The sequence below is a fragment of the Shewanella sp. SR44-4 genome (genome assembly GCF_014163715.1).
GTDB lineage: Bacteria > Pseudomonadota > Gammaproteobacteria > Enterobacterales > Shewanellaceae > Shewanella.
Window position 1 is genome coordinate 1 of sequence record NZ_JACJDU010000024.1, and the last position, 57,671, is coordinate 57,671.

The 57,671-nt window shown below is 41.5% G+C and carries 50 protein-coding genes (1 of these 50 running past the window's edge); 20 read left to right on the top strand and 30 right to left on the bottom strand.

Features of this window, described 5'->3' with window-relative positions:
* Positions 1–966: 966 nt before the first annotated feature.
* The gene (locus H5125_RS12360; protein ID WP_162023006.1) at positions 967–1,338 is read left to right on the top strand and encodes a DUF4440 domain-containing protein; all 372 of its coding nucleotides are present in this window, start codon (positions 967–969) and stop codon (positions 1,336–1,338) included.
* 220 nt (positions 1,339–1,558) lie between these two features.
* Here the strand turns inward: H5125_RS12360 and H5125_RS12365 are convergent, their stop codons facing one another.
* From H5125_RS12365 to H5125_RS12380, 4 genes are all read right to left on the bottom strand, one after another.
* Positions 1,559–2,149, bottom strand: a complete 591-nt coding sequence (locus tag H5125_RS12365) for a hypothetical protein (protein ID WP_182744366.1) — start codon at positions 2,147–2,149, stop codon at positions 1,559–1,561.
* An 889-nt stretch (positions 2,150–3,038) separates the two neighbouring features.
* Entirely contained in the window at positions 3,039–3,578 is a 540-nt protein-coding gene (locus H5125_RS12370; protein ID WP_182744367.1) for a response regulator transcription factor, read from the bottom strand.
* Between the two features lie 117 nt (positions 3,579–3,695).
* The gene (locus H5125_RS12375) at positions 3,696–5,036 is read right to left on the bottom strand and encodes a HAMP domain-containing sensor histidine kinase (protein ID WP_182744368.1); all 1,341 of its coding nucleotides are present in this window, start codon (positions 5,034–5,036) and stop codon (positions 3,696–3,698) included.
* A gap of 93 nt (positions 5,037–5,129) precedes the next feature.
* On the bottom strand, positions 5,130–5,582 hold the full coding sequence (locus H5125_RS12380; RefSeq protein WP_101088433.1) for an Lrp/AsnC family transcriptional regulator: 453 nt from the start codon (positions 5,580–5,582) through the stop codon (positions 5,130–5,132).
* A 189-nt stretch (positions 5,583–5,771) separates the two neighbouring features.
* Between H5125_RS12380 and H5125_RS12385 the strand changes: the two genes are divergently transcribed.
* From H5125_RS12385 to H5125_RS12400, 4 genes are all read left to right on the top strand, one after another.
* A complete protein-coding gene (locus H5125_RS12385) occupies positions 5,772–6,848 on the top strand; it encodes an ornithine cyclodeaminase (RefSeq protein ID WP_162023003.1) in 1,077 nt (358 codons plus the stop codon).
* Positions 6,848–7,771, top strand: a complete 924-nt coding sequence (gene ctlX / locus H5125_RS12390; RefSeq protein ID WP_162023002.1) for a citrulline utilization hydrolase CtlX — start codon at positions 6,848–6,850, stop codon at positions 7,769–7,771. The genes H5125_RS12385 and ctlX overlap by 1 nt, the downstream gene beginning before the upstream one ends.
* An 84-nt stretch (positions 7,772–7,855) precedes the next feature.
* Positions 7,856–9,262 carry a sodium:alanine symporter family protein gene (locus tag H5125_RS12395; protein WP_182744369.1) on the top strand — a complete coding sequence of 469 codons (1,407 nt, stop codon included), beginning with the start codon at positions 7,856–7,858 and terminating at the stop codon, positions 9,260–9,262.
* Between the two features lie 442 nt (positions 9,263–9,704).
* The gene (locus H5125_RS12400; RefSeq protein ID WP_182744370.1) at positions 9,705–10,292 is read left to right on the top strand and encodes a TetR/AcrR family transcriptional regulator; all 588 of its coding nucleotides are present in this window, start codon (positions 9,705–9,707) and stop codon (positions 10,290–10,292) included.
* 184 nt (positions 10,293–10,476) lie between these two features.
* Here H5125_RS12400 and H5125_RS12405 read toward each other — a convergent pair whose 3' ends face one another.
* The 6 genes from H5125_RS12405 to H5125_RS12430 form a co-directional block, all read right to left on the bottom strand.
* A complete protein-coding gene (locus H5125_RS12405; protein WP_101088438.1) occupies positions 10,477–10,947 on the bottom strand; it encodes a Dps family protein in 471 nt (156 codons plus the stop codon).
* Positions 10,948–11,393: 446 nt separating this feature from the next.
* Complete coding sequence (locus tag H5125_RS12410) at positions 11,394–11,852, bottom strand: DUF2127 domain-containing protein (protein ID WP_101088439.1); 459 nt, start codon at positions 11,850–11,852, stop codon at positions 11,394–11,396.
* Between the two features lie 126 nt (positions 11,853–11,978).
* Positions 11,979–13,034 carry an acyl-CoA desaturase gene (locus H5125_RS12415; protein ID WP_182744371.1) on the bottom strand — a complete coding sequence of 352 codons (1,056 nt, stop codon included), beginning with the start codon at positions 13,032–13,034 and terminating at the stop codon, positions 11,979–11,981.
* A gap of 4 nt (positions 13,035–13,038) precedes the next feature.
* The gene (locus H5125_RS12420) at positions 13,039–14,160 is read right to left on the bottom strand and encodes a flavin reductase family protein (protein ID WP_182744372.1); all 1,122 of its coding nucleotides are present in this window, start codon (positions 14,158–14,160) and stop codon (positions 13,039–13,041) included.
* Positions 14,161–14,778: 618 nt separating this feature from the next.
* Positions 14,779–15,213, bottom strand: coding sequence for a hypothetical protein (locus H5125_RS12425; protein WP_409085819.1), 435 nt, complete (start codon positions 15,211–15,213; stop codon positions 14,779–14,781).
* A 145-nt stretch (positions 15,214–15,358) separates the two neighbouring features.
* Positions 15,359–15,784: a PACE efflux transporter gene (locus H5125_RS12430; protein ID WP_162022997.1), complete on the bottom strand. Its 426-nt coding sequence runs from the start codon at positions 15,782–15,784 to the stop codon at positions 15,359–15,361.
* Between the two features lie 86 nt (positions 15,785–15,870).
* Here H5125_RS12430 and H5125_RS12435 point away from each other — a divergent pair, with 86 nt between their 5' ends.
* The 3 genes from H5125_RS12435 (at position 15,871) to H5125_RS12445 (ending at position 19,193) form a co-directional block, all read left to right on the top strand.
* Positions 15,871–16,761 (top strand): LysR family transcriptional regulator, encoded by an 891-nt coding sequence (locus H5125_RS12435; RefSeq protein ID WP_162022996.1) that lies wholly within the window; start codon positions 15,871–15,873, stop codon positions 16,759–16,761.
* 74 nt (positions 16,762–16,835) lie between these two features.
* Positions 16,836–17,621, top strand: a complete 786-nt coding sequence (locus tag H5125_RS12440; RefSeq protein WP_182744373.1) for a class III extradiol ring-cleavage dioxygenase — start codon at positions 16,836–16,838, stop codon at positions 17,619–17,621.
* A 354-nt stretch (positions 17,622–17,975) separates the two neighbouring features.
* On the top strand, positions 17,976–19,193 hold the full coding sequence (locus H5125_RS12445) for an HD-GYP domain-containing protein (RefSeq protein WP_101088445.1): 1,218 nt from the start codon (positions 17,976–17,978) through the stop codon (positions 19,191–19,193).
* A gap of 161 nt (positions 19,194–19,354) precedes the next feature.
* On the opposite strand, the gene H5125_RS12450 is transcribed toward H5125_RS12445, so the two are convergent.
* Together H5125_RS12450 and H5125_RS12455 are read right to left on the bottom strand one after the other, a co-directional pair.
* Positions 19,355–20,485: an acyltransferase gene (locus H5125_RS12450; RefSeq protein WP_182744374.1), complete on the bottom strand. Its 1,131-nt coding sequence runs from the start codon at positions 20,483–20,485 to the stop codon at positions 19,355–19,357.
* A 174-nt stretch (positions 20,486–20,659) separates the two neighbouring features.
* Entirely contained in the window at positions 20,660–21,568 is a 909-nt protein-coding gene (locus H5125_RS12455; RefSeq protein ID WP_182744375.1) for a LysR family transcriptional regulator, read from the bottom strand.
* Between the two features lie 159 nt (positions 21,569–21,727).
* Between H5125_RS12455 and H5125_RS12460 the strand changes: the two genes are divergently transcribed.
* Entirely contained in the window at positions 21,728–22,378 is a 651-nt protein-coding gene (locus H5125_RS12460) for a peroxiredoxin-like family protein (RefSeq protein ID WP_182744376.1), read from the top strand.
* A gap of 95 nt (positions 22,379–22,473) precedes the next feature.
* A complete protein-coding gene (locus H5125_RS12465; RefSeq protein ID WP_182744377.1) occupies positions 22,474–23,643 on the top strand; it encodes an MFS transporter in 1,170 nt (389 codons plus the stop codon).
* Between the two features lie 62 nt (positions 23,644–23,705).
* Here the strand turns inward: H5125_RS12465 and H5125_RS12470 are convergent, their stop codons facing one another.
* Complete coding sequence (locus H5125_RS12470) at positions 23,706–24,662, bottom strand: Gfo/Idh/MocA family protein (protein ID WP_182744378.1); 957 nt, start codon at positions 24,660–24,662, stop codon at positions 23,706–23,708.
* A 179-nt stretch (positions 24,663–24,841) separates the two neighbouring features.
* On the opposite strand from H5125_RS12470, the gene H5125_RS12475 reads away from it, so the two are divergent.
* A complete protein-coding gene (locus tag H5125_RS12475; protein ID WP_182744379.1) occupies positions 24,842–25,957 on the top strand; it encodes an NAD(P)H-hydrate dehydratase in 1,116 nt (371 codons plus the stop codon).
* A gap of 243 nt (positions 25,958–26,200) precedes the next feature.
* Here the strand turns inward: H5125_RS12475 and proX (H5125_RS12480) are convergent, their stop codons facing one another.
* From proX (H5125_RS12480) to proV, 4 genes are all read right to left on the bottom strand, one after another.
* On the bottom strand, positions 26,201–27,235 hold the full coding sequence (gene proX / locus H5125_RS12480; RefSeq protein WP_182744380.1) for a glycine betaine/L-proline ABC transporter substrate-binding protein ProX: 1,035 nt from the start codon (positions 27,233–27,235) through the stop codon (positions 26,201–26,203).
* A gap of 346 nt (positions 27,236–27,581) precedes the next feature.
* Positions 27,582–28,616 carry a glycine betaine/L-proline ABC transporter substrate-binding protein ProX gene (gene proX, locus H5125_RS12485; protein WP_182744381.1) on the bottom strand — a complete coding sequence of 345 codons (1,035 nt, stop codon included), beginning with the start codon at positions 28,614–28,616 and terminating at the stop codon, positions 27,582–27,584.
* The gene (locus H5125_RS12490; protein WP_101088453.1) at positions 28,613–29,464 is read right to left on the bottom strand and encodes a proline/glycine betaine ABC transporter permease; all 852 of its coding nucleotides are present in this window, start codon (positions 29,462–29,464) and stop codon (positions 28,613–28,615) included. The genes proX (H5125_RS12485) and H5125_RS12490 overlap by 4 nt, the downstream gene beginning before the upstream one ends.
* A 26-nt stretch (positions 29,465–29,490) precedes the next feature.
* Positions 29,491–30,717 carry a glycine betaine/L-proline ABC transporter ATP-binding protein ProV gene (gene proV / locus H5125_RS12495; protein ID WP_174839637.1) on the bottom strand — a complete coding sequence of 409 codons (1,227 nt, stop codon included), beginning with the start codon at positions 30,715–30,717 and terminating at the stop codon, positions 29,491–29,493.
* A gap of 752 nt (positions 30,718–31,469) precedes the next feature.
* Here proV and H5125_RS12500 point away from each other — a divergent pair.
* Complete coding sequence (locus H5125_RS12500; protein WP_182744382.1) at positions 31,470–31,727, top strand: hypothetical protein; 258 nt, start codon at positions 31,470–31,472, stop codon at positions 31,725–31,727.
* Between the two features lie 425 nt (positions 31,728–32,152).
* Here the strand turns inward: H5125_RS12500 and H5125_RS12505 are convergent, their stop codons facing one another.
* The gene (locus H5125_RS12505; RefSeq protein ID WP_101088456.1) at positions 32,153–32,470 is read right to left on the bottom strand and encodes a chaperone modulator CbpM; all 318 of its coding nucleotides are present in this window, start codon (positions 32,468–32,470) and stop codon (positions 32,153–32,155) included.
* Between the two features lie 2 nt (positions 32,471–32,472).
* A complete protein-coding gene (locus tag H5125_RS12510; RefSeq protein ID WP_101088457.1) occupies positions 32,473–33,444 on the bottom strand; it encodes a DnaJ C-terminal domain-containing protein in 972 nt (323 codons plus the stop codon).
* A gap of 1,018 nt (positions 33,445–34,462) precedes the next feature.
* On the opposite strand from H5125_RS12510, the gene H5125_RS12515 reads away from it, so the two are divergent.
* Positions 34,463–36,340 carry a DUF294 nucleotidyltransferase-like domain-containing protein gene (locus tag H5125_RS12515; RefSeq protein WP_101088458.1) on the top strand — a complete coding sequence of 626 codons (1,878 nt, stop codon included), beginning with the start codon at positions 34,463–34,465 and terminating at the stop codon, positions 36,338–36,340.
* 10 nt (positions 36,341–36,350) lie between these two features.
* Positions 36,351–37,067 carry a 3'-5' exonuclease gene (locus H5125_RS12520; protein WP_101088459.1) on the top strand — a complete coding sequence of 239 codons (717 nt, stop codon included), beginning with the start codon at positions 36,351–36,353 and terminating at the stop codon, positions 37,065–37,067.
* 79 nt (positions 37,068–37,146) lie between these two features.
* Here the strand turns inward: H5125_RS12520 and H5125_RS12525 are convergent, their stop codons facing one another.
* The 5 genes from H5125_RS12525 to H5125_RS12545 form a co-directional block, all read right to left on the bottom strand.
* Positions 37,147–38,727 (bottom strand): BCCT family transporter, encoded by a 1,581-nt coding sequence (locus H5125_RS12525; RefSeq protein ID WP_182744383.1) that lies wholly within the window; start codon positions 38,725–38,727, stop codon positions 37,147–37,149.
* A 550-nt stretch (positions 38,728–39,277) separates the two neighbouring features.
* The gene (locus tag H5125_RS12530) at positions 39,278–40,825 is read right to left on the bottom strand and encodes a methyl-accepting chemotaxis protein (protein WP_182744384.1); all 1,548 of its coding nucleotides are present in this window, start codon (positions 40,823–40,825) and stop codon (positions 39,278–39,280) included.
* Positions 40,826–41,533: 708 nt separating this feature from the next.
* Positions 41,534–43,216 carry an AarF/ABC1/UbiB kinase family protein gene (locus tag H5125_RS12535; RefSeq protein ID WP_182744385.1) on the bottom strand — a complete coding sequence of 561 codons (1,683 nt, stop codon included), beginning with the start codon at positions 43,214–43,216 and terminating at the stop codon, positions 41,534–41,536.
* 10 nt (positions 43,217–43,226) lie between these two features.
* Positions 43,227–43,913, bottom strand: a complete 687-nt coding sequence (locus H5125_RS12540; RefSeq protein WP_182744386.1) for a DUF6781 family protein — start codon at positions 43,911–43,913, stop codon at positions 43,227–43,229.
* Positions 43,914–44,459: 546 nt separating this feature from the next.
* Positions 44,460–45,341 carry a LysR family transcriptional regulator gene (locus tag H5125_RS12545; RefSeq protein ID WP_101088464.1) on the bottom strand — a complete coding sequence of 294 codons (882 nt, stop codon included), beginning with the start codon at positions 45,339–45,341 and terminating at the stop codon, positions 44,460–44,462.
* Between the two features lie 157 nt (positions 45,342–45,498).
* On the opposite strand from H5125_RS12545, the gene H5125_RS12550 reads away from it, so the two are divergent.
* The gene (locus tag H5125_RS12550) at positions 45,499–46,119 is read left to right on the top strand and encodes a glutathione S-transferase family protein (RefSeq protein ID WP_182744387.1); all 621 of its coding nucleotides are present in this window, start codon (positions 45,499–45,501) and stop codon (positions 46,117–46,119) included.
* A gap of 131 nt (positions 46,120–46,250) precedes the next feature.
* Positions 46,251–48,404 (top strand): pyridoxamine 5'-phosphate oxidase family protein, encoded by a 2,154-nt coding sequence (locus H5125_RS12555; RefSeq protein WP_182744388.1) that lies wholly within the window; start codon positions 46,251–46,253, stop codon positions 48,402–48,404.
* Positions 48,405–48,681: 277 nt separating this feature from the next.
* Here the strand turns inward: H5125_RS12555 and H5125_RS12560 are convergent, their stop codons facing one another.
* On the bottom strand, positions 48,682–49,218 hold the full coding sequence (locus H5125_RS12560; protein ID WP_101088467.1) for a peroxiredoxin-like family protein: 537 nt from the start codon (positions 49,216–49,218) through the stop codon (positions 48,682–48,684).
* A gap of 216 nt (positions 49,219–49,434) precedes the next feature.
* Between H5125_RS12560 and H5125_RS12565 the strand changes: the two genes are divergently transcribed.
* Positions 49,435–50,043: a TetR/AcrR family transcriptional regulator gene (locus H5125_RS12565; RefSeq protein WP_101088468.1), complete on the top strand. Its 609-nt coding sequence runs from the start codon at positions 49,435–49,437 to the stop codon at positions 50,041–50,043.
* 510 nt (positions 50,044–50,553) lie between these two features.
* On the opposite strand, the gene H5125_RS12570 is transcribed toward H5125_RS12565, so the two are convergent.
* Positions 50,554–51,339 (bottom strand): PRC-barrel domain-containing protein, encoded by a 786-nt coding sequence (locus tag H5125_RS12570; RefSeq protein WP_182744389.1) that lies wholly within the window; start codon positions 51,337–51,339, stop codon positions 50,554–50,556.
* 173 nt (positions 51,340–51,512) lie between these two features.
* Between H5125_RS12570 and H5125_RS12575 the strand changes: the two genes are divergently transcribed.
* Complete coding sequence (locus H5125_RS12575; RefSeq protein ID WP_162022975.1) at positions 51,513–51,698, top strand: hypothetical protein; 186 nt, start codon at positions 51,513–51,515, stop codon at positions 51,696–51,698.
* Positions 51,699–52,294: 596 nt separating this feature from the next.
* On the top strand, positions 52,295–52,993 hold the full coding sequence (locus H5125_RS12580) for a Crp/Fnr family transcriptional regulator (RefSeq protein ID WP_182744390.1): 699 nt from the start codon (positions 52,295–52,297) through the stop codon (positions 52,991–52,993).
* Between the two features lie 455 nt (positions 52,994–53,448).
* Here H5125_RS12580 and H5125_RS12585 read toward each other — a convergent pair whose 3' ends face one another.
* Both H5125_RS12585 and H5125_RS12590 read right to left on the bottom strand, forming a co-directional pair.
* On the bottom strand, positions 53,449–54,831 hold the full coding sequence (locus H5125_RS12585) for an NAD-dependent succinate-semialdehyde dehydrogenase (protein ID WP_182744391.1): 1,383 nt from the start codon (positions 54,829–54,831) through the stop codon (positions 53,449–53,451).
* Between the two features lie 81 nt (positions 54,832–54,912).
* A complete protein-coding gene (locus tag H5125_RS12590; RefSeq protein ID WP_182744392.1) occupies positions 54,913–56,001 on the bottom strand; it encodes an alkene reductase in 1,089 nt (362 codons plus the stop codon).
* 608 nt (positions 56,002–56,609) lie between these two features.
* Here H5125_RS12590 and H5125_RS22210 point away from each other — a divergent pair.
* Positions 56,610–56,921: a hypothetical protein gene (locus H5125_RS22210; RefSeq protein WP_259395453.1), complete on the top strand. Its 312-nt coding sequence runs from the start codon at positions 56,610–56,612 to the stop codon at positions 56,919–56,921.
* 222 nt (positions 56,922–57,143) lie between these two features.
* Here the strand turns inward: H5125_RS22210 and H5125_RS12600 are convergent, their stop codons facing one another.
* Together H5125_RS12600 and H5125_RS12605 are read right to left on the bottom strand one after the other, a co-directional pair.
* Positions 57,144–57,419: a coiled coil domain-containing protein gene (locus H5125_RS12600; protein WP_182744394.1), complete on the bottom strand. Its 276-nt coding sequence runs from the start codon at positions 57,417–57,419 to the stop codon at positions 57,144–57,146.
* Positions 57,420–57,617: 198 nt separating this feature from the next.
* Positions 57,618–57,671, bottom strand: partial view of an FMN-binding glutamate synthase family protein gene (locus H5125_RS12605; protein ID WP_259395454.1) — the final stretch only. 1,440 nt of this gene lie beyond the right edge of the window; the window shows 54 of its 1,494 coding nt (coding positions 1,441–1,494); the start codon falls outside the window, past its right edge — the gene reads right to left on this strand; its stop codon occupies positions 57,618–57,620.

Consider the following 57,671-nt stretch of genomic DNA (forward strand, 5'->3'; position numbering starts at 1 on the left):
AAATCATCATTTGCGTTTCTCCTTGAATAAAGTTCTTCAAATTATCTTGCAACGGGAGACCAGTCGGAAGTGGGCTCACTTTCGTGACCAGACACAAGTCTGTATCTGCATCGTTACAATGCAGCCTTTGCTTTTTCCAACCTCCTATACCTGCACCGCTATCGGCCATATCGGCTTTCCCAAAGGGAGCAATACAGGCTTACCGTGTTCCGTATGTCGCGCAATGTCAGGGTAGATGCCCGCTATAGTGCGAAGAGTTATATTGACCACGAAAGAGCATGGGGCAATCTCTTTCCAACTCTCATTGCCTTTTGGCCACAGCGTATAAACCACTTCCGCTGTTTCATCGTATAACGCACCTTACGCGGATTTACATATGTTCATCATACTGACTACCTAGCACTCACCCAATTTGTGGTTATCAGGAGGATCGTTCTCTCACGATTCAGATCCCGATTGGTCTATAACCAATCTTCATTACATTGTCAGAGCCGCTACTTTATTCAGGCTCCTAGGTTCATCTGGTGATACAGATGGTTCACTCAAAAGCGGTGAACAGCGCTTCATACGACCTCACGTCGCACGCCCCATTCCTTGTTAGAAAAATCCAATTTAAACTTTGCTCGAACATCGTTATTGATAGTTTATGAAAGCACCATTTTGAGGGTAATCTATCCACGCTTAACATCATAAAACTTTTACGAAGGGGTACTGGATAATTATATCTAATTGAATTAGATGGTTTTTGTTAAAATATCAACGCTACATAACGAGTTTGTATTATTATGGATTATCTAAATTCTCGCTTTTTCCTAGACTAATAGATGATTGATTAGTGAAAAACAAGCTGATAAGTTACTAAAATTATTAATAATTAAAATGTTCATGCGAATGAGATATTGAAAAGCATCTCAGGATGTTTATCGGAATTCTCTCTAAACGCCGTTAGGGTTACTTGGAGATTTGGTGGAAAATTTAAAGGCGAAGCTCATCGAATTAGAAGAGCATTTATTTAAGGCTGAGACCAGAGCTTCATACGGCGAATTGGATGAACTAATTGCGGATGAGTTCACTGAAATTGGTGGTTCTGGAATTCGATTTGGAAAAAAAGAAGCTCTGGAGCGTCTGCCAGCAGAATTGCCTCCTAAGATCAGTGCAACTGAATATGAATTGAGACATTTAGCGCCAAATTGTGCCCAGTTACTTTATAAAGCTGTAATGGTAAAAGGTGGTGAGACAACCGCTATTTACTCATTACGATGTTCAATATGGTCACTGATAAATGGGAGGTGGCAAATGATCTTCCATCAGGGCACCTTATATAAAGCATTTGAGTAGTTACCCTAACAAGTACATTAATTACACTCCCTACCGTCGAGCGGCTTATTGCGGCGTTACCCATAGAAAATTTAACCCGAAAGTCACGAATTAGAATGAATAATCTAACTCGGAATTGTCCATAAATAAGCTAGATAACTTCTAAAGTAATGTCCAACTTTCGTTAGCCAATACAGTTTCTTCTTGGTCTGGTATGGACTAAGCGCCACAACGGTCATGGCTATGTGCAAGACCTAATAGGTTTAATATAACCCGATTTGTCTTCACCGATCTCTAACACGTTAACGTCTTCCATAAAGGTAAAAAACTCATCATTCTCATTAAGTTTTATAAACACGTTTAATTCATTATTTTTAACAGAAAACTGACTATTTTTACATACAGACTCGACACTAAGATTAAAGCTTCCTCCGCCATCGCTATTGTTCATTCTGTATTTCTTTACAAGCTCCTGCCCTCGAAGCATTTTTAACGTATCATCTTGACTCAATTGCAAAATATAAAACTTACTGTCCCGATTTATTTCTTGTGTTAACTCATTAGGTAATACGTATTGAGTATTCAATTTTACAAAATACTCGTCCTCAAAATTATAGTTTGGGTCATTCGTTGTAAATTCAAACTTAATCACTATATCGTTATTACTAACCACGATTCCATTAGGGGCTTGAACCGCGACAACTATCTCACTTGGTTCAAGTTCTAGCGGATTGACACTCATCATTTTATACATTGTTGTTAGTGGAATACTGCTGCATCCAGAAACAGCACAAATCATCATTAAAAATATAAAAACAAATCTACGTTTCATAATCCGTTAATACCTTACTAAAAATTAATAGTACTGAAATCCATTTTATTAGTTTGATAATCACAACTAAACCTCTAATAGTTATACTCATTTATTTATGTTGTGTCACGTTCAACAGCAATGTATATCACACCACAGTTATTGTTTTAATTCATAAATGCATTATTCAACTCTGAACTTGAGGCCGTTGAAGAAAATAGCGTGAGCTGGCCATGGACGGCCAGCTCGCTTTCGAGGGGAAGGGACGCCCCATCGGAAGCGTTAGCATTTTCGAATAAAGCCGAAGCCATCTACAAATGCCGGTCAAAGTTAAATCTGACACCATGGCGACCTTTTCGCATCTATTGTCATTTCATTCATTGGAAAATGTTGCGGTGTGGCTGGGCCCATTCTTGAATTTAGTGGGGTCAGGGTAAACTTTTATAAAAACAGTTCAAAACTTGTCCCTTAAGCTAATTTCTGTCCAAAAACGAGCTAGTCACTGCTTTAAAATATCTAAATTCAGCTTTGAACTTGAGGCCGTTGAAGAAAATAGCGTGAGCTGGCCATGGATGGCCCGCTAGCTTTCGCGGTACAGGATGTACCATCGGAAGTGTTAGCATTTTCACTCTTTATTACAAGATGGGCCGAAGATGGTTACATTCGCTGTCAGAAGCTCGATAATTTCCGTCGCAATTTTTCGCTGCTGTTGTTTGGTTAAAAAGCGAAAATGTTGCCGGAACGGCAGGGGTGATCCAAGAGGGGATTGCTGTTGATCCCCTTTTGGCCCGTGCAGGGTGGGCCCGTGCAGGGTGGAACCTTGCGATGTTAGTCTGGTGTGAGTGAAGCGCCACGACGTTAGTGGCCGCAGGCCATAAAGCCATATATAAAAACACCCAACGTCCCTATTCTACCGATTATCTGCCGTTGGTTTTTTCAGCAATTTGCGCTGCAAGGTTCTGCGGTGCATGCCCAGTTGGCGGGCAGTTTCTGATACGTTACCATTGTTGGTGGCGAGGACTTGTTGAATGTGTTCCCATTCGACCCGTTTGGGGTTAAGTGGTAGTTCTTCAATATCACCATAAGTCATTGTAGTGTCTGGTGTGACTAATAATGCATTTAATAAGGTTTGGGTGTCGACGGGTTTGGCGAGGTAATTGTCTGCGCCGAGACGGATGGCTTCTACCGCAGTCGCGATACTGGCAAAGCCTGTGAGCAATACCATGTGGACGTTGGGTAATAATTGTCTTAACGGTTTAATTAACGACAAACCATTATGTTCAGCCAGTTTCATGTCTAACACGATATGCGTTGGCACAAATTGCCTTGCCATTAATAAACTGTCGCTGGCGTGATGGCAGGTTTTACACTCAAAGCCATGTTTGCCAAGGCGGCGAGCTAAAATGGTCGCTAGGGCTAAATCGTCTTCTATAATCAATAGCTTGTTCATGATGTTCTCAATTCAGCTTGTATTTATTTCAACGTCTATTATTTCAACATCAGTTTATTTCAACGTCTGTTTACTTCGACTCGCGTCTATTCGTTTAAAATAGCGTCAACTCGTTTTTTATACGCTTAACGGCAACGTCACGATGGCTTCTGTGCCACATTCTGGGTGAGGTTTAAGGTATAACTTACCGCCTAAACGCTCGAAGCTGGTGTGACTTAATAATACCGCAATGCCCATCCCTTTGGGACTTTTCACCATGTTACTGCCTAAAGTTTGCAATACATGAGTCGCAATGCCGACACCGTAATCACGAATAGTCATACTCAGCTGATTAGGTTGTGACAAGCCAATATTGATATCTACGCAAGTCTGGTGTTGATTATCTTCACTGGCCTGAATGCCATTTTGAATTAACGCCATTAATGCAGGCAACAAGCTCATGTCGGTCATGACTATACGTGACTCAACTTGTGGTGCTATGGCGATATTCAGTTGTGCTTCTGGCATCAATAAACTTATCTGCTCGGTTAAGATTGCCACTAACTTATCGACCCGCTGTTGTGCTAGTTTTTGCTCCCGTATCGATTCTGTTGCTAACCGTAAGTCAACTAAGGTGACTTCGCAACGATTCAGTGCTTGCTGCATTTCGCTGATCAATTCCAGTTGTTCAGCATCATGATGGGTATCGACTAACTCATCGGTGAGTAAACGCAATGTGGCTAACGGCGTTGCCAATTGATGGGCCATTTGCGCTGATGCGGTGCCTAAGGCCAATATCTTTTCTTGGCGTAACTGGCCTTCTCGTAAATAGCGCAGCTCGGCATTTTTTTGTCTTATTCGTTTGGCAATAAAGCCCACCGTGACGGTTAACACTAATGCCGAAATAACAAAATTAAACCACATGCCTAAATAGTGCGAGCCCATGTCCATACTGTGACTTGCGGGCATAGCTTGATTTGCGGCCATTGCCTGGTTTGCTTGCATAACGTGGTCAATTGGTATTTGGCTCATATCATGATCCATTACCGAGCCGCTATTTTGTTCGGTGATATCAACAATCATCAAAGTATAAAATATCGTCGATACTATGGTTAAGCACCAAGGTGCCCATAGGGGTAAGGTAATAGCTGAAATCGCAATCGGTAATAACAGCAATGAAACAAAGGCATTGGTTGCTCCACCGGTAAAATATAACCAGGTAGCCCAGAACAAGGTGTCTAACAATAAGGTTAAAAACAACAAACCATTGTTGTTCATGCTGAGTCGATGAAATCGATAGCTAAAGCCAACATAACAGGCTTCAAAAATTAGCACGTAAGACAAGGTTACTGGAGGTGTTGTTAAGCCAAATAAGTCGGTAGCAAACAGAATAAGGCCGATTTTAAGGCCCCAATTGACTAATCGCAGTAAGGCTAATTGTTGCTGACTTGCATTAAAAGGCAGACTAACGTTCGACATGTAACCGTTTCCTCGTTCGGTAAAGCATCATAGGCCACTAAGCATTGTCCGATTAGCGTGGCCAGATATTAGACGTCAGCTCGATGGTGATGATTACACTGTACTCAATAAAATGCTGGTTTCACTATTGAGTACCCCTTCAATGGTGCGAACTTCCCTCAACACTTTATCAAATTCTTCTAAACTGGTGGCCCTAATATCGGCGACTAAATCCCAAGCGCCGTTAGTAGTATGCAATTTTTCGAGTTGCGGTATGCCCCTGAGTTTATTGATCACTTGGGTTGTTGAGCGCCCTACTACTTCAATCATCATAATGGCCCGCACCACATTAGATTCAATTTGTTCGTGTGCGCGAATGGTAAACCCTAAAATAGCGCCACTACTAACCAATCTGTCTAAACGGTTTTGCACCGTCCCGCGTGAAACTTGTAATACTTGCGCCAGCTTAGAAATTGATGCTCTGGCATCTTTACGCAGGATAGAAATAAGCTGTTTGTCGAGCGTATCATACAAATAAGGGTGGGCAGATTGATGTGGTGGTTGCATGGTGTTAAGACCTTATTTGGAGAATAATTGTCATTTTGTAATATACAGCCTAGCATTATGACAAATAATAGTTAAATTATTACAACATAATAGCATTTTGTTTAGCAAAGACACTCGATAAGCTTAATCACAGTCTTATTTAGCGTTTGGTCAACATGACCAAACGTGTCAACTAAAGTGATTAATATAATGAATATAGCCATCAATAAAAAGTCTTCAAATGTTGCCTTTGTCAGTGTCACAGCCATGTTAGCCTTACTCAAACATGTTGGCACTGAGGCGTTTCTATTAGGGTTAACAGACTATATTGAACAAGATTATCGTCGTTGGGAGTTATTTGATAAATCACCACGTTTTGCCAGCCACTCAACTGACGGCGTGATAGAGCTAATGCCAACCAGTGATCAACAACAATTTAGCTTTAAATACGTCAATGGCCACCCTAAAAATACCCATATCGGTTTGCAAACTGTCACCGCTTTTGGTGTGTTGTCTGATGTGGCCAGCGGTTATCCTGTTATGTTGTCTGAAATGACCATACTCACCGCACTTCGTACCGCTGCAACCTCCGCCATGATGGCTAAATACTTGGCCCCACGCGGCGCCACTACCTTAGCGATGATAGGTTGTGGAGCTCAATCTGAGTTCCAAATTTTGGCCTGTAAAGTGGTGTTAGGGATTACCAATGTCAGAATTTACGATATTGATCCAAGCGCAATGGCTAAATGCCAGCATAACCTGGCAGACCAGGGCATCACACTTACGTTATGTGATTCAGCTGAAAGTGTTATCGAAGGCGCTGATATGATCACTACTTGCACTGCCGATAAACGTAATGCGACTATTTTAACCAGCAAAATGGTGCGTGATGGAGTACACATCAATGCCATTGGCGGCGATTGCCCTGGTAAAACAGAACTTGAAGCAGACTTACTATTACGTGCCGATGTGTTTGTGGAATATGAACCACAAACCCGTATTGAAGGTGATATCCAGCAACTAGATGAAACGTTTGCCGTTACAGAGATGTATCACGTTATTCGCGGTGAGCAACAAGGTCGCACCCACGATTCACAACTGACTATTTTTGATGGTGTCGGCTTTGCAATTGAAGATTTTTCTGCATTACGATATGTACATGATTTAATTATGCAGCAACAAAGTCATCAGCAACTCGAGTTACTCACCAACCAAGAAAATCCACGGGATTTATTTGGTTTATTAACCCCAGCATCTCAAGCTAGTCGCTTGGCTGTAGGTGCATAATGGCCATTAACCCTCAAGCGCCATCTGCGGTGGTGATGATCCGTCCACATCATTTCAGTCCTAACCCTGAAACGTTGCCAGATAACAGCTATCAAAGCCATGAATTGGCCGAAGATGCTCTGCAGCTATCGCAACAAGCTTATGATCAAGTGACCCAAGCTCAGCAACTATTACAAACAGCAGGCATCACGGTGCACGTTTTTGAAGATACCACCACAGAAACACCAGACTCGGTATTTCCTAACAATTGGTTTTCAACCCATCTAGGTGGTCATGTTGCTATCTATCCTATGTATGCTAAAAATCGTCGTAAAGAACGCCGGACTGACATCATCGATATGCTCAAACAGCAATATCGAGTACAGGATGTTATTGATTATTCGGGCTTAGAATACGACAACATATATCTAGAAGGTACTGGTGCCATGGTTCTCGACCATGTTGAACGAGTGGCTTATGCGGTTCGATCCAAGCGTACCGATTCATTAGTGCTTGAGCGTTTTTGTACTCAATTTAATTACGAGCCAATGGTGTTTGATGCGCAAGATGAAGCTGGAGTACCGGTTTATCACACCAATGTATTGATGTGTATTGGCAGTGATTATGTCATGGCTGGGTTCGATATGATTAAAGACACTCAACGTCGTCAGCAAATTATTCAACGATTTGAAGACAGTGGCAGAGTGATTATTAACTTAACCGAAGATCAAATTCGTCATTTTTGTGGCAATGCACTTGAGTTACAATCAAAACAAGGCCGTTTTTTAGCATTATCACAACGTGCTTTTGATGCGTTAACACATGAGCAAATTGCGTTATTAACTCAAAGCGTGACTCTGCTACCATTAGATGTATCGGCTATAGAGATGGCTGGCGGTTCTGTTCGTTGTATGTTGGCAGGGATCCATTTATCGAAAAGATAAGCTTCGGCATCAACAAACTTTAAAAAGACTCTTAACAATAAACTCTAATAATAAAGAGAAGACTCAATAAAAGGAAGTTGCTAAATGATTAATGACATTATATCGCTCACCAACAATGTGTTGTGGGGCGAATACCAAGTGCTCATTTATATATTGGTATTTGCCGGTGTGTGGTTTTCATTGAAGTTAAGATTTATTCAACTTCGCCATTTTGGTTATATGTTTAAAGTAATGAAAGGCAGTACTCAAGGTGACAAATCGGGCATTAGCTCGTATCAAGCCTTGTGTACTGGTCTTTCTGCCCGTGTCGGTACTGGTAATTTAGCCGGTGTCGCCATGGCAATATCACTCGGTGGTAGCGGTGCGGTATTTTGGATGTGGGTTATCGCGCTACTGGGTATGGCGACCGGATTTGCCGAAAGCATTTTAGGTCAGCTATATAAAGTGCGAGACGATCATAAAGAATACCGCGGAGGACCCGCCTATTATATCCGCGCAGGACTGAATAAACCTTGGTTAGCGGTACTATTCGCATTATGTTTATTCCTGGGTTACGGCATTAGTTTCAGTGCCATGCAAGCCAACACCATCACCGACGCACTCAACCACACCTTCGAAATTTCACCCGTTTATTCTGGAGCGGTCATTACTTTAATTGCTGGCATTATTGTTATGGGAGGCCTTCGCAGCATTGCTCGTTTTGCCGAGTTCGTGGTGCCTTTTATGGGCTTAGCATTTATTTTGGCAGCGGTAACCGTCACCATTATTAATATCCAACAAGTCCCTGGGGTATTGATGGATATTATTAACTCTGCTTTTGGGTTAAATGAAGCAGCAGCTGGTGCGCTCGGTGCTGCGATTAAAAATGGTATTCAACGCGGGTTATATTCTAACGAAGCTGGCGCAGGCAGTGTGCCCCATGCAGCAGCGGGTGCCACACCGGTTCCCAATCACCCTGTTGCGCAAGGTTACGTGCAAATGCTTGGGGTGTTTATTGACACTATGGTGTTGTGTAGTTGTACCGCCATTGTGATTCTTCTGGCTCAAGGCAGTATTGGCAGTGACATGGAAGGTATTCGTATCACTCAAAACGCCATGACCTACCATATGGGCATAAGCGGCGATATGTTTGTTGCCATCATTATTACCCTATTCTCTTTTACGTCTGTAGTAGCAAACTACGCCTACGCCGAAAGTAACTTGCATCTGTTTAAACTCGATAACATCTATGGCCGCACCATTTACACACTATTGTATTTAGGCATGGTGTATTGGGGAGCCAACGCCTCATTAAAAGAAGTGTGGAACATGGCCGACATGGCGTTAGGTTTAATGACGGTAGTGAACATCAGTGCCATTATGCTGTTAACCCCGACCATCGTAAATTTAACCCGTGATTATCAAGTTAAACTTAAAACCACTAACAAGCCTGAGTTCAAACTGGCCGATGTAGAAATACAAGGTAAAACCGAAAAAGGGGTTTGGTCTTAGCCTTTAATCAGCGCATTTTTATAATGGATTTAACTTCAGTGTAAATTGAGCGCTTAGTTTTGAAAGCGGAATTGAATACATTAGTTCAATTCCGCTTTATCGTTAATAACGGCTCATTATAGCCGTACTAATATAACGCCAATATCAAAATGCCACCATTACATCATTACTAGTACAACGCTAATGTCACAACACCAATATCACAACACCACTCATGCTTATCCACTGCATTTATCCGTCAATTTTGTAATTCAAATAACCTCTCGTGAATGCAGTTTTGTTGTTTAAACGACATTATTTGCTCAATTAGGAATCGTTCATATCAAATCCATAATTAAGCATAATCAGCAACAATGGCCATTATGGTTAAAAAATTGCCAAAAGATACTGGCCTTATCTCATAGGGTTAACGTAAAATAGCCAACTAACCAAAGAGGATGTAATGGCTAATATCTCTAAATTTGATCGCGATGACGTACTTGAAAGAGCAAAAAATCTGTTTTGGCAGAAAGGTTTTTTGGCCACATCAACGCGAGAAATTCAAACAACTATGGACATGCGACCAGGCAGTATTTATGCCGCATTTGGTAGTAAAGCTGATTTATATCAAGCGACACTTATTCGTTATGCTCAAACGGGCGAACGTAATTTAAATAATATGTTACAACAACATGATCGTGCATGGGTTGGATTAACACATTATCTACGTGGGCTGATTAAACCATGCTGTGAAGGTTCACCCAGTGAATTGTGCATGTTAGTAAGGACGTTATCTGAATTAGATGAATCTCATCTAGATACATTAAACGTTGCCCGTGAGCAGCTCAACAAATTTGAACAACGATTTGCCAGTATTATTGACCAAGCCAAACTTGAAGGCGACTTACCTGCCCATTTAGACAGTCAACTCACGGCGAAGAAAATTCAAATCAACATTATTGGTTTGCGATCTTATTTAAAAGCAACCAATGACGTTGACACAGTGAGACAACAGCAAGAAGAGTTTTTTAAACAACTTGCTACTGCTTAAACACAAAAAAGCGCCTTATTGAGGCGCTTTTTTAATTCACGTTTTAACTCACATTTTAGTTAATGCCAGAATATCATGCTAACTATCGACTTCATGAGTAGATCGTCGCATCTCAAATTCAAATTCAAATAATAACAGCACTAACCATCGCAAATTGTATCAACACGGTTCAGTATCGTACAGATTACTTACGTGTCGCTCTTAACATCCACGCCGTTTTCTCGTGTATCCGCATACGGTCAGACACTAAGGCTACCGTTGACTCATCATCAGCAGCTTGTGCTAACTTAAGCACTTGTCGCGATGTTTTAACGACTTGCTCATGGCCTAGGGTAAGTAAGTCAACCATATCAGTAGAACTCGGCACACCTTCTACTTCTTTAATAGAACTCAGGCGCGCAAACTCTTTATACGTTCCCGGTGCGGCCACATCCAAGGTACGAATACGTTCGGCAATATCATCGACCGCTGTCGCAAGTTCAGTGTAATGTTCTTCAAACATTAAGTGTAATTCGCGAAAATGTACCCCGGTAACATTCCAATGGAAATTATGGGTTTGCAAATAAAGCGTGTAAGAGTCAGCCAATAAACTTTTTAAGCCTTCGGCAACTTTTAGTCGGTCATCTTTTTTTATACCAATATCGATGTCAGTCATTTTATTCCTCGTAAAGTAGAATTAATTAGTCATAACATTACAGCATTTGTATAAATGGTGATTACAAGCCAGCAAGATTAATAATAAACACCTCTACTATTAACATGTTGCTTACATTGTATCTCAGCGAGTATTTATCGTCGTTTTATTAAACCAATAAAAACACTCGCCGTTAAAACAAATATTACACCACTAATAAAACGGGTCTCAATTCAAATAAAGTGCATTTAGTAAAGCAAATGACTTAATTGAATGTCTACATAAATTAACGTCATAAACTCGCGTAAAATAAATCATTTCGAGTCAATCAATCGTGTTTTCGCTAACTCATCGTTAATGCTAGTGAGTATTTATACTAACATTACCACTTAATGGATCAACCGCTGGCCATTAAACTCTGTTAATAATTTTAGATTAATCTGCGTAACGAAACATTGAAGCGGAGCTCATATGGCTGCTCTACGCGGAAACAATACAAAATACATATATATGACCACCACAAGATTAATTAGCAACACAATCACACTGAGCAGGCTAAAGTGGCTCATCATTTCGTAAAGCTCAAAAGGTAAATAGATTGCGCCACTAAAAAGTGCAAACCATTGAGTCCAACGCATGTTATGCCATAAACCATAGGCTTCAATAAAGCGCACCAAAGTATATGCCGCTGCTCCTAATGCTAATAACGTCAGACTTGATTGCGATACCGATCCTATCGCTGCAATAAAAATACTCGGGTAATGACTTGCAGGGTTTAGGTGTAAATGCGTCACCCATTGTGTTGCCAACACCGACAAATTTGTACCAGCATACACATGTAAGCCTATTGCAACCAATAAAGCCAATACTCCTTTACTTGCTTCTAGCATCGCTATAGCTCGTACCCCTTTATCTGAAGGTATCATCTCTCGCGTTTCCAGTTTAAACAGATTGACCTATCTTAACGGCTGTTAATAACCACGCCTATGAATATTTTATCGATAAAAAAAAGCACTTCGGTTGAAGTGCTTAGTCAGCGGATTTCATCCAGTTTATGGTAGAGAATAACGTAAAATACGTTTAACCACTTGGCTATATTGACGTAAAAAAGGCCCTGTATGATAAGCAATCCCATGGCGGGCAAATATTGCCACCACTTGTGGCGCCACTTGCTGGTAGCGTGACGATGGTAAGTCTGGGAACAAATGATGTTCTATTTGAAAACTCAAGTGACCTGTAAATATATGAAACAATTTGCCACCGAGAATGTTTGACGACCCTAACGCCTGACGATAATACCATTGACCTTGAGATTCATTTTCACACTCTGCTTGGCTAAAGGTATGTACATCGGTGGTAAAATGGCCACAAAAGATAATGGTAGACGTCCATAGATTGCGAATTAGATTAGCCATTAAGTTACCACATATCACCCACAAAAATAGTGGACCTGCCAGCAGAGGAAATAGCAGGTAATCTTTGATTAGTTGCTTACCACCTTTACTAAAAAAGCGACGTTTGAGCTCACTAGCATCAACTTTTGATGATCGGTCTTGTTTCTTTTTACCCATAAAAACACGTTCTGCAGCGAGTTCATGGTAAGACACACCCCATTGAAATAGCATACTTAAATTAACGTAAGTAATAAATTGCCATAGGTTTTTAACCCGCCACGAAAAATCATTCGACAAACGCAGCAAACCATAACCAAAATCACGGTCCTTACCTATTACATTGGTGTAAGTGTGGTGTTCGTAATTATGGATCCGTTGCCAACTTTTACCATCACAGGCGATGTCCCAATCAAACTGACGCGAGTTAATATGAGGATCGTTCATCCAATCATATTGCCCATGCAGCACATTATGACCAATTTCCATATTGTCGAGAATTTTGGCGCTCGCTAAGCTCAACACCCCCACAACCCAGCATAGTGGATGGATAAACCCGAGCATCAATAACACACGACCGCCCCACTCTAAAGCGCGTTGCCACACAATCACTTTACGAATATAAGCAGCATCAGTGGCACCAACCTCGCTTAAAGTTTGGCGCTTTAAGTCATCTAACTCGTTAGCTAACAACTCAAAATTAATATTTTTATTCATCGATTTATAATTCCAACTCAAGTGGCGTCACTGCCTGAGAAATGCATAATTGGATCAATTGTTCACCTTGTTGCGATAGCTCACCGGTGCGTAAATTTCTAACCACGCCCGTTTTTTTCACACACTGGCATTGGTGACACACACCAATACGGCAGCCAAAATTGGCAGTTATTCCCTGTAGTTCTAAACCATTTAGCAAAGTATCGTTCGTTGCTAATATAAGTTGGGTTTGTTTGCCTCGCTGCGTTAACTGAATATGCTGGTGGCCGTTATCTGTTTGGGGCAATACCGGTGCTTGAAAGTACTCGGCTTGACGGTGTTGTGGCGGGTGATTAATGGCATCTAATTGGCAGTCAACATCTTGCTTAAACTTGCCGGGACCGCAGATCAACACTTGGCTCGCTGCTGGGCACTCCTGTAATGCAGCAGCTAAACTGTCGCCATTTTTACGCACCAACATTTTCACAGAGAGCTGAGGGATCTGTTGCGCTAAAGCAGTAAGTTCATCAACATATAAGTGCTCGCCGGCTTTAGCAAAATAGATGAGCTGAATCGGGCTTGATGATTGCAATACTGATCGTTCTATAGACAATGCCAATTGATGCAACATAGCCATAAACGGAGTAATACCACTGCCTGCAGCAACAAACCATAATGGGGTTTCAGGCAGGTCAACAACACTCTCACCTAGCACAAAATCACCTTGCGGCGCGCTTAAGTTAACATAACAACCAGCAGTGATATGCCGACTTAACCCTGAGGTAAAAGCGCCATCCGCGTTATGTTTAATGGTTAAGCGAATAACCCGTGTTTTGGGGTATTGAGCATGATGTTGTTCGGGCGACGACGAAATAGAGAAAGGCCGCGTCATTAACCGTCCATTTAGCTCAACCGTTAATAACACATGTTGGCCAGCTTTGGCTTGCGGCCAAGATTTTTGCGGGGCTAACTCAAGCTGTAATACATCATCGCGAAGCGGTTTAACTGACAAAACCTGGGCACGAAACCAGTGGGCTCGCCACGCAGGCTTAACACGTTGGATAAGCGGTTCGAAATAACTGCCTAATGATTCAGTATGAAATAAGGTTTTAGCAGTGACTTTGTTAAGTCGGGTCAATAAATTCATTTATAGCGTACACGTGTTAGCTCAATTTCAGCGCACGATTGTATGCTGAAATAACATCGAGGCGCAAGTGGCTGTTGACGCTATTTAACACATTATTAAAAAGGCGATTGAATGAGGCTTTAAATGACAACCCATTTCTAATAATAGAGATTATGACGATAAATAGTGGATATTGAGATGTTATCGAAATAGCAAATATAACGATTAAACACTCATGGGATAGCTTAACGGCGTGAGGTTTTAATTAAGCTTAACGGTTTTTGGCATCGAAATGACACTGGTGACATCGGTTTAATCGCCAGGACCAGATGATCTTTCAAGGTTGTTTTTGCAGCGAATTGTTGGTTATGACTTAAATAAAAGCAGATAACATAGTAGAAATGACCAACAAACGCTGTCCGAAGGGTTCGGCTAAAAAATTTTACTCTTTGTTGAGCTTAAAAGTGAACGCGAATAAGACCAATAACCAACGGAACCACAAACATAAATGATATGGTAATCAGCCCACCAAAGTTATTTAGCGCTGGTATATCGCCAATATTGTTAACGATATGCCATATAACACGCCTAAAAGAGTGCCGATGTGTTGTGGTGATTTTGTTGTCATATGATTAATGATTACTTTTGCTCTTGACCAAAGAGTCGTTCTACTTGTTTCTGCTCGTCTTCAGTTAACGAACCGTAATCTCTTGGGTATGACCAACCATAACCCCAGCGAAATTGGGTGGGTAAATATGGCGAGCCACCCACTCTTACACCGGCTAACATTAATAAAGCAATTTGCGGTTGGCCCACATTGGTAACACAGGCACGTAATGCTTTATCTGATGCGAGGCGTTCATCAAACGTGCCGCCCTTCCAATAGTCATAATCATGTTTTTGGCAACACGCTAACCATAATTCGCTTTGTTCAAACGTGCCATCTGGAAATGCGCTGCAACCATCACTAGTAAACGGTGCGAGTGTGTCCGCTACGACAGGATTAATTAACATCAATGCACTGGCGATAACGATGGCAGCATAATTTAGGCGGTAATTTTTCACGTTTTGCATCCAGCTTATCATTATTCAACTATCATGATGCCACAGCAACCATGACACTAATAGAAAACAAACGTTGCGTCGTGGTTAAATCCTCTGTTACATCAATGGTTAACTAATAATGAACCTAGACGAAAAGCCACACTAATAAACCATATTAATGTACCAAATGAGCAAACCATTTTTGGTACGGTTGATACACGTCGTAAAGCCAATTAAAGACTGCGGTATACACTAAAATAAAGCCTAAAACCCCAGCTTCTAATATTAAGGTGTCAATCAGACTTAATGCCAAATACCATGACACTAACGGAATCGTCACCAATAACATACCGCCTTCAAACCCCAACGCATGCACAATTCTAATGCCAATTTTACGCTCAACTCTATTTGGGCCGATTAACTTATCAAACTGCAGGTTGTAAACATAATTCCAAAGCATTGCAAATAGCGTCAACCCTATGCTGACAAGTAACATATCTAATGGATTTTTTTCAATTAATAATGCACTTGCAGGGACAATAATGGCCATGGCAACGAGCTCAAAAGACACGGCGTGAAACACTCTTTCTCTTCTTTGCATGTTTATCTCTATTTAATGGTGACGTTTTCGCTATTTTCATCCAATATAAAGATACATTAAAGTTAGTAAGTATCGGTAAAAACGATATGTATAGTATTGAACAGCTTGAAGCGTTTGTGCTGACAGTTAACACAGGGTCTTTTTCATCGGCGGCTAGAAGCCTTAATAAAGCCCAGTCGGTTGTCAGTCAGCATGTGATAAACCTTGAAATAGACTGCAATAGCGAGCTATTTGATCGCAGCGGACGTTACCCACAATTGACACCAGCAGGGAAAAAACTACTGCCCCATGCTCAAGTATTACTGAGCCAGCATCAACGCCTGCGTGATTGCGCCCAAAGCCTAGACCAACAAGCAGTATCAGAGCTAACGATTGGTTTAGATGAAGGCATCCCGCTGCAAAAACTGTCCAATATTATTAATGAACTCGAAACTCAATTTCCAACTATCACGCTTGAGTTTTTAACTGCATCAAGTATTGATATTATCGATATGATTGACACAGATCGGGCTGTGACCGGGATTATTTTCAGTGAGTTAACGATTCCGAATCACATTGATTTTGAATCAATCGGGTCAATTAAGTTTGATATGTATGTGGCAAGTTCTCACCCTTTAGCACAACAGGTGTGTGATAATTTAGCCAATTTAAAATTGCACCGCCAACTGTTGATCCGTTCGCGAAATACTAAATCCAGTAGCTTTCAGTCAGCCATTAGCCCAGATGCTTGGTACGCCGACAATTACTATATTTTGCTAGAACTGGCATTGCAGGGCCATGGTTGGTGTTTACTGCCCAATCATATTGCCAATAACTATGTTAATAGCGGTCAACTAGTTTTGTTACCGTCTGAATTTAAAGAGATTGGCTGGCAAGCGAATGTTGATGTTATACAGCACCATCGTTACAGTCACGAACCGGTATTTAAACAACTCAGGCATTCATTACGCCAATTATTGTCGTATTCAGCATGTTGATGAAACACTTATCAAAATTGTTATTTGAATCCACAATAACCTCGTAGTTAATGACATTAAACGAGAAACCTAATATGCAACAGCATCAAAAACCTCTGTTTATTTCACACGGCTCTCCTATGATGGCTGTTGAAAACAGCAAAACATCTCGATTTTTACAACAATTAGGCCAGCAACGGCCTACACCTAAAGCTATTGTAGTGTTTTCTGCCCACCTCGATGTCGCTGACGATGTGGTGATCACCGCCGGGGCGCAACCTGAAACCGTTCATGATTTCTATCGTTTTCCTGATGAACTGTATCAAATTCACTACCCTGCGCCAGGAGAGCCTGTACTGGCTCAGCAAATTGCCAACACGTTTACTAACGCTGGCATCAAGGTGAATTTAGACCCAACACATGGCTGGGATCATGGTGTATGGATCCCATTGAGATTAATGTATCCACAAGCAAACATTCCTATCGTACAAATATCCATTAACACCCGTGTTGGCGCTGAAAAAAATTATCAATATGGACAATTACTTGCGTCGTTAAAACACGATAATATTCTCATCTTAGGTTCGGGTGGAATAAGCCATAATTTAGGTGAAATATTTCGTCAGCCTAAAACACCAAATGGCGTTGATATGATGAATCAATTCACCAAATGGGTTGAAGAAAAGCTAGCAAATAATGATACCCAATCGTTGTTAAACTACTTACAGCTCGCACCGTTTGCTAAGTTTAATCATCCGACTCAGGAACATTTTTTACCGCTTATTGCTGTTTTAGGGGCGAGCGAAGCAAGTGTTGCCAAAAAAATACATCAAGACGTTGAGTATGAATTGTTAGCACTCGATGCTTATTCATTTAATTAAACACGATGTGTTAAGTAATAGGGATAGAGTAAAATATTTAAGCTCATGTATTAGTAGAATTAGTCATAAATTTTGAATAAAAAACGCGCAGTTACATGCCGATAATTCAAACACAATGGACGTCGTTGGTAATTCATCATAAACTGAGTTTATGTTTATATTTCATTGTCGTTACATTTATAAGCACTCGCTAAGTATTTTTTTTGGTAAAATATTGATCTTCATTAAGTTATCACGCTTATATTGCAGCACTATATACGCTATATTATTAAAAATGTCGTACTATAGCAGTACTATAACTGTACTTTGACTCGCATCGCTCATACGTTGAAAATAGCCCCAAGGAACCGATTTATGCTGATTGAACATGACATTACTGACGTTTGTGTTGGAATGTATGTAGTCGAAATAACCGAACCCAAAGATACTTTTTCGCTCACTAAACCTGGTGTGCTTAAAAGCGAAAAGGTTATTGAAGCATTAAAACGTAAATCGGTTACCAAACTACTCATTGATACCAGTAAAGCTGAAGTTGATGTCGCAACAATTGAGCAAAATATCAGTTGGCCTAAGCCTCAAGCGCCCCGAAAAGTGACGCCTGTACGCACCGATGTGAAAGCAAATTTCTTTAATCAAGAAATAGTTAGAGCGCGCCAAGTGTTCAATGAATCAAAAGACATTCAGAAAAAGCTGTTTCATAATGCGCAGCACGGTCTTCCGTTAGACATGGATCCGGTACAAAAGATCACCTCAGAATCCACCGATTTAATTTTTAATAATCCCAATGCCCTATCATGTGTGATAAATATTCGTAATAAAGATGAATATTTATTAGAACACTCTGTGTCTGTCTCTGTTTTGATGACCATGTTTGCCGTCTATAAAAAAATCGACAAAGACATAGTTAATCAACTGGCTATTGGCGCATTTTTACATGATGTTGGGAAAATCATGATCCCCGATCGGATTTTAAACAAACCAGACAAACTGACCGATGAAGAGTTTCATATTATGAAAACTCATGCCAGTTACTCGATTGAAATTATGAAGAATACCCCAGGCATCAGCCAACTAAGTTTAGAAGTGGCAAGCTTACATCATGAAAAACTCAATGGATTGGGTTATCCATTTGGCGTACCAGCAGAAAAAATTACCCTTTATGGGCGAATGATCAGCATATGCGATATTTTTGATGCGCTGACTTCGCACCGCTGTTACAAGCAGGGTTATGCCCAAGTTAAATCGTTCAGTATTTTGCGCGCGTTAGCTGAAAAAAATGAATTGGATAAAGACTTAGTCGACCAGTTTATTCGTTGTATGGGAGTTTACCCTATCGGTTCAGTGGTTCAACTTGAGTCAAATAGACTCGCTATTGTTGAAGGTCATAACCCAAAAGACCCTATCCGACCATTAGTCAGACCTTTCTATCATTTAAAACCAGACCGCTTTGAAGTAGGAAACAAAATTGATTTAGCGACTGTCACTGATGACTTAATTGTTAAATGTGTACGTGCTGATGATTTTAATCTGAACATGGAACAAATTATTGAGTATTTAGCGCACGAAGGCTAATCCACTCCCGCTTTTTAATTGATTGTTTTATGTACTAAGCTAAGGCGAATATTAAGCGTGTTGCGCCTTTGGCGGACTTTTCACATCTGGGTGTTTCAATTTGATTAAATGTGAGCTATTACGGTTAAATTCCTTAATATCAAAAACTTAATCAATAGCTGTTATTTGGATTTAGACATAATTTTAAGTCCAAATAAATACCGCGTAACGTTAAATGGCCGTATCAACCAATAACATAGCAATGCACACACTATAAAAGCACTCAATAATAAACTTACCGATTTAATTGCGATTGAAGCTTGCCACTGCACAATATAAAACGCCAACATCACAATCACAGTTTGATGCAAAATATAAAACGGGTAGATCAATTCGTTGGTTTGATGCAGCCATGTTGGCGTATTTTTAATATGAGCAATCGCAAAACCTGCCATGGTTAATAACCCAGACCAAGACACTAGCGTACAAACTAACCACCATAATTGCCATCGTGTGGTAAGTGACAAATACGGGCTTAAATCAGGTGAGTAATAGTAGCCATAAAACAGGATTGAACTCACGAACAAACTGGCTAAATAAGTGTATCGATGTTCAGCTAACGCGCGCCAAATAAGCTCGCTTTTGACAAAGCACATGCCTGCAATGAAGAAAAACAAATAAAACACACTCAATGACAGGTTTTCGATATGGTGACTGTCTGATGGCGAAACATATTTGAGCGCACCACGTAATACGATTAACACTAAAACTAAACTGAGCAACCCAAAACGATGACGGCTTATTCGTTCAAGCCAATGTTGTAACTTAATACCGGTCTGGCGTGTTAACAAATACCTAAGTGGCACCGCAAGCAGCATAAAGATAACTAAAAATTCAATAAACCATAAATGATTACTATCAAACGACAACATCAACTCACCATACGCCGATGCTAAAGAGCTATATTCAGTAATGTTCTCATAATAATGTTGTGGCGGCACAATCAATATCATTCCCACCAGCAAAGGGATAAAAAGCCGATGAAACTTACTCGAGAGAAATTGGCGAACGGGCATTTTTTGCAGTAACAAAAAACTGGCTGCACCCGCGATAAAAAACAATGTTTGCAGTCTGAGTTGTTCAAAATACACCATGATATCGTCAAGCACTTTGCTCGATTCATTATTCATCACATGCCAGTCGTCACCATTAAATGGCATCAATACATGGTGTAAAAAAACTGCAAAAATCAGTACCACCCGCAACCAATCAAGTTCTGAATAACGCCTGTTTTGTGGTAAAACCTCATCCATAGTCAATGCCTTCCTCTGGCCTGTTAGTATAAAATGTTGAGTATCTAGCTGGGTTAAGTGCAATGTTCCATCTCACTTAAACTTCATCAATTAAACTTCATCAATTAAACTTCACCAATTAAACTTCATTACTTAAGCTGCACTTCTTAAACTCTATCATTCAAGCTCTATTAATTAAGCCATACTTTTGGCAATTTTAGCTTTGTTGTGTAATGCCAACGCGACAAAAGCATCTACAGTAGCACGATCATTAGCACGCTTTACATGTAGCTGAGTGGGTATAGCTTTATGTGCATCAGTGAAAGGTAAAAAATGACAACCTTGACTGTATAATTTACGAATACAATAAGGCGCAATAGCAACACCTAGACCAGCAGCCACCTCAGTTAACAAGGTCTGCATATGTTTAGGTTGGCTAATAATATTGGCCGAAAATCCTGCTTGTTTACACAGCATAATAGTATCGTCAAACAAACCTACTGCTTCGTCACGGTTAAAGATGATCAACTTTTGCTGTTGTAATTGACCCAATTCTATTTGGCTATATTCAGCCAGGGGATGGTGTTGTCCCACAACGGCCACCAACTTGTCGATGTAAATATCACTACTGTTAAATTCATCAATAATCCCGCTGGGTAATGGCCGCGAAAACCCAACATCTATGCGGTTATCTTTAAATGCTTCAATTTGTTCTGTCGCGGTCATTTCAAATAACGTGACATGCACATCAGGATATTGCTGCGAATAGCGGCGAACTAAATCTGCCATAAAAGTCAAACATGCTGAACTTAAATGAGCGATATTAAGCTCGCCTATCTGCCCCTGCTGTGCTCGTTTTACCTGACTTTTTGCGTTGTCTGCCAATGCAATAATCTGTTTCGCATCGTGCAGCAGTTGCTCTCCCGCGTTAGTGATTTTTACCTGGCGCGAATTGCGGATAAACAGCATAACTCCTAGCTCTTCTTCCAACATGGCAATATGACGGCTAATCGCCGGCTGTACCGTATTGAGATCACGCGCCGCGCCAGAAAAGCTGTGGTGTGACGCTACGCTAATAAAGCTTTTCAATGTTTTTATATCCACAATCACCTCAAATACGCTTTTGCTATAGATTCAATAAAATAATAACATTTTTATTATAGACGCTAACACTTTACTCTTTAGCCTAGTTATATTTACAAAGTCCCAATCACAGAGTCGTCTGCCAAAGGCTAGCTAAATTAGTTGCTATCGAGGGAATATATGAAAAGTTTACAACAGCAAACCGACGCTAAAATGAATGAGGGACGACAAAAGAACCCTGATTTCATGAAAGTCGTTGACGATATTATTGAACAAGCAAAAGCATTTCAACAAGGTGATAGTGCAATTAATCTTGGCCAAAAAGCGCCCAACTTTTCGTTACCTCATTCTGATGGGAAATTAATATCCCTGGTAGATTTACTGCAGCAAGGCCCTGTTGTAGTGACATTTTATCGTGGCAGTTGGTGCCCGTACTGCAACTTGCAGCTTCGTGCTTTACAAGCACGGTTAGCCGATATTCATACCCTTGGAGCTCAATTGGTTGCCATCAGTCCGCAAGTGCCGGATGGCTCTATGACAAAAGATGAAATGCACGATCTAGAGTTCTTGGTATTGTCAGATCAAGATGCAAAAGTTGCATCACAATATGGGGTTGCATGGCAAGTGCCTGAATTTCTCGCTGAACATATGCGCGTTGATCGCAAGCTCGACCTTGAAGCCATCAATAATGGCAATGGCAGTGTGTTACCGATCCCCGCGACATTCGTTATCGGTCAAGACGGCGTTGTCACCTGGCGTTATGTCGACGTAGATTACCGAACTCGTTCAGAGCCAGAAGACATCATACAAGCATTAAAGCTGCTGGCTTAACGTTCAATGCTGATATCAATGACTGAGTGGTTGAACAATCACTCTTTCGCCCTCTTTTCTTAATCTTAGTTCTTCAGCAAATCACAGGTAAAACAATGACTCGTTTATCTAAACTTGGCAGCTTTTCGCTGCTGTGTATTGCCAGCCTCACCATTATGGTTGGCGCCCTTGTTGCTCCGGGATTACTAAGCATATCGAATGCATTGGGCATCAATGAATATGCGGTATGGCTGGTGACTTTTCCGGCATTAGGTGCAGTATTATTTGCCCCAATAGCGGGTAAATCAATTGATAAGTTTGGTGCTTATCGGGCGCTCATCGTCGGTTTAATACTCTATGGGGCCTTGGGCTTTGCGGTGTATTGGCTGAATGGCCCTTGGTTTGTATTGTCTAATCGTATTTTATTGGGCGGTATTACTGCGGTAGTTATGGCGAGCAGTACCGTACTTATTTCGCAATGGTACACCGGTAATGAGCGGCTCAGCATGATAGCTAAACAAGGTATGGCTATCGAATTAGGTGGGGTATTGTTTCTGTTTTTAGGCGGTACATTAGCCAGTATTAATTGGGCTTATCCGCTGAGTTTATACTTAATAGCTTGGTTATTTTTACTGATGCTGTTGTTATTTGTGCCGCGTAAACATCCATCACTCACGGTTGAGGCTGAATGTGATAACAACCAGACTCAACAAGGGCTATCACTTCATCAGGTTTATCTTTTTGCCACTATGGCAATGGTGATCTTTTTTACCGCTATTGTCGTGCTCCCAAAGAGCATGGTTCAACAAGGCTATAACGAAGCTCAAGTGGGTAATTTATTAGCGTTTATCTCATTGGTTGCAGTGGTTGCTGCGTACTTTATGCCAAAAGTTGCCAAACACATGAGCGCAACGTATTTGTTAGCTGTCGCATTTGTAGCATATGCCCTCGCGCATGTTGGTTTTGCAAACGCAAACGGTATGCCGATATTACTCATTGGAGCTGTCTTTGCGGGTATTGGTTTTGGTTTCAGTATTCCGTTACTTAACCATATGACGGTAGAAAAAAGTGCAGCCAACGTTAGAGGCAAAAATTTATCCTATTTTACGATGGCCGTATTTGGCGGTCAGTTTATCACTTCGTTTGTTGAATTTATTCCCGGTGGCACCACGGTGAGCTTTTCTGCCGCCATGCTATTAGCCAGTATTATGGCTGTAATATTGGTCGCCATGCAGTTAAGCGACAATAAAAGTTTCAGCAAACCCGCTACCGAAAAAAAGAGTTAATCCGCTCAATGATTGGCGTCCGCTATATTGACTATATTGCCAGCATAGCGGCTGAATCAATCTTAAATCAGTGCCTTTATTCTCGCTAGTTGCGACTGAAACAATAAGCTATGTTGATGTGTTACTACCCTACTTTCAAGATCGCCTTGTTCGATGAGTCGACATGCTTCATCCGCCTCAAAGTGATAGCCCAATGATGCTCTGCTATCAATAAAGCTATCGACCAACTCATCTAGATGATACAAACTGCATTCAGACGCTCTGAATGCATCAGGAATAACAATGTAACCTTTATCGCCAATAAGATAAGCGTTATTACTTAATCGGCACTGAAACGACGAAGCTAAACTCACAGCGATATCACCACTTTTACCAATAATAATCACATCATCTTCAACACCGGTTTCACATACATGTGCTTGAACATACAGATTATCGATGTCAGCTTTAATAAAATAATCTGTAATCGCCAATGGATAAATACCCATATCCAATAAACATCCACCCGCTAATTGCGGATTATATTCACGCCCATCAGGCGTAAATGGGATCGGATAGCCAAAATCGACTTTGACGTGTTTAAGCTGACCAATACGGCCTTCATCTAACCATTTTTTTGCTTGTTTAATTGCTGGCAAAAAATAAGTCCATAATGCTTCCATCAACAGCAAGCCTTTGTCTTTGGCTAACGTAACCAAAATATTGCATTCTTCAACCGACACTGTCATCGGCTTTTCGCACAACACGTGTTTACCTGCCATTAAAGCATCATAAGCTTGCTGAAAATGAAAATTATGTGGCGTGGCGACATAAACAATATCAACGTCTGGATCATCAAATAATGCTTGGTAGCCTTGATAGGCCTTTTCGGCGCCGTATTGCTTTGCAAAAGCATCGGCATCCGTTTGTTGCCGCGCGGCAACGGCATATAAATGACTGTTAGCCGAAAAGACTAAATCTTGACAAAATAAAGCCGCTATTCTGCCAGTACTCACTATGCCCCAGTTTATTCTAGTCATTCATTTTCCTTAATATTATGTCTAAGCCAAAGGGTATTAATCTATTCACAATACCTCCAAGACTAATGAATTAATAGTAAGAGCTAAATATCATCATTTTTTTGTCGCAGTAGCCATTACGGTTTTCCTGTTTGTGCTACTTTATTGTATCGATATGCAAAATTAACTCGCGAGTGCCAATGAATACGTTAACCCTTGAATATATCAAAAGTATATTGCCTCCAAGGCCGGATAACAGCCATAAAATGACTTTTGGCCATGTATTGAATATTGCTGGTTCATTGCATTATCGGGGAGCGGCTTATTTGTCGAGTTTATCCGCATTACGAGTTGGTGCGGGTTACGTCACCTTAGCCAGTAGCCCATCTGTATGTGACAGTGTGAGTGCATTAACGCCAAATGTTGTTACCTTGCCACTACTCACTCATGTAACACAAAGGCATGATGATGCAGGGCAAGCAACAGACTTATTATCAACAAAGATGCAGCCATCGAATACTCAGTCTAGTGACCTACAAGCTATTGACGTACAGGCTATTGATAAAAGGGCTGTGTTACAACTTCGCGATAAACTCAACCAAGCCAGTGTCATTTCCATGGGTAGTGGATTAAGTATTGGCCACAGTACTGACCAACTCATTATTAGCCCTAACATTAGCACTAACATTAGTCCTCTCGCTAACCCTCCACTCAGTAACAAACATCTTAGCAACAGCCATTCACAGGGTTTATCTGTTCCTGATGGCAATAATGGATTTTTTTACGCCCTATTAACTGAGATACAAGCTAATCCTAATCCGGTCATCTTTGACGCAGACGCACTTAACTTTATGAGTCACTTACTTCATCCTAGCGGCCCATCGAAAACATCTATCAACTTGCCCAAAAACAGCATTATCACACCACACCCAAAGGAGTTATCAAGGTTACTCAATGTTGATGTCAGCGAAATTCAAGCCAAACGGGTGCACTATGCCAGTATTGCCGCTAAGCAATTAAACACAGTGGTGGTACTTAAAGGCAAACACAGTGTGATTAGTGATGGCGAGCGAGTATTTATCAACCCAACAGGTAACAGCGCGCTAGCCAAAGCCGGAACCGGCGATGTGTTAACAGGTATGATTTCAGGGTTTTGCGCTCAAGGCGTTAGCCCAATAAATGCAGCGTGTTTGGGTGTCTATTTACACGGTTTGGCAGGCGACATTGCTGCAGAGGACTTAAGCCAATATGGCATGTTAGCCAGTGACCTACTTAACTATATTCCTAACGCTATTTTAAAAGTATTAGCCGTTTAGCCGATGCGAAATCAGCGCGTGATGGTGACCAATACCGAGATGGCTTACCAAAGGCTAAATCGTAATAATCTAGCTATAAATGTTTATTCATACTCTGTTTTCAAACACAAAAGTAAATGACCTCTTCATTGATAAGTAGTGGTTATATGTCAAATTGTCTTTATACACACCAGTCTTATCTTTAAAAAACCCGGAAACATTGTATGTGTGCTCCGGGTTACCATTAGTTATTGCAGATTGAGACTATTTGGCCGCGTTTCGTGCTTCAGTCAGCCAACCGTTCCATTTATCCTGATTTTTGGTAATCCACTCATCTACGTGTCCTTGGATATCCTTGGCACTCTTTTCACCTTCGTTCATCCGAGTATTTTGTTCGTTGATATCACTAAGTGGCAATGTAAATACCTCAAAAAACTTCCTAGCTGCCGGATTCTGCTTGGTGAATTTTTTGTTGGCGACTATCTGGATGTCTGAAACGACAAAACCAAGCTTTACCGGATCAGAAACCGCGCCTTCAATTCCATTCACTGTCATCCGTTCAATTGCAGAACTTTGCGCCTTTGTCGGCTTTATTTCAGGCACGTTGATCCAGACAACGTCCTTGCCTGGCTTCAGTTTGAAAATGGTCCAGTTTGGTGCCCAGGTATAGAAGAATATTGGTCCACCATTTTTATAACCCGCCATCGCTGATGCCATTCCTGCTGCATATGAAGCGGTCACAGGATTGATAGCATCTTTGAGACCATATACGTCCATATGGTGGGTGATTATTTTTTCACATCCCCAGCCTGGTGGGCAAGCAGTCAGATCGGCCTTGCCATCACCATTGGTATCAAAGGCTTTTTTCACCTCAGGGCGTTTAAAATCTTCAAGGGAAGTAATGTTATATTTATCTGCCTCTTTTTTAGACACCAAATATCCTTGCAGGCCACCGGCCTTAACCACAAAACCAACTTTCTCACCTTTGTCATAAAATCCTTTTGGCATCTGGTCATCATGATTTGGAAACCAGCCATTGGTCCAGTAATCAACATCACCGAGAGTCACTGTTTTGTAAAAGATCGGATTCGACAGATCTTTAGGTTTTTCTACATCATACCCAAGTGTTTCAAGGCCCCGTCGTACCAGAGCTTCCTGAAAAAATCCCGTATCCCACGTGGCCCGCGCAGGTTTGACTGTTACGCCTTCACCTGGCTGGTGATTATCGGCAAGAGCTGCAGGCCCTGTCATGGTTATTGCAGCTAAAGCGACACCCATTATTACTTTCTTAATTATCATTTTCGTTCCTTATTTTTTGTTGCCATAGATTGGGTCATTATCTTTAAATAATTACCAATAATAGACCTGTACCTTTGGACTTAAATAAGCACATTCAATTTTTTATGAATTATATTTTAAATAATATGTTGAATTCGAAATGTATTTTGAAAAATATGATAAGAACTTAGGCTTGTTCCTTTGAAAAACATCATTGCCTCTTTAGGGGCTAAATCACTATCAGCTTAGTCCTCTTTTTTGAAAGCGCTGGCATACGTTTTACTAAACACTTGGGGGGGTGTATAAAAATAACCCGTAAGCACGGTATGTGTGCTCCGGGTTACCAATAAGCTATTGCAGGTTGAGACTATTTAGCAGCATTACGTGCTTCAGTCAGCCAACCGTTCCATTGATCTTGGTTTTTGGCAATCCACGCATCAACGTGGCGTTGAATGTCCTGTTCACTCTTTTCGCCATCGTTCATCCGAGTATTCTGTTCGTTGACGTCGGCAAGCTGCAGGGTAAATACTTCAAAAAATTTCCTAGCTGCTGGATTTTGCTTGGTGAATTTTTTGTTGGCGACGACCTGGATGTCAGAAGCAACAAAACCAAGTTTTACCGGGTCAGAAACTGCGCCTTCAAGTCCCTTTATCGTCATTCGTTCAACAGCAGAACTTTGCGCTTTGGTCGGATTGATTTCAGGCACGTTGATCCACACAACGTCCTTGCCTGGCTTTAGTTTAAAAATGGTCCAATTTGGTGCCCAAGTATAGAAGAAGATTGGTCCACCATTTTTATAACCCGCCATCGCCGATGCCATTCCTGCTGCATATGCCGCTTTAACTGGATTGATAGCATCTTTGAGACCATATACGTCCATATGATGGGTGATTATTTTTTCACATCCCCAGCCTGGAGGGCAGGCAGTCAGATCGGCCTTGCCATCACCATTGGTATCAAAGGCTTTCTTCACCTCAGGGCGTTTAAAATCTTCAAGGGAGGTAATATTATATTTATCTGCCTCTTTTTTAGACACTAAATAGCCACCCAGTCCACCGGCTTTCATGACATAACCAATCTTTTCAGCTTTTTTATCAAACTTTTTCGGTAGTTGATCGTTATGCATTGGAAACCAACCATTGGTCCAATAATCAATATCACCGAGAGTGACCGTTTTGTAAAAGATAGGATTGACCAGCGTTTTGGGCTTTTCCACATCATACCCAAGAGTCTCAAGACCTCGTCGTACAAGCGCTTCCTGAAAAAAACCGGTGTCCCATGTCGCTCGAGCTGGTTTAACGGTTATGCCTTCTCCTGGCTTGAGAGTATCAGCAAGAGCTGCAGACCCCGTCATTGTGATTGCAGCTAAAGCTGCGCCCAGTATTACTTTTTTAAGTATCATTTTACGTCCTTATTTTTTGGGGTTGCCATTGATTGGGTGATTCTATCTAGAATGATTGCTAATAAAACAATCGCAAGACCGCCAACCGTGGCCAAACCAATATCAAGTGTATTTAAGCCCAGAACGACAGGTGCCCCGAGGCCTCCTGCGCCAATCATTGCGGCGATAACCACCATGGAGAGCGACATCATGATGGTCTGATTAAGACCAGCCATGATGGTCGGAAGAGCAAGTGGTATCTGAACTTTAAGTAAAACCTGCGAGCTTGTTGCCCCAAAGGCGAGCGCAGCCTCGACTAACTCTGGGTGTACCTGCCTGATACCGAGACTGGTTAATCTAACCAACGGTGGCAGGGCAAAAATGATGGTTGCAAGAACACCCGCAGTGTTGCCAATAGAAAAAAGCATCACTATAGGTACCAAATAGACAAAGGCTGGCGTTGTCTGCATCGCATCCAAAATGGGTCGTAGAATGTTATTAACACGATCACTGCGTCCAGCCCATATACCAAATGGCACGCCAACAACGGTGCAGAACACAACAGATGAAAATACCATGGCGAGGGTTATCATGGTTTCAGACCAGAAACCAAGCAGACCAATGAGAATCAACGATGCAAGCGTAAAACCAGCAAGTTTGAAACCTGACACCCGCCAAGCAATGACGCCAAACAGTGCAATAACAAGTAGAGGTGAAGTTGCCAGAAGTCCATCTGATACACTCGATAAAATGAAATCTACGGGCCATTTTATCATCTGGAAAAACCATCGATACCCTTCTACCAACCAGTCAACAAGGCTTGTGATCCATGCATCTAAGGGAATAACTCTTTCATTAAAACTGAACATGATATAACACTCCTGAAGCTAGTATTCTAAGATGCTGACTGCTCAAAATAAGTCCCCTTCTCTGCACGGTTTAAGGTACGAAGAAACAGATTTTTAGAAACAACTCCGCGATATCTATTTTCTGAGTTTACAACTGGAATAGGCCAAGAATGAGATGCTACCAAAGATAAAATGTCTTGAAGACTATCGGTTTCCTGAACAGATTTAGCTTCTGCAAGAAAGGCATGCTCAAGTTTGCTGGTACCATTTCCTTGGTCAATAGCGTCGCGCAGGGAATCTGAAGAGACAACACCTAAAAACCGGTGTTCTGAATCTAATACATAGGCAAATTCGCGATCTTTAATACTTAACATTTCTAATGTGGCTCGTGGGCTACCTGCTTTAGTATGCCAAACGACCGTTGGCTGGCTATCGCGGGCAATGTCCCCTGCGGAGATAACACCGGTTGGATCAACACCGCGGAAAAAAGCGCGTACATAATCGTCAGCGGGATTTTGCAAAATCTCTTCTGGCGTCCCGACTTGGATAACTCGGCCGCCCTGCATAATGGCAATTCGGTCGCCAATACGTAGTGCTTCGTCTAAATCATGGGAGATAAAAATGATGGTGCGCTCATGACGGTCTTGCAGTTTAAGCAGTTCATCTTGCATTTCTGTCTTAATAAGAGGATCAAGCGCCGAAAATGCCTCATCCATGAGCAAGATATCAGGATCAACCGCTAAGCCTCGCGCCAATCCCACTCGCTGCTGCATACCACCACTTAACTCTTTGGGATATGCATTCTCCAAGCCTTCGAGTCCGACTTGTTTTAAAGCATCTAGAGCTCGCTCTTCACGTTGTTTCTTATCCATACCATCAAGCTCGAGTCCAAATGCAGCATTTTCTAACACTGTTTGGTGAGGCATAAGAGCGAAAGACTGAAAGACCATACTGGTTTTACTTCTGCGAAACTTTACCAGCTCATCCTTATTCATTTTGAGGATATTTTGACCATCAACTAACACCTCTCCAGACGTTGGTTCAATAAGCCTGTTTAGCATTCTTACTAGAGTTGATTTTCCTGATCCGGACAGACCCATCACGACAAAAATTTCACCTTTGTTCACAGTAAAGCTTGCACCTTGAACTGCAACAGTTAGTCCTGTCTGTTCGTAAATTTCTTCTTTACTTTTCCCTTGTTCAAGTAATTTTACCCCCTTGCGAGGTTCAGAACCAAAAACCTTATAGAGATTTTTTATTACTATTTTTTCCATAATATTTTCCATGACGCTCTTTTACGCCGTTCTGCTTTTTTGTACTAACGCTACATAAAAAGCACGTGAATAAATTTTGCGCTGTTAAATATTTACCACACACTTTCGCGATATATTTTATACAATAGTCCCTAAACGCTAATCATGTCAATGTTAGTGTTTTCAAAAATAGACATAAATCATTGAATTTAATTGTAAAAATAAAACCCAGATTACCCTTATATTTGTTAGGGGTAATTTATTGATTTAGTTGTCTACATCATCCTCGTTAACTAAGCACTATGTGGTTAATCATTTAGGCTTATCGTTAATTGGCTAGTTAGTAAATTTTTAGGCTTCAGAAACTGAATTAATTTGTTGTTTTTTAATTCACATGAATCAAGTGTTTTATGCAGTGATGACTTATCTTTTCATGGCTAGATTATGAATATTTATCGTACGACTACACTACCACTTTGACTCACTAACGTTATTGTTGGCTTATACTTTTGTTAAGAAGTATTACATGAGTTTTTCTGGTTTCTCTTGTCACATTAATTACGTTGATGCTCCTCGCCAAGCAAGTCACATCACGCGCCCTCTGTTTGATGGGTTATTTATGAGTGTTACCCTGTCATCGCGGGTTGTAAGCGATGACAACAAATTACAACCTTCGCCTATAGCCATTTAGAATGATTACAAAAACAGGATGATTATAGAGTCGGGATCGGATCACATTTAACATGATAGTGAAAATTCTATAACCGCAAATAATGATATTTGGTAATGCTGATAATAGCGATATTCGCCATGTGCCTAGCTTACTTGCGGTGATCCTAACGATGACGATGTTTATGTTTGTATCAGCGGCAATTATTCGTGAGAAAGCACTAGATAATACGGCGTTTTTAATTGTAACTCCGATGTCGCTATTGGATATTTTTAGAACCGCTACGCGCTGGTTTAGATTCGTTATTATTGGTATCTTTCTCGTCTATCTGTGCCTGTTTACCATTGAGTTTGTTCATTAGTACCATTGCAAAAAACCAATTTCAAACGCTGTAATTATCCATTATTATATTGATGTCATCGATTTGGTTGTCTGAATTTGTGTTCCTTTATTAAACGATGTCCATATGCGGCACAATCGGTAGAGGAAGCATTGCCTACAGCCCATTTATGCCCAGGGGCATTGTACTTAAATGAGCACAAGTAATGTCATTAGGCCACAATCAACAGTCATTATTCGGCTTTAACTGTATTTTAGCTGTATTGTTTTTTTAGCGGCAAAGAACGTTAATAAACCTTTATAAACAGCTTAAATAACGATAGTTAGGTAGCATTGATTAAATGACTGTCCTAAATCGCGGTACTTATATAATCAGGCTGCCGCTTAATCGCTACTGCCAATGAGAAGTGTAACGAGCCTTAACATCCAATAGTCAGCGATATGCCATTATATTTTAAACCGACTTAGTTGCTGTTTTAGCATATGGACTTCATGATCTAATCGGTCTCTTTCATCGAGTAATTGTAAAATTAAACCAATGCCACCCCAGTCGAGTGCCAGATCACGTTGAATGCGCGTGGCTTTTTTAACTTGATGTAAATTCTCGACACTAAATTGCCATGTTTCTATCACCTCGCCCTGCAATGGAATCGCAATACTGTGCTCCACAAGTTCAAGTAGTAAGGCTGAGCTGATATCACTGCACTCACACAGTTCATCACTACTCAACCAACAATCTTGTTCGCTTATATTAATCTGCAGCATCGTTATTTACTCCAACTGGCACGTGGGTCGAACTTATTTTTCTCTGCTAATTCAGTCCACAATTGTGTGCTTGTTTCGTCTGGTGATGTCGGGACGACTATTTTGAGTACAGCAAATAAGTCCCCATGTACTTTTTTACTGAGTAAGCCTTTTCCTTTTATACGTAATCGCTGTCCTGACTGACTATTAGCAGGGATAGTGAGCTGAATATGACCGGTTAACGTGGGCAGTTTAAGCTTGGTACCCAGCACTGCTTCCCATGGTGCTATTGGCACAACAATGCTCAAATCTCGGCCATCAACATCAAACATGGGATGAGGCACAAACCGAATTTGTAAATACAGATCGCCATTGTCGGCCTTGGTCGGTCCCGGACCGCCCTGTCCTTTCAAGCGAATACGTTCGCCATTAACAACGCCAGCAGGAATTTTAACTTTTAACGATTTAGGTTGCTCAACGATACGACCGCTAGGTTCTCGTTGTTGTAAGGTAAACTCGACTGGCTTAAGAGTATCGACCAATGTTTCTTCGAGAAACATCGGAAACTCAATTTCAATATCTTGGCCTTTTGGGGGCTGGGTTTGGCGTTGCCTATGCTGGCCACCTTGTTCAAAACCACCGTGGCTGGAACCAAAAATTGAACTAAAAAAGTCTGAAAATTCTTGATCGGTTTGAGGGTCGCTTTGCTGTTGTCCCCAATTTTGACTGGCGCCATTCGCTCCACCTTGATTGGCATAGCTATTTTGGGTTCTATTAAGATGATGATGACGTAACTCGTCATATTCGGCTCGCTTTTTAGTGTTATGCAACACCTCATAGGCTTCACCAATTTCTTTGAATTTTTCTTCTGCATCTGGATGTTTACTCACATCGGGATGATACTGCACGGCGAGTTTTTTATAAGCGACCTTTACCGCTTTATCATTCGCTTTAGGGTCTATGCCTAATACAGTGTAATAGTCTTTAAAATTCATTTTATCCCCTCACAAAAAGCAAGTTTGCAACGGATCGTTAGACAACTTTGAACCCATCTACACTAATGAGTTTAGGCCCACAGACGAACAACACGCTTGATCTTGATCAACTCTATTACAGTATAGCGAGTTTAGTTAATGCGCATTGCATGATTAATAAAACATCATCCGCTTAAATAACACTACATCAGCATAACCCTATGAAATTGATTTATATCCTAAACACTATGCCTTAACTTCATTCACAAAAGTGCCAAGCTTAGTTAACAATATAAAGCTAACTCAATGACACCATAGCAGTACTATCATCCATTTTTGAACACGATGACACCTTACACAACGGCATGAAAGCATGGTGTAATCTGCATAAATTTGATCTGTAAAATCTTCAGCGAAAATGGATAACACGCCCATCATCTCGGGCTATATATGTTGATAAATATCAATAAATTGACTTAGATTGTGCTGCTTAGTCTTGCTTAATCTTGCACTTAAATTAACTGGCACCTCGAGTGCTGCGCTTGCTATCGAGTTGCATTACGTTCTCCAACATTATATCGATGTTCACATAACAAGAGACACTGCTTCATGAACAGCCTTTATCCTCAGAGAAAATTTTTATTTTTAACTTCTATGGTGTTAATTACGCACTAATAAGTGCGGATAGATTAACCACTTAGGCTGGAATTTATAAAATTGCCTTATTGAAATCGAACAGTAAATATCATCATTGATGACAATATTCAACAATGTCACTTGTTTCACCAAATTAACTCAATATCTAACCACACAGAAATGCTTTGGGTACAATATCAGAACAGCAGTGCTACTATGGCTAATAACATAAGTAGATTATCGTTCGTCTTGGCTAGGCCACCATCATTACTGGTTAACACGTAAAGGTAACTAATGGCCTCAGCAACCGCTATATATTCGAACACAATAGCAATTTTCACTCGTATGATAGCTAAATAGATATTAACAATTCTCCAGTCATCACCAACTAGCAGGTCTATTCATGACAGCCGAAGTACTCGAAATCCAGAGCTTTATTGCTCAGTACGCCCCATTTGATCAGCTTCCAGAACAAGTGTTAATTGACGTTGCTAAAAGTGTTGAGATTTCTTATTACCGCACAGATAGCATGATTGTTAACTTTAATGACAACGTTAAAGAGCTATATATGATCCGCAGCGGAGTCGTAGAGTTATATCGCCGTAAAGGTGAACTTTATAATCGTTTAGACCAGGGTCAGTTATTTGGACAAATGGGCTTGTTAACCAATAATAAAGTGCGCTTCCCAGCCAAAGCGGTAAAAGATACGCTGGTATACTGTATTCCTGAGTCGGTATTCAATGATTTGTGCGAGAATTATGATGATTTTGCTGATTTTGTTGAAGCTGAGGATTCCACCCGTTTAAAACAAGCGGTAAAAGGAAAAACCGATGATGCTAATGCACTGACCACTTCCAAAGTAAAAACCTTAGTCACCAGAGAGCCTGTGGTTCTGTCCTGTAATAGCAGCATACAAGCTGTGGCCAAAATCATGGCCGAAGAGAATATATCTGCGGTATTAATTAATGACCCAGATATAGATGATCAACAAGATAGCAGTTTCGTTGGTATTATTACCGAACATGATCTCTGCGCTAAGGTCATTGCAGCCGGGGTAAGTGTTGATAATCCTATTTCACAAGTCATGTCGACCGATTTAATTTCGCTGGATCACAACGCGTATATTTTTGAAGCGATGTTGCTTATGCTGCGCAACAATATTGATCATCTGCCCATTCTAAAAAATAAGAAACCGATTGGTCTGATTGAAGTTGCGGATATCATTCGCTACGAATCGCAAAATAGTTTGTTATTTGTAAGCAGTATCTTCCAGCAAAAAAGTAGCGAAGATTTAGTGCTGCTTTCTGCGGAGTTAAAAAACTGTTTTGTACGCATGGTTAACGAAGACGCTAATTCACACATGGTCGGACGGGCAATGTCTGAAATCGGTCGTAACTTTAAACAGCGTTTATTAGAACTTGCAGAAGAAAAGTTCGGCCCGCCACCTGTTCCATATTGCTTCTTAGCTCTGGGTTCGATGGCTCGAGATGAACAGCTAATGGTGACCGATCAGGATAATGCTATTATCCTGGATAATAGCTATAACGTTGCGTTGCATGGAGCATATTTTGAAAAATTAGCAGATTTTGTTTGTGATGGTTTAGCTGCCTGCGGGTACAGTTACTGCACCGGTGATATTATGGCAAGTAACCCTGAATACCGTAAAACACGCGAACAATGGGAAGAATGTTTCGGTGACTGGATAGAAAACCCCAACCCTCAAGCCTTATTAAACTGCTCTATTTTCTTTGATCTTACGGGGGTTTATGGTCGCATAAAATGGGCCGAACAACTCAATGCCTTTATCTTAAGTAAAGCCAAGAAAAACAACCGCTTTTTAGCCTGTTTAGCACACAATGCCCTCAACCGAAAACCACCTCTGGGATTCTTTAAAGATTTTGTGATGGAAAAAGATGGTCGTCATAATAACTCTATCAATTTAAAACGTCGTGGTACTGCGCCATTGGCCGATTTGATCCGAGTGCATGCCCTTGCCATCGGCTCACAATCACAAAACTCATTTGAACGTTTAGAAGACATTATCGATTCGGGTATTCTGCCCACATCCAAGGGCGAAGATTTACAACATGCCATGGAGCTTATTTCTTTGGTTCGTTTGCGTCATCAGTCAACAGACATAGAGTCTGGGATTGAGCCTGATAATAATATTGAACCCGAAAGTATGTCTGATTTTGAAAGACGCAACCTTAAAGATGCTTTTTTAGTGTTAAGCAATGCGCAAAACTTTTTAAAATATCGCTACAGTTCTAACAAACTTTAAAGGTTAACTCATGACTAATTTCAGCGACCAGGAGATTTTAAACTGGCAAGCCTTTCTAGAATTAAAAGCCAATAACAGTAAAGATAAACGCCTGCATGATTTTTATCATGCAGGTACTTATCACAATGAAACACCATTAAGTGATATTGAGTTTGTCGCATTGGATTTTGAAACTACCGGTTTAGATTCACAGCAAAACAGCATCATTAGTATTGGGCTAGTACCATTTAATTTACAGCGAATTTTTTGTAGTAAAGCAAAAAAATGGTATCTCAACCCTATCGATAAATTACAAGAAAACTCAATTATTATTCACGGTATTACCCACTCAGATTTACAAGGTGCGCCAGATTTGTTGTTGATTTTGGAGCAGCTTTTAAATGAATTGGCAGGAAAAGTTGTGGTGGTGCATTATCGGCATATTGAGCGTGATTTTCTTGACCACACTTTACGCATGTTGATTAATGAAGGTATTGTGTTTCCGGTTATCGATACCATGCAGATTGAGGCTAATGTGCAACGGGCGAAGTCACAAGGGTTGCTTAATTTATTTAAAAGAAAGCGCACAGAATCAATTCGGCTTGCTAATAGCCGTGAACGTTATCACTTACCTGCTTATGCACCCCATGATGCGTTAACCGATGCAATTGCCACCGCAGAGTTACTGCAGGCTCAAATTAAATATCATTTTAGTCCAGACACTGCGATTGACAAATTATGGTTGTAATGTGCTTTGATTGAACAAAAATTATGCTTAAAAAAAAAGCCGATGAATCAATCATCGGCTTTTTTGTAGCAAATAAAAACTAGTTTTTATTATGTTTTTCAGTGCGCATGCCCATCAACAAACTGACACACATTACCAATAAAATAATGGTAAAGGGTAAGGCCGTCGAAATGGCACCTGCTTGTAATGCCTCAATCGCCTGAGTGCCACCAACCCAGAGTAATACCGCTGCGATAGCACCCTCAATTGTAGCCCAAAAAATACGTTGTGGGATCGGCGCATCAATTTTACCACCGGCAGTAATACTGTCTATCACCAACGACCCGGAATCGGAAGAGGTAATAAAGAAAACCAGTACCAGTAGCACAGCTATCATTGATAAAATATTGCCTAATGGCAGTGCATCAAACATCTGGAACATAGCAAGCGGAACGTCCGTTAGTCCTTCACTGCCTAATATGCCGACTTCATTGACAACTTGGTCAATAGCGACACCACCAAATACTGACATCCATAAGATAGTCACTGATGTTGGTATAATTAATACTGCGGTAAGAAATTCACGTACCGTACGGCCACGAGAAATACGAGCAATAAACATACCCACAAATGGAGACCATGAAATCCACCATGCCCAATAAAACACGGTCCAGCCGTGCATCCAAGCTTCATCTTCACGACCAATTGGATTACTCAAGGGAATGATATTCTTAACATAACCCATTACTGTGGTAGGAATAGTGCCCATAGAAACAGCAGCGGTCACAAGCGCAACAAAGACAACTAAAACAACAGCAAGTAACATATTGACGTTACTGATTACTTTAACACCACCTTCAAGCCCGCGTACCACAGAGACAATAGCCAGCATGGTCACTACAACAATAATAGTGATTTGCAAGGATAGGTCACCTTCAATACCAAACACGTGCTGGAAACCACCCGCAGCTTGTTGAGCACCTAAACCGAGTGATGTTGCCAAACCAAATAATGTGGCGATTACAGCTAAAACATCAATCACATGTCCGGGCCAACCCCAGGTACGGTCGCCTAATATAGGATAAAAAGCAGAACGTATGGAAAGCGGTAAGCCTTTGTTGTACGCAAAGAAAGATAACGATAAGGCGACTACGCCATAAACCGCCCAAGGGTGTAATCCCCAATGGAACATAGTTGCACCCAGTGCAAGCTCTGCTGCTGCCGGGGTATTGGCGACCACATTCAGTGGTGTTTCATACCAGCCGGTGTAATACGCTAACGGTTCTGCAACGCCCCAAAACATCAAACCAATACCCATACCTGCAGCAAAAAGCATCGCTATCCAGGAAAGTCTTGAATGATCGGCTTTTGCGCCGTCACCACCTAGGCGAATTTTACCATAAGGTGAAACAATTAATGCCAGACAGAAGATCACAAATAGATTCATAGACCACATAAAGAGGCCGTCAAATGCACTTATTATCTGCCATTTCATACCATCTAAAAATTCTTTTGATGTTGCCGGGTCGATAATTAAAATGGCAATTAAAAAAATAGCGATTAAGCCTGCACTCGTTCCAAATACAGGGTTATGTATATCAAAACCCCATTTTTGAATGTTATCTTGCCCGACAGTATAATCGGAGTTATCTATACTGTATTTGTCCTTATTTATCTTCATAAAACCTCAATTAGAGCCGCCTTGCCCTATTAAATTGATACTCGATTGCATCTTCAGGCAAAGATTTTAACAAAATCGGCTCGTGATTTCAGGCTTATTTCAAAATCAGGTTAATTTAAAAATAAAAAACATATAAATAATCATATATTTATATATCACATTCTGTATTTTCGCTTCACCAAACACGAACATAAATAACAGCTATTAACAGGCTAATTTTGCGATCACTTTTGTTGCAGTTTTTAGCCTTAAACAGAAAAGCCTAAATATTTAACTAAGCTAGCCTTTAAAGACTAATAAGTTAAAGATAATGTTTTTACCGATATGAATAAACGGTATGTTTATGGGCGGTTTCTACAAGGTAATAATTTTAGCTTACTTGATTTTTTATGCTGGTAATGTTGATTGTTAATAACGCACAACAAGTGAATTTAGATTGCTGTTCATGTTAGAAATTAGTCAATGAAAGAAAAACATGATTCCCCTGTGTTAAGTTTCGTTGGCTACATACTCATAAAATCATAAAAATTAGCCGGATAGAGCTAATTATTTATGACTCTTCGGCCTTGTAACCAATTCTAAATCCTCCCCAATGTTTGCCGTTAACATAAATTGGAGCAGAGAGATCATGCATCACCTCACCGGTATCACGCTTATATGTTTGCAGTAAAAAACTTTCAGTATTGTTGCCGCATCGCTTTCCTGTAGGGTCATTAAAAATGCGTTTGGTGCGATTACCAGCAAGATCTTGCTCCCGGTTTCCGCTTAAAGGCTGAGAAAATTTGATATTGTGGGTAGGGAAATACCCTCTTACATCTACAGCTCCGGCATAAATAATATCGGTATTATTTTTTAAAATGGCCTCTTGAATGCTAGGTAAATTGGAGTCAGTAAAACGGTCAAAACCAGTGGTAAATTTTTGAGGGTCGGTTTTAGGGATTGGCTGGTAATTTGAGTCAAATAATTGGGCTTGTGTGAGTGAACCTTTTAACAGAGCATTTTCAAAAATCGCTCCGACATCAGCCGCAGCATTGAGTGCGACATTAGCGATAATTGCGTGTTTATCCGATAAATCGAAACTTTGTAAATGACGAAATATCTGTTCGGCAAAGCCACTAAGCTCAAGAACTCGATCTGAAGCTTCTATTAAATCGGTATCAACTTTGAGTATAGAGGCCCCTATTCCTTCAATATTGGCACCTATGCCATTGGTGTTATCAACGGTAAAACCTACAGTTTGATCCATTTGCAGCATTTCGCTTGCTGCATCGGCCATGCTTTCTTGGCTTGCCTTTGTAAGAATATAAATCTCATTCATACGCTGTGAGAGTTTTCCCCCCATGTCACTGACTCGTTGCATTGCTTGTACAGATTGAATGCTATTTTCACCAATTTCTGACAGCAATGATTCTATACCTTGCGTTGCTTCAGCCGTTTTATGTGCCAGATTACGAACTTCATCGGCAACCACGGCAAATCCTCTGCCTTGTTCACCAGCTCTAGCCGCTTCAATTGCAGCATTGAGTGCCAACATATTGGTTTGATCAGATAGTTTATTAATAGTGTCGGTGATACTGCTTATAGCGTTTGCTTTGTTGTTAAGTTCTATTAATAACACTGCAGTTGATTCAATTTCAGTAGACAAGCTGCGTTGTTGTTCATCAACTTGTTTTATTTCTTTGGCGTAGCTTGAAGCTTGGGTATTTGCCTCTTCAACCAGTAAACGTACTTTGGCTGATTGGCCTAACAGTTGTTGAGCACCTTGCTCTAAATTACCCGCACGCTCTGATATTTCTTGAACATGCTTAACTTGCAAACCCATTGCATGTGCTAGGTTTTCAATAAAAAATGACACTTCAGCCCCACCAATAGCAATTCGAGTGGCGGCTTTGCTGATACCACTCGCAACATGCTCATCTTGTTGAGATGACTCAAGGATTTCTGGGCTTATTTGTTTTTTGTGGGTAAGCAGTAGCGTGGCTACGGACGCGAGTGCGATCAATAATGCATACAGCCAAGGAGGTAAGGTTAAATAACTCAGCAGTACAGTGATGGCAAATACCACTAAACCATTAATCAAAATCATTCTATTTAGCATGAATACTCCAATCCATTTTTACTCAGATTAGCACTCTCTATGTCATTGTTGGCTATCGACTTTGGTCTAAGCGTTAATCGTCATCTCAACCGATGCGTTTAAACCGTATCAATGACGTAATCGAGCCATTGCATGATCTTGTTATTGCACATTATTTTCATAGATTGTTTTTCAACAAGCATTGCGTGACCGATTCAAGTATTTGAGTGAAGTTTACCTATGCAACAATTTGACATAACAGTCAGTACTAATACCTAAAGCAGCACGAATGAAACGTTTTTTATTATCAATAGAGCACATAAATAACATGTCGATTTACCGCAAAAAACCAACGATTAGTTAAGAAAAAGTCTCTTCACATTTGAATTAGATAAAGCGTTAGTGACTACATCAATTAAGTACAAATGTAGTTTATAGATTTTAAACGTCAGATTTTAAACGTCAGATTTTACACGTTAAGCATTAGACAGCATTGAGTGTTTGCAACTTCTTGTCACCTTTTAGACTAAATGGTCTGATCATTCAGCTTGTTTTTGGAAGGAACGGTTATGTTGTACACTGAATCAATGGAGCAGTTACTCATATCGTACAAAACAGCAAAGGTAATATGATTTACTCTTATCGAGGTCTATTTTTAATGCTTTGGCACTGCAAAGCTGCATAAAATTTATGCAGCCTCATGTTTATTATTGATGTAGTGATAATTTGCTACTTCCAGCGCCCGCTTGACCAAATAGAGAATAACAACCAAATCCCACCGACGGCAGCACTCAGAAATCCAAGTATGCCAAATAACGGCAAACCAAATAAAGTTGGTCCTCCATCAACTGTCATCACAATAGACGATCCAATAATCATAGCCGCTACCACATTGCCAATGGCAACTCGACTAGCAGCACGATCAAGTTGATTGCCAAAGGCTTTTAGTCTTGTGACATCAATATGCAGCTGAAATCTACCGCTACGGGCTGAACGTAAAAGTTGTTGTAAGTCTTGCGGTAATCCACTTAACAATTCACCGGTATCGACAATGGCTTGCCAACCTCTTTTAGCCAATGCGTCTGGTGCGTATCGTTCTAACATTAACTGGTGTAATAATGGTTTTGCTTCAGACACCATATTAAAGTCAGGATCTAATTGCAGGGCAACACCTTCAAGCGCAATTAATGCTTTGATCAATATAATAATATCAGGAGGTAAGCTGAGGCCATATTCTCTAAGCAGTGATATCAGTTCAGTCAACATCATGCTCAAATGGAAACTTTTTAACGAAACGCCATGATACTTATCAACAAATTCTTCTACTTCAAAAGTAAGATTCTCACAATTGAGCGGAGGATCGCCAGCCCAAGTCAGTAATACATCAACAACACGAGAAGCATCCAATTCAACCATGCTATGTAAAAGTTGCACCACTTGATGGCGGCGTTCGAAAGACAATCGTCCCACCATGCCAAAGTCAATAAATGCGATTCGATTTTCAGGCAGATAAAAAATATTACCTTGATGGGGATCCGCATGATAAAAACCATCAATTAAAATCATTTTCAACGCAGCTTGACCACCATACTTAGCTAACAGCTTCCTATCTAATCCAGCCTGCTCCACTGCTGCTATATTCCGTCCAGAAATACCATCAATAAACTGTTGAACATTGACGCGTTCACTGCACCACGACCAATACACTTTTGGAATAACGATGTTAAGGTTACTTTTGAAATTGTTTGCCACCCTTTCAGCATTACGACACTCGGCCAATAAATCCAGTTCCCGCCGTAGAGAATGGGTAAATTGACGGACCACCTCACGAGGCCTAAAACGGCGTAGTGTCGGTGACTCTGACTCCATCACCTCTGCAATACGGGCAAGTAAACGTAGATCAGCTTCCATAACAGGTCTTATGCCTGGCCTGCGAACCTTAATAATGACTTCAGCACCATCGTGTAGGCGAGCCCGATGAACTTGGGCAATCGATGCGGCAGCAAAAGGGGTTGGATTAAATTCGGCAAAAGCCTGTTGCGGACTACAACCTAAGTCTTCCTGTAACTGTTTACAGATTAATTCAAATGATACCGGCGGCGCATGATTCTGCAATTTTTCAAATTCAGCAGTCCACTCTGGTGGAAATAGGTCTGAACGCGTAGCAAGGATCTGTCCTAGTTTGATAAAGGTTGGTCCCATTTCTGCTAGTGCATGGCAAAACCTAACCGGTGATTCTAACTGGGTTATTTCAGCTGCATGCTTCCAATGCAGAGCCTTACCGGCGACATTAAACACATTAGCAAGGCCAAGCCTGCGCAACACATCGCCGAAGCCATAACGAATTAAAACCGAAGCAAGCTCATTCAGTCGGCCAATATCTCGCGCGGTACCTAACGTTTCCCAAAGCATGCTTCACCCATTATTGACTCTTATTTGAGTTGGAATTAGATGTTGATTTCTCATCCAATTTTTGTGCAAAAGCATCAAGAAAACCTGCTGCCGCATAAGCGAGGTTACTTGTTATTTTAGCTGCAGAATCGACTCCAGCAGTCACTGTATCGTTTAACCGTTCACTGAATTGTTGGTTTAACAATATTGAAATTTCAGTTACTTTCTGGCCGACGGCGGTGCCACTTACTCGACCATGACGAGCCAAATCATTTAAAGTAACGGATACCGCCTCATTAGCCTCTTTTGCCACGTCTTTTAACGTCTCTAAATACATAGCTTCAAGTTCACTAAGGTCATTAATGGTGCGCTGTAAATCTTGTTTACTAAAGGTGTTAACATGCGAACTGGCTTCTTCAACAGCTAATTTGGATGCATCTACGGCAGAACATAAGGCATCCTCAAGCCCAGCAACCGCCTTAGTGAGCTGGTGGGATTGACCATCACGACTATGTATAACTGCACCTAAACCGGCACCTTTAATCACGCAGCGTGCAATCTGTGAGAGCTCATTGAGGTCCAATTTGCCTTCACTCAATGCTTTAAGAGTAATGCACCGAACGGTGTCCCGAATATCCTTATCTGCCTCAACCGCCTCTTTAATGTCTCCTTCGAGATTGTCACGATGTTTATTGGTATCACTTTTAGCTTTACTCATATTGATTCACCTATAAAACGTCAGGCTGCTAGGACAATCCAAACATTATCGGTCTATTAATGCTGCTATTTTACCTTTTTGCTAACCCACCTTGGCTAAGTAGAGCTGAAAGAATCTGATACATAACAGCAAATAAAAATAACACTTACCTAATAAATCTAAGTCAAATGTGTCGATGAAACCTTGATGCACCTCAAAGATGTCGTAAATAACGGACAATAATCACACAACCCTGAAACCTCACTTTTTTAATTTTTATATTTATGTGAATGTTAAAAATCTAAATCCATTAAATGTCCGAAGCGGTCGAGAAGACGAACTGGAGTATTTTAAGATTAGCAACAATTCAAACACTTACTATTGCGTTGAGAACTCATTAAGCGATTGGATTATAAGATATTTTTAATAGCGTCAATTATGATACTCAGTTGAATTAAACTGAGTTCTAAGTGTATCAATGACCTCATCGACATATGGAATAACATCATCAATGCAGGTTTAATGGTCAATAGCCCTAAGCTGATACGATATTATTTTGGATAAAAATTATCCTAACGCCGTTACTAAGTGATCTATCAATTTTCTAATCCGAGCTGTTAAATGACGTGCAGAAGGATATACAGCGTATAAGTTAAATACGCTAACCATCTTATCGTCAAACAACAATACCAACTCACCACTTTTAAGAAAGGGTTCAACGGTGTACAGCGGACAACGACCAATACCTAAACCTCCAACGGCCATATGCGCGACCGCCCGAGGCGAATTTGCCGTAAAAGACCCATTTACCCGATATTTTTGTTCTGTGCCAGCAACCGTAAAGGCCCAATGCTCCGGATCTGCTGACGATGATTGTAATAAACAATTATGTGTTGATAAATCGCTAGGATGTAATGGTTCACCATGTGTATTGATATATTCCGGTGATGCAAACACCACTAATCGCATAGTAAGCAACTTACGAGCAATAAGCGTAGAATTTTGCAGTGGACCAAAACGAATGGCGAGATCAAAACCTTCGTCAAGTATATCGACATGCTGATCGGACAGATGCAGATTGATAGACACTTTAGGGTGTGCAATTTGAAAAGGTCGAATCGCTTCTACCAATTCCCTTGACCCAAATCCTGTTGGCGCAGTAATACGAATAGGCCCAGCAAGTTCGGATTGACGCTCTTGAACTAAACCTTCTAACTCATCAAATTGATCAATTATAAACACGCAGCGTTCAAAATACGCGAGTCCTGTATCACTCAAAGTGACACGTCTAGTTGTACGATGAATAAGTTGCGCACCTAAACGGGCCTCTAACTGTCGCACATGCTTGCTGGCCAAATTAGTACTAATACCTAGCTGTTTTGCCCCCGCCGTAAACGATTTTTGCCCCGCGACCGCAACAAAAATACGCATACTATCAATTGTATCCATAGATGATCCTCACATGAGTAATGACCATTAATAACAGCCATTAATATTATATCCATAATAGAGATAATGTTTCAATAAAACAGGTCATTGTATTTATACCGTGTGAACTTTATTCTTTTCTCACGCACAAATCATTCAACCCTTAAAGGAACACATCATGTCTAATGCCATTAAAATTCACAGTTTCCCACTTTCAGGTCATGCTCATCGCGTGCAGCTATTTGCGAGTGTCGCGGGGATTGCGCACAACATTATCCACGTAGATCTTCCTGCTGGGGAGCATAAACAAGCACCGTTTCTTACCCTTAACCCTTTGGGTTTGGTCCCTGTTATTGAAGACGGTGATGCAGTTGTTCACGACTCAATTTCAATCCTCATTTATCTGGCTCGTAAATATGCGCCTTCGTTTATCCCTCAAGATCTGCAACATGAAGCAGAAATGCATCGTTTTCTTGCGATGTCAGCGGGCGAAATCTCTTATGGCGTAGGCGCAGCGAGATTAATTAATGTTTTTAATTCACCATCAGATCCGGTGTTTGCTAAAGCCACAGCAGAAAAAGCGTTAACAAAATTAGAAGCACAACTTATCGACCAAGATTATCTGGTCGCAAATAAAATCAGCTTAGCTGACTTTGCTATATACAGTTACGTTGCTCATGCACCTGAAGGCGATGTGTCATTAGCACCTTACCCAAATGTACGTCGCTGGTTAACAAACATTGAAGGGTTGAGAGGATTTGTTGCTATGCCAGCAACCAAAGCTGGATTAGTAGCATAAGACGACTAGCTCTTGGCAGCTCGCACATCCACTGCGGATTTTTGGTACCGATGAATTTGTGAGCCAGTCGTAGGGCCTGTTGATTTATTCAATATCCAGTGCCACCGAAATCCCGCTAAGAGATGCCTATTATGCAAAACCAAACTCGCGATAAGACCCATCAAAAATCAGCTTTATCGCCATTTCATCCTGGTGAACAGAATATTCAGGATCGTGTTGGTAAACGCGCTGTGATGGAGAGTTTTGGACAACGCGCAATACGTCCATACATTCCAGAACAACATCGTGAGTTTTATCAACAACTGCCCTTTATTGTTGCTGGCAGTGTTGACCAACAAGGTTGGCCTTGGGCATCGATACTTTCGGGATATCCAGGATTTATAACATCACCAGACTCAACAACATTAACGATTAACGCATCGGCAATAGCTGGAGACCCTATCGCACCACAACTAAAAAATGATGGTAGTCCTTTAGGTTTACTTGGTATTGAAATGCACTCTCGTCGTCGTAATCGTGTAAATGGCCGGGTTCATAAAATCAATCCTACTCATTTTTCAATATCTGTCGATCAATCTTTTGGCAATTGTCCGCAATATATACAAAGCCGCAGTATTCAATTTAATAAACAATCTCACGTCACTAATCCGGCCTCTAACATAGAAGAATTTACGGTATTGAGTCATGATGTTAGTAAGATAATCCGTGATGCTGATACCTTTTTTGTGTCCAGTTATGTGCCAGCTAAAGAACACCCTGAACATGAAGGTGTCGACATTTCACACCGTGGAGGACGGCCTGGTTTTGTGAAAGTAGACGGCAATACACTGACTATTCCTGATTATTCAGGCAACAATTTTTTTAACACTCTCGGTAACTTTTTGGTTAACCCTAAAGCAGGCTTGGTATTTATCGACTTTTCGACTGGTGACTTATTTATGTTAACCGGCACTGTCGAATTATTATGGGAAGACACTCCAGAAGTCAGCGCTTTTAAAGGTGCTGAACGAGCATGGCGTTTCACTCTCAGCCACGGAGTGACATTAAGGAATGCACTACCCTTTCGCGCATCGTTTACTGCGTATTCACCAAATACTTTAATGGCTGGTGATTGGGAACAAGCACATGCTTCACTGGCAGCTGAAGCCACAAGAGAATCGTGGTTATCTTATACAGTCAAACGTATTGAAAATGAGAGTAGTGTTATTCGTTCATTTTATGTAGAACCAAAAGACAACACCCCGTTAGTGTCTTCAAAAGCGGGGCAGTTTTTAACGGTGCGCCTTACCCCACCCAATGCAAACACAGCCGTGATAAGAACTTATACCGTATCATCAACACCAGACGACATGTATTACCGCATTTCAGTTAAACGAGAAGCTAATGGCACTATTTCGCAATGCTTACACGATAATGTGCGCGTCGGCGATGTTATTGAAGCTAAAGCTCCTTCGGGTAATTTTTATATTGATGCAGCAGAAAAGCGCCCGGCCGTATTAATCGGCGCAGGCGTAGGGATTACGCCGATGATTTCGATGACCTCGCATATCCTAAATGAAGCTGAGCGTACCCGTCATTTAAGACCATTGACCATATTACACGCCGCCAAAACGACCCAACAACGCGCTTTTACACAAAACTTCCGTGATGCTGAAATAAAATCTAATGGTAAAATTCGATACTATTCAATTATCACTCAACCTAATGAGCAGGAAAAAATAGGCATTGATTTTAATGCAATCGACCACATTACCGCCGATACACTTCGGCAAATATTAGCACTAGACGATTATGATTTTTACTTATGTGGTCCACCTGCGTTTATGCAAGCACTCTATGATGAAATACGCAGTTTAGGAGTACGTGATGCACGTATTTTTGCCGAAGCGTTTGGGCCTGCGGCACTTATTCGCCAAATCGATAATGAATCAATGTTACTTGAAGAAAAAATGTTACTTGAAGCAAAAAAGTCACTTGCAGCAGAAAACGAAGCCGATGAAGCCGTCATCAAATTTGTTAAGTCTGGTTTTGAACAAAGATGGAACGCAAATGATGCGACACTTTTAGAAACAGCAGAAAACCATGGGCTCACGCCTAACTTCAGTTGCCGTAACGGAACTTGCGGCACGTGCGCAGTAAGACTGCTAAAAGGATCAATCACTTATCGAACTAAGCCAGTGGTCACTCCAACCGAAGGTGAGGTATTGCTTTGTTGTGCGGTTCCTAAAAAACAATCATCACACAGCAATTTAAATGAAATAAGCATCGTCGAAATCGATTTATAAGCGTTGTAACACATAACGATACCGCCATTGATGAATGAACGTTATGAAAATAAAACCACAACGGCCTGCTTTCACCGCAGTATCCACTTGCCAAAAGATAGCACGCCATAATATACCGCTACAGCAACGGTATTATGGTGTGCTTCTGGTATTTGATTTCATTTGCTCACCTAAAGTCATGTACGAGGCAATAATATTACCTCTATTTAGGTGGCTAAAATACCATGTCACTACACAATTAGTTGCCGTACTTCTTCATGTAGAGGGCCATGATTTTTTATTTGTAGGTTCCTCTTATTGGGTAATTGTTTTGTGGATTACGGATAAAACCTAAACCCATAATCATTGACTTCAGCTCTGGGCGAGAGAAAGGAACATTCGATATATCAATAATTTGTGCCTGTTTTTTATCATTAATAATAAACAATCCGGGTTCGGCAAAAGGTCGGTCAGTTTCTTCCGGCGAGCGAGGATTTGAAATATACACCCCGATTTGTTGCATTTGTTCAATACTTAAGCCGTACGCCACATCAAATAAAGGCTTAACCAGCTCCATTTGAGCCATCGCTTTTTCTATGGGATCGGCGGATACAGCTACAACATCAACACCTAACTTCTTGAATTCAGGCAACAGCTCGTTCAACGTCGATAGATATTGAGTACAAATGGGACAGTGCTTACCGCGATAAACAACCACCATACGCCAATCGCAGCCCTCTGCCGGAACAGCCGTAAGATTAATTTCACCACCACCAAGCAGCGCTAGAGTGATGTCTGGAAAGGTTTGTCCTGCTACTAATTTAGATGAGTTCATGTTTATTCCAATGTTTTGTAGTGAATATTATAAAAACAAAATAATGCCAAGGTGTCAATATTTCATAGTGATCGTTACAAAATTATATTGCTAATATAGACAACTTCCTAGAGCATAATCATTACCTTACCGAGGTTAATGGGTTTTAATTAATTGAATTATGTATCATTTGATACTAAAATAAATCATTAAATCCACAGCGTTGAGGTATCCGATATGATTCAAAATAAGGCTGGTAGGCCACGCGCTTTTGATCGTAGCGAAGCACTTTTGTCCGCCATGCATGTTTTCTGGAAACAAGGATATGATGCCGCCTCCATTAAAGATTTAACCCAAGCAATGGGTATTAACAGCCCTAGCCTTTACTCGGTTTTTGGTGACAAACGTAAACTCTATTTAGAAGCTATAAACTGCTACGCCACAATTGATGCATGCGCACCATTAGTAGCCTTTGAAACAGAACCCGATATTAACCAAGCTGTCCGCTCGTTCATGATTGCAGTGATTGATTACAGTACTGCAAATGGTAGCGGCGCAAAAGGCTGCTTTCTCAGCTCCAGCGTTGCCACAAGTGCTGGCGAGGTCGAGGGAGCACAAGAACTATTACAAAGAGCAGTATTAGATACCGATGCGCGATTATCGCGACGCTTTGAGCTAGAAAAAGCAAGAGGTGTTTTACCTGCCAATTTTCCATCATTAGCACGTGCAAAGCTTATGTTTGATATTCGACAGGGCTATGTATTTCGTGCCCGCGCGGGATTCGAATCAGAAAGTATGAAACAAGATGTCGAGTATAGAGTGCACATGATATTAGCAAGCCCTTGATTGTATCAAAACAAAATTGCCAGCCAATTTGAAGCAACAACCTAATCCAAAGCGCCTGCATAAATGTTTATCTTTCATTCATGAAAGTAAATCCAGCCACCATTTAAGCTTCATCGGAACGCTTAATTTAGTCGACACCTTTGAAGAGTATTTAAAGGTCTGTGTGTCTCAGGCCCGCGAGGTTCTTGTGTAATGGTCTAATGAATCTGATGGGAGTCTTTCATCAACACAAAAAAGCTTCATCATGTCTGATAAAGCTTTATCGTTAAATGTTGAAAACAGATAGATTGTTTTTATAAAGGGTACCCCTTGGGTTCAAAGTCATCGTATTAAATATTAAATTAGTCTCCTAGTTTCAATTAATTGCAGCAATTTCAAGAAGAAAAAACTGCAATGACTAACTGATATTGACTATATTTTCATATTGAAATAGATAACTTACTCCAAGAACACTTTTTAAACAAACAACCTAAACACGACAACCAAACACCTCATAGAGAGGTAATAATGTTATCTATCATTATGGCCATAATGAGTATGCAGATTTTGCTCATGTTCAAGATCGAAAGGCACTGATGGATCGTACGTGGGAGCATCTTTCACTTGCTGCTGCGTCATATCAACATAAATTTTAGAGGTAGGCCAACTCACCTCTTTAATCGATTTGGGCGCAATCAAAACCAGATGACCCAACCACCAATTACTGGTGTTAATAATCAAATAACGAATAGCCCAAGTGTCGATATCTATTAACATACCTTGCAAATGACCCAATTCACCGTCTATGGCATCAAGGTGATAACCCGCCACGGCATGACTGCTGCGTAGATGATGATCATTATCCCGTGATAGTGCTGCCTCAACATCTGCGGACATCTCTGGGTTATCTAAGTTATCTGGCTTTGGCGCGACACTATAATAACCCGTTGCCATCATGTTAGGACTGGGCTCACTTCCCCAAATACCAGTGTTACCCCAGTATTGTGAGTAACCATAATATTCCATATGATCGACCTCATGCTGCCTAGAGACTGGTTTCTCGCTATCGATGTCAGGGCTGTTTTTTACCTGCTCTCTTGAGATTGTGACAGCAAGCGTCTTTTGTTCCTGATTAAATTCTTTGATTGATATGGGTGAAAGCAATATTTTTTTGCTTGATAACCAAGAACCCGTTTCGACTACCAAATATCTAATCACCCAATGCTTGTCATCAAAATAAAAATCTTTGGTTAATCCAATATCGCCATCAGAGGCGTGAATAGATAAATTTTGTAAATCATTCAATGTATGTAACATGATGTATTTGCTCCAGATTAAAGATGGCAAACAATAAATCATTGCTTTCCTAATAGAGTGGATGTCTATCAGCTTGCACCAAATTTTCTATTCAATCTGTTCGGTGTCGCACCGATGGAGCATGAATAATAGTTTAATCTGGAGTTATCTATAAACTTTTAAGGTGAACGAGCATGACTGACATAGAAAAATTAGAGTTAGCGGCCCATCGCAGCGATATCATCGAAGACGTCAACAATTTGATTGAGAAATATCGCGCTATTTTTGGATGGGATGTACCCGATATCGATGAAAAAGTGGCAAACAGATTAATTTTGGATGAAGTTCGTCAGGCGCTTGATGATATTCAAAATGATTAAATTGTAAATATCAGTCAAAGCACTTCAACATGTGAGTTTAGGTCGACGAAAAATCAGATGTTAAATGCATTTTGCATCAGACTGCACATAAGCTTAAAGCACATAAACTTAACTAACTCCGGCGGCAAAAGCCGAATGTATAGCCACTAGAAAAATGGCTTTTGCAATCACTTTGCTGCTCAGCCCTTTTATGCCATCCATCTTCACAAAACTGCAGCCTTAGCAGCTGACTTGCGGCCTAAACGTAATCGCTGTAGGCCGTTGTTTAGTCTCTTTCCTATGAGCGAAACGCAGCTTTGCAAAGGTCTTTTTACTATCTCCCCCCCCCAACTAAATATCCTGTCGATGAGTATAAATACAACTCATAAATACAACTCAACATGCAATGCCTTTTGAACCAAAAATAATGGTTCCACTCGCCTGCTGTGATCGCAAATCACGCTAAACAAGGCATTTTAACCCTCTCGATTCAACAAACTCTGTTATATTGATAACAAGATTACTTAAGTATTATGTAATATTGAATAAAATCAATATCATAAGAAAGATCATAGCAAGTAGTGAATGTCTCACTTTAATATATTGAAAGGTTATCAATGATTGACCCAAATGAGAACGCATTACTTAAAGCATTACCTGAAGCGACAAAACAGCGCTTATTTCCACAGTTAAAGATAATAAAACTGCCCTTAGGTAAAGTTATTTATGAAGCTGGTCAAAACCTTGAAAATGTCTATTTTCCCATTGATAGTATTGTCTCTTTACTGAATGTTCTCGAAGATGGCGCATCGGCAGAAATATCTGTTGTCGGCAATGAAGGTTTAGTGGGCATTGCCGTGTTTATGGGGGGAGAAAGCACCATAAATCGCGCCATAGTTCAAAGCGCAGGCCGAGCCTATAAATTGTCCGCATCAGTATTGTTCGATGAATTTAACGACAATCAAAACCTTCGCGAACTGTTGTTACGTTACACTCAAGCACTGATGGCACAAATGGCGCAGACGGCAATATGTAACAGGCACCATTCTATCGACCAGCAACTTTGTCGTTGGCTGCTGCTATCACTTGATAGACTGGCTAGCAACAATCTCACAATGACCCAAGAGTTGATCGCCAACATGTTAGGAGTCAGACGAGAAGGCGTAACTGAAGCCGCCGGTAAACTGCAAAAACTTGGGGTAATCAACTATAAGCGCGGTCAAATTACCGTGACCAACAGACAAAAACTCGAAACGCTGTGCTGCGAATGTTATGCCGTGGTAAAAACAGAAACCGATAGACTAGAAACCTATTAACTAATCATCTATTAACTAATCATCTATTAACTAAATTATCTATTAACTAAATCATCTATGCCAAGCTACCCCTCATTGGTGGCTTGACATGGTATATTTGGCCATCTTGTCGTTTATAACAAATCATTCCAAACATTAAAAACAATGACGTCATGCCCTTTCTATATCCTCCCAAGCAAGATTAATCGGCTTCACAGCTAGACGCTTAAAGTGCTATGAATTAATTTCATTCAAACTCAGCGCTGTGAAACCATAGCATTGTTAAACCACAGCATTGTCAAACCATAGCATTGTCAAACCACAGCCACCTAACCCATCGATTTAGTTAAACTCTCGATAACTATGCCGCTATCTTAGATAACTAAGCTCGTTCGCCATCTTATGCCGTTGCCATATAGGGTATTGCTTGTGAAATATTAATATTTTCAGTTTGCTAGCCCCTAGCTGTGCAACCGTTACACCGGTGCTGCCATCGAAATGGTGCGAACCAGCTTCTTATTAACGAACTGCTGAATGCCCATTTCGCCGAGTTCGCGGCCATAACCGGAATCTTTAACGCCACCGAACGGAAGCGCGGCATCGGTCCAATCAATATTGTTGATGAACATCATACCGGTATCAATCTGACTGGCGACGCGTTTGCCACGAGCGGCATCTTCGGTAAACACAGATCCACCAAGTCCGAAGTCAGAATCGTTGGCAAGCGCTATGGCCGCGGCTTCGTCCTTGACCCGAAAAATCAACGCAACTGGGCCGAAGAACTCAGTGCGATAAGCAGGGTTGCCTGGCGCAATGTTGGTCAGTATCGTGGTCTGCATGAAAGAGCCCGGGCAGTCGATACGCTTGCCGCCCATTAACACCTTAGCACCATGGGCTACAGCATCATCGACCTGCTTCAAAATATTAACCAGAGCGGCTTCTTGCGACATCGGTCCCTTGGTCGTTGTTTCGTCCATCGGATCGCCAGGTTGCTGAAGTTCAAGCGCGGTTTGAAACTTTTCGATGAATTTGTCAGCAATCGAATCGAGCACAATAAAGCGTTTAGCAGCACAGCAGGTTTGACCCTGATTGTACATACGCCCCCAAACAGCCCAAGGAATAGTGTTGTCGAGATCAGCGTCATCAAGCACGATAAAGGCATCACTGCCACCGAGTTCCATCGACGAGGGTTTGAGGTTTTGCCCTGCTCGGGCGGCAACGCTTCTGCCAGCGGCAAAACCACCTGTCAGTGCCACGCCCTTGACGCGCGGGTCGTCGATAATCTGGTTAGACTGTTGGTGCGAAACCAGCAGATTTGTGTACAACCCCTCAGGTGCGCCCGCATCAATCAACAACTGCTCAAAGGCAATAGCACATTGGGGTACATTGCTGGCATGTTTCACCACCAAAACATTGCCCGCCATCAGTTGCGGGCCTGCGACACGAGCAAGTTGATAAAAGGGAAAGTTCCACGGCTCGACGCAGAAAATCACGCCTATCGGGCTGCTTTCCATATGGGCTTCGCCATGTTCCGGGTCAAGTTTCTCTGGTGCTAAAAACGCTTCTGCGTGGTCTGCATAATAGCTGAGGATTTTACCACTGAAATTGACTTCGCCACGGGCTTCATCAATTCGCTTGCCCATCTCCAGTGTTGCCAGCTTGGCATAGTCATCAGTATGCGCATGCAGAAGTTCTGCAGCCTTGGCCATAATAGCGGCGCGTTGCTTATAGCTGGTGTTTTTCCATGTCTGGTAACAGGCATGCGCAGTGGCAAGCTTGATCTCAAGCTGTGCATCACTGATTTCATCAAAGGTCTTCAATATTGTTCCGTTATTGGGATTAATGCTTTTGTAAGTCATAGTGAAATCCTGTTTCAATTTGGTCTCATGGACGCCGCAAGCTTCTACTGAATTGTGCTACCTCGGCGATAACTTTTGGCGTTAACGCTCTGGAGAAGTCGCGAGAGTTGGATAGTCGGTATAACCCTTGGCGCCAGGTACGTAAAAAGTCGCTTCGTCTGGCGTGTTGAGCGTTGCATCTTGGCGCATCCGAGCGACGAGATCAGGGTTAGCCAAAAACGGACGGCCAAAGGCTACCAGGTCGCCATGTTTATCGCGTAACGCCTGTTCAGCGCTTTGATGATCAAACCCTCCAGACAGAATGAACAGACCATCGAAACCAGCGCGCAGCTTAAGCTTAAAGTCGGCGGGTACCGTTGGTGCCCCCATGGAGGAATGATCAACCAAGTGGATGTAGAGAAGCCCCTGTGAGGAAAGTGCCTTAGTCAATGCCAGGTACTGCGTCTCTATGTCGGGGAATGCGCCGGTGCCATTGAACACACCGTAAGGAGAGAGCCGGATACCAACCCGATCGCTGCCGATGGCTGCCACTGTCGCACGCACAATCTCCAGCGCGAGTCGGTTGCGGCCTTCAATGCTGCCGCCGTAACCGTCAGTGCGTAGGTTGATCAGCGGATTCAAAAACTGCTCGATTAAGTAGCCGTTGGCGCCGTGTATTTCGACACCGTCGAAACCTGCCTCCAGCGCGAGCTTCGCTGACGTCACATACTCATTTATCACATGAGCGATGTCGGCCTCGGTCATTTTGCGGGGCGTACTGTGGGGCTGCATGCCTAGGGTGTCGGTATACATCTCGCCGGGACATGCCGCGGCATCTGGCCCGAGTATTTCGGCACCTGTTGGCAAGTTGTCGACATGCGCGACTCGACCGCAGTGCATCAATTGTAAGAAAGTTTTACCGCCTTTGGCGTGTACCGCTGATGTGCTTGCCTTCCATGCATTCATCTGCGTGCTATCGAAAAGACCGGGGATGCGTGGGTAGCCCAGTCCGTTCGGGCTGGGCGAAGTGCCCTCGGTAATAATCAGTCCAGCCGTCGCACGTTGGCCGTAGTACGTTGCCATCAGCGCGTTAGGCGTGTGCTCAGGCGTAGCCCGACTGCGTGTTAACGGCGCCATTACCATGCGATTGGATAGCTGCAGCGAGCGGTTAGAAAACGTTTCGAAAAGCATAAGCTAGATATCCTGTTATGTATGATGAGGATGAATCCTGCCGAACCCGAGGAAAAGATCATTGCGGCAAGTCCTGAGAACTACAGCTTGCGCGCTGGCATTTAGCTGGTCTGTTCGTTAGAACACATACCCACAAATGACGCCTGCAGATCTAATAGGGTCATTGGCTGGCAGAAAGTTCGCTAGCGAACAGATGAAATGTCGTCAATCGCATATTGTATGTGTGATGCTTACTCGTCAGACATGAGAGCCAAGATGATTTATGAAGGCGTTTCACTGAATGCTGCGACTTCTGTATTTGGATCTGGCTTGGCCTGCTTGTTCGCACCCCTACTACTGAGCGGAGGAATACTATGCTAACCAGACCAATGATACCGACAACAATTTGGGGCTCAACATCCCGACGCGTTACTGAACTGACCCTACTTACGATACTAACCCTATGTGGGCCGTCTGCTATCGCAGGCGATGGACCATGGCCGTCATTTACAGCGACGGCGCTTAGCGGCGAAAAAGTTGACAGTAACAAACTGATAGGTCAACCGACACTGCTCATACTTACGCCGTCTCGCAATGCCGCAATATCCACTCGGGAGTGGGTTAACACATTGCGCTCAGAGATTGATCATAGTAAATATCGGGTTCGCGACGTACTGGCTGTCAATTTACCCTTCTTTATGTCGGAAGAAGATGTCATTAGCCGAGCCAAAGAACAAGTGCCACAGCGCTATCACGATCAAACCTGGATTCTCAACTCACAGATCATGGAAAGCGCGTTGGGTGTGCCCTCTGATAGCGAAGAGGCGGTCATTGTTGTTTTGGATAAGAACGGTAATCTTATATCGCAGGTTCATGGTAAAGTCACGGCGGCGCGGATGACTGAGATCACCAATGCCTTGCAGAGCCTGACTAGTGACTAACCGCCTCCGTCACTAACACTGACCACTGACAATGATCCTTTGTAATATTACCCACCAATAGTATATTGGCAGAGTTGGCAAGTCGCATTCTCGAGCGTTTACGCTCGGGTTGCATTTACAAAAAGTAAACATATTCGACTGTAGAGTGAACGATTAAGTGGTGAATTGGATATGGTAACTGCACAACGATAACCACAAGATCCTACCGAGATGACCAGCTGTTTATTTGAATTTAGAGGTGGCCGACTTCAGCGAATTCCACACACTATCCATACCGGCCTTAAGCTCCTCCCATGCATCGTCACTGGATGCCTTAAGTTCGGTAAGTTTGCTGTTGGCCGATTTTTGCATCGTTCGCAGTTCCTCGATTTGTTTGTAGTACTCAATTTGTACATCGGCCTCCGCGTTATCAGCTTTTGCCTTGAGCTTATCGATCTCTGCGCTCCACTGGTCTAATTGTGCCTGTAGTTTTTTTTGGTAAGCTTTTTTCTTGTTCATGGTTAAACTCCTTTATGTTGTGGCCTGTCAGGGCCCAATGTTGATGTGATGAGACTTTGAGAATCGCTCACATTCTGAGAGATGATGTTGCAGTGAAAACGTGGCACTCTCATAAGCATCATGGCAGGCGTAGACACGGCTTCTGTTATAGCTATGCGTATAGCGATACGGCGTTTAAATAGCGTGAATTCATAAAAATCAGCGGACTTTTACCACCTCATCATAGGAAAACCATTGCTTATCAAGCTTTCT

Excerpts from the sequence above, each read along its gene's own strand:
- ctlX (WP_162023002.1), top strand. The coding sequence starts at position 6,848 with ATGGCCATTAACCCTCAAGCGCCATCTGCGGTGGTGATGATCCGTCCA.
- H5125_RS12470 (WP_182744378.1), bottom strand. The coding sequence starts at position 24,662 with ATGACTAGAATAAACTGGGGCATAGTGAGTACTGGCAGAATAGCGGCT.
- H5125_RS12420 (WP_182744372.1), bottom strand. The coding sequence starts at position 14,160 with ATGAATTTATTGACCCGACTTAACAAAGTCACTGCTAAAACCTTATTT.
- H5125_RS12410 (WP_101088439.1), bottom strand. The coding sequence starts at position 11,852 with ATGATACCTTCAGATAAAGGGGTACGAGCTATAGCGATGCTAGAAGCA.
- H5125_RS12575 (WP_162022975.1), top strand. The coding sequence starts at position 51,513 with ATGACTGACATAGAAAAATTAGAGTTAGCGGCCCATCGCAGCGATATC.
- H5125_RS12500 (WP_182744382.1), top strand. The coding sequence starts at position 31,470 with ATGATATTTGGTAATGCTGATAATAGCGATATTCGCCATGTGCCTAGC.
- H5125_RS12465 (WP_182744377.1), top strand. The coding sequence starts at position 22,474 with ATGACTCGTTTATCTAAACTTGGCAGCTTTTCGCTGCTGTGTATTGCC.
- proX (WP_182744380.1), bottom strand. The coding sequence starts at position 27,235 with ATGATAATTAAGAAAGTAATAATGGGTGTCGCTTTAGCTGCAATAACC.
- H5125_RS12590 (WP_182744392.1), bottom strand. The coding sequence starts at position 56,001 with ATGCTTTTCGAAACGTTTTCTAACCGCTCGCTGCAGCTATCCAATCGC.
- H5125_RS12400 (WP_182744370.1), top strand. The coding sequence starts at position 9,705 with ATGGCTAATATCTCTAAATTTGATCGCGATGACGTACTTGAAAGAGCA.
- H5125_RS12585 (WP_182744391.1), bottom strand. The coding sequence starts at position 54,831 with ATGACTTACAAAAGCATTAATCCCAATAACGGAACAATATTGAAGACC.
- H5125_RS12535 (WP_182744385.1), bottom strand. The coding sequence starts at position 43,216 with ATGCTTTGGGAAACGTTAGGTACCGCGCGAGATATTGGCCGACTGAAT.
- H5125_RS12460 (WP_182744376.1), top strand. The coding sequence starts at position 21,728 with ATGAAAAGTTTACAACAGCAAACCGACGCTAAAATGAATGAGGGACGA.
- H5125_RS12415 (WP_182744371.1), bottom strand. The coding sequence starts at position 13,034 with ATGAATAAAAATATTAATTTTGAGTTGTTAGCTAACGAGTTAGATGAC.
- H5125_RS12370 (WP_182744367.1), bottom strand. The coding sequence starts at position 3,578 with ATGAACAAGCTATTGATTATAGAAGACGATTTAGCCCTAGCGACCATT.
- H5125_RS12475 (WP_182744379.1), top strand. The coding sequence starts at position 24,842 with ATGAATACGTTAACCCTTGAATATATCAAAAGTATATTGCCTCCAAGG.
- H5125_RS12425 (WP_409085819.1), bottom strand. The coding sequence starts at position 15,213 with ATGCAAAACGTGAAAAATTACCGCCTAAATTATGCTGCCATCGTTATC.
- H5125_RS12385 (WP_162023003.1), top strand. The coding sequence starts at position 5,772 with ATGAATATAGCCATCAATAAAAAGTCTTCAAATGTTGCCTTTGTCAGT.
- H5125_RS12365 (WP_182744366.1), bottom strand. The coding sequence starts at position 2,149 with ATGAAACGTAGATTTGTTTTTATATTTTTAATGATGATTTGTGCTGTT.
- H5125_RS12505 (WP_101088456.1), bottom strand. The coding sequence starts at position 32,470 with ATGCTGCAGATTAATATAAGCGAACAAGATTGTTGGTTGAGTAGTGAT.
- H5125_RS12570 (WP_182744389.1), bottom strand. The coding sequence starts at position 51,339 with ATGTTACATACATTGAATGATTTACAAAATTTATCTATTCACGCCTCT.
- H5125_RS12430 (WP_162022997.1), bottom strand. The coding sequence starts at position 15,784 with ATGCAAAGAAGAGAAAGAGTGTTTCACGCCGTGTCTTTTGAGCTCGTT.
- H5125_RS12435 (WP_162022996.1), top strand. The coding sequence starts at position 15,871 with ATGTATAGTATTGAACAGCTTGAAGCGTTTGTGCTGACAGTTAACACA.
- H5125_RS12445 (WP_101088445.1), top strand. The coding sequence starts at position 17,976 with ATGCTGATTGAACATGACATTACTGACGTTTGTGTTGGAATGTATGTA.
- H5125_RS12405 (WP_101088438.1), bottom strand. The coding sequence starts at position 10,947 with ATGACTGACATCGATATTGGTATAAAAAAAGATGACCGACTAAAAGTT.
- H5125_RS12510 (WP_101088457.1), bottom strand. The coding sequence starts at position 33,444 with ATGAATTTTAAAGACTATTACACTGTATTAGGCATAGACCCTAAAGCG.
- H5125_RS12540 (WP_182744386.1), bottom strand. The coding sequence starts at position 43,913 with ATGAGTAAAGCTAAAAGTGATACCAATAAACATCGTGACAATCTCGAA.
- H5125_RS12520 (WP_101088459.1), top strand. The coding sequence starts at position 36,351 with ATGACTAATTTCAGCGACCAGGAGATTTTAAACTGGCAAGCCTTTCTA.
- H5125_RS12580 (WP_182744390.1), top strand. The coding sequence starts at position 52,295 with ATGATTGACCCAAATGAGAACGCATTACTTAAAGCATTACCTGAAGCG.
- H5125_RS12440 (WP_182744373.1), top strand. The coding sequence starts at position 16,836 with ATGCAACAGCATCAAAAACCTCTGTTTATTTCACACGGCTCTCCTATG.
- H5125_RS12600 (WP_182744394.1), bottom strand. The coding sequence starts at position 57,419 with ATGAACAAGAAAAAAGCTTACCAAAAAAAACTACAGGCACAATTAGAC.
- H5125_RS12515 (WP_101088458.1), top strand. The coding sequence starts at position 34,463 with ATGACAGCCGAAGTACTCGAAATCCAGAGCTTTATTGCTCAGTACGCC.
- H5125_RS12560 (WP_101088467.1), bottom strand. The coding sequence starts at position 49,218 with ATGAACTCATCTAAATTAGTAGCAGGACAAACCTTTCCAGACATCACT.
- H5125_RS12450 (WP_182744374.1), bottom strand. The coding sequence starts at position 20,485 with ATGGATGAGGTTTTACCACAAAACAGGCGTTATTCAGAACTTGATTGG.
- H5125_RS12395 (WP_182744369.1), top strand. The coding sequence starts at position 7,856 with ATGATTAATGACATTATATCGCTCACCAACAATGTGTTGTGGGGCGAA.
- H5125_RS12525 (WP_182744383.1), bottom strand. The coding sequence starts at position 38,727 with ATGAAGATAAATAAGGACAAATACAGTATAGATAACTCCGATTATACT.
- H5125_RS12375 (WP_182744368.1), bottom strand. The coding sequence starts at position 5,036 with ATGTCGAACGTTAGTCTGCCTTTTAATGCAAGTCAGCAACAATTAGCC.
- H5125_RS12550 (WP_182744387.1), top strand. The coding sequence starts at position 45,499 with ATGTCTAATGCCATTAAAATTCACAGTTTCCCACTTTCAGGTCATGCT.
- H5125_RS12490 (WP_101088453.1), bottom strand. The coding sequence starts at position 29,464 with ATGTTCAGTTTTAATGAAAGAGTTATTCCCTTAGATGCATGGATCACA.
- H5125_RS12545 (WP_101088464.1), bottom strand. The coding sequence starts at position 45,341 with ATGGATACAATTGATAGTATGCGTATTTTTGTTGCGGTCGCGGGGCAA.
- H5125_RS12565 (WP_101088468.1), top strand. The coding sequence starts at position 49,435 with ATGATTCAAAATAAGGCTGGTAGGCCACGCGCTTTTGATCGTAGCGAA.
- proX (WP_182744381.1), bottom strand. The coding sequence starts at position 28,616 with ATGATACTTAAAAAAGTAATACTGGGCGCAGCTTTAGCTGCAATCACA.
- H5125_RS12555 (WP_182744388.1), top strand. The coding sequence starts at position 46,251 with ATGCAAAACCAAACTCGCGATAAGACCCATCAAAAATCAGCTTTATCG.
- H5125_RS12530 (WP_182744384.1), bottom strand. The coding sequence starts at position 40,825 with ATGCTAAATAGAATGATTTTGATTAATGGTTTAGTGGTATTTGCCATC.
- proV (WP_174839637.1), bottom strand. The coding sequence starts at position 30,717 with ATGGAAAAAATAGTAATAAAAAATCTCTATAAGGTTTTTGGTTCTGAA.
- H5125_RS12380 (WP_101088433.1), bottom strand. The coding sequence starts at position 5,582 with ATGCAACCACCACATCAATCTGCCCACCCTTATTTGTATGATACGCTC.